Here is a 57,671-nt window from a genome sequence, read left to right on the forward strand (position 1 = left end):
GTAATTCAGCGGTGCAAGTCACCCGTACCGTGAATGTAGTCGATACGACTGCGCCAACGATTACTTTAAATGGTTCAGCTACCGTTACCGTGGAAGCCTGTGGTACCTATAATGAATTAGGGGCTACCGCTGATGATGGCTGTTTGGCCATTGGTGCCGTAGTAATTGACAACTCCTCTGTGGATGAAACTACCGTTGGTTCCTATACTGTAACCTATAACGTCAGTGATGCCGCTGGTAATTCAGCCGTGCAAGTCACCCGTACCGTCAATGTGGTGGATACGACTGCGCCGACGATTACTTTAAATGGTTCGTCTACGGTTACCGTGGAAGCCTGTGGTACGTATAATGAATTAGGGGCTACCGCTGATGATGGCTGTTTGGCTATTGGTGCTGTAACTGTTGATAACTCCTCTGTGGATGAAACTACCGTTGGTTCCTATACCGTAACCTATAACGTCAGTGATGCCGCTGGTAATTCAGCGGTGCAAGTCACCCGTACCGTGAATGTGGTCGATACGACTGCGCCGACGATTACTTTAAATGGTTCAGCTACCGTTACCGTGGAAGCCTGTGGTGCGTATAATGAATTAGGGGCTACCGCTGATGATGGCTGTTTATCTATTGGTGCCGTGGTGATTGATAACTCCTCTGTGGATGAAACTACTGTAGGTTCCTATACCGTAACCTATAACGTCAATGATGCTGCTGGTAATTCAGCTGTGCAAGTCACCCGTACCGTGAATGTGGTCGATACAACAGACCCTAATGCCATTTGTCAAAATATAACCGTTCAATTGAATGCATCTGGAAATGCTTCCATTACAGCATCGGATATCAATAATGGCTCAAATGATAGTTGTAGTACCATAACATTAAATGCTTCACAAACTAATTTTGATTGTTCGGATTTAGGAAACAACAATGTAACATTAACAGTAACCGATGCTGAAGGGAATAGCGATACTTGTATTGCCGTGGTGACTGTTCAGGATGTTACGGACCCGATAACGCCAACGTTATCAACTATAACCGCTCAATGTAGTACAACTGTTCCAACGCCAACAACTACAGATGGTTGTAATGGAACACTTACAGGAACAACATCAGACCCTACAACCTACAATACTCAAGGTGCTTATGTTATTACTTGGACATTTGATGATGGTAATGGCAACAGTATCAATGTCAATCAAAACGTCGTTATTAATGATACCGTTGATCCAGTAGCCAATTGTCAAAATATTACAGTCCCATTAAGCGATGCAACAGGTACAGCTACTATTACACCTTCACAAATCAACAATGGTTCAACCGATAATTGTAATTTAAGTAACTTGACCTATAGTTTGTCTCAATCAACCTTTGATTGTACCAACATAGGACCCAATATTATTACATTCACTGTTACTGATGCTGGAGGCAATACGGATACTTGCACGGCAACTGTCACTGTAACCAGTCCGAATATTAATGGTGGTAATGCTATTGGTTATTTAACCAATACAGAAACCCCAGCTGATTCCGATGACATCATTGAGGTTACAGCTTGTCCTGATGAGCCACAGAATGCCATAATCACTTTAAGTGGTCATATTGGTAATGTGGTACGTTGGGAATACTCTACCAATGGTGGTCTTAACTGGACCAGTGTTGCCAACACGACAACGACCTATAACTTTATAGATATTCTTCAAACCACTTTAGTCCGTGCGGTGATACAAATTGGCTCTTGCCAAGCGTATTCGAATTTGGTTTATGTAGCCGTGGTACCACCAGATGTACCTCCTACCATAGTTGGACCAAGTTCATTTGATAATTGTATTGGTGATGTGATTACCGTTACCGCTCAAAGTGAATATGGTATCAATCCAGCTTTTAATGAGGGCGGATTGTTTAATCAAGCAAACTTAAATAACCTAGGGTGGATTGTTGATGGTGCTGCTGAAATGTCTGCTGGTGGTAATAACACCAATGACACTTACTGGAAAGAAACCAATGGCCCTAAAAAATTTAATGGTAGATGCTACGACTCAACTGACAACACAAAATTTGCTATAGTTAGTGGTGTTTCCATTTACGATGCGCCAGACCATACTATAGCGCCATTATCAACTTTAGAAACGCCAATTTTTAATACATTAGGGTTAACCAATGCCACATTAGAATTTGATCAAGCCTACTATTTAGAAGCTGGAGCCTGGTGTAAAATTGAACTATCCGTTGATGGTGGTGCAACCTATAACATAGAATTAGATCCCGGTCCTACTTATAACTATACTGGACCTAGTGACTCTGGCTTTTTGGCAAGTGTACCTGGATTTACTGGACAATGTAGAAACACTCTAGGGACTTTAGTTAACAAGCACGTATCCATTGACTTACAAAGTTATATTGGCATGACAGGCTTACGAATTAAATTTACCTATTCAGGAACCAACAATAGTGCTTGGGCTTTAGACAATATAACTATCCCTCAAGCACCAATTGATGAAACCATTGAATGGACAGATCAAGCTGGTGTGGTTGTAACTACTGGGGCTACAACAACCATTACCCCTATTACTCCTGGTGTACAGGTTTATGGTGTGACATCTTTGATTAATGGTTGTCGTTCTCAAGGTGACGAAGGAACCGAATTTATTGATGTGAGTGCGAGTTTAGCCTACGCTGGTAAAGATGTTGATCTAACGACTGGAAATGAATGTGGCGAAGCTGAAATTCAATTAGCTGCCTATGACAATACCATTTCGGCTTTAGATAATTATAACAACGGTGTTTGGGAGCCTGGAGCTTATATTTACCCTGGTCAGTCCTATGATCATGATAATAATGCTGCAACTCCTAATATTATTGCTCCAAACCACCCAGTTGGAACAGGAAAAACAGGTTTCTGGTCAGCAACAGTTGTAGATGATTTTGGTGGTTGTAATCCAACTTACTCTTTTACGGATATTAATAGTCCTAACTCTAAATTTACAGGTGAACCGGGTGAATATACACTGACATGGACCGTAATCGTTGAATCTGGAGCTAACCCTGTTACCTGCAGTAGTGATATTAATGTAAAAATTGCCCAATGTCAAGATGTGGATTTTGATGGCAACGATGACCATGTGGTATTTGATGATAACTTTGATTTATCTGGAAACTTTAGTGTGTCTGCCTGGGTAAAACCAGAATCTATTGGAGGAGACCAAACTATTATTTCTAAAAGAAACCCTAGTAGCCCAAATACAGGTTATGATTTAAGACTTAATAACTCTGGCCGATTGATATTTGCCTACAACAATAGTAATATCAATTCTGGTTCCCGTAATTTGACTACGAATAGATGGTACCATGTAGCTGTTGTACATAGTGGTAGCACTTATAGATTATATATTGATGGTATTCAGATAAACTCAACAACCGGCGGAGCTCCAACAGCTAATAACAGTGACTGCTTGCTGGGCGCTGTAGAACGTGCTTCAGGAAAGTCTAATTTCTATAACGGCTGGATGGATGAGCTTCGTATTTGGAATGTAGCCTTAAATGTGAATCAGATACGAGAAACCATGAACCAAGAAATTCGTGATAATGCTGGATCAGTAGCTGGGGAGGTTGTACCGCTTGATATACCAGGATTAAATTGGACTGATTTAGATGGTTATTACCGAATGGGAGAAAATTGTGGTAAATTGACTCCTTATGCAGGTTCCGTTTCAGGTAAACTAAAAAACATCAATTCGCAACAAACTGAAAATGCACCAATTCCTTATACTTCAAGAGTAGATGGACAACAATGGGCTACTGACAATACTTGGACACACTTCCAAGTGTGGGATGCCCCTAACAGTATTGGAATTGATAATTCAACACGCATAGATTGGAATATTGTACAAGTTTCACATAATATCGATTCAGGAAACAAAGACATTACGGTTCTAGGATTGATTTCCGACAATACCAATAAAGAATTAACCATAGCTAATCCTGGTTCGCCTCAAGATGAAACCAATACAGGTCAAATGCTATGGGTAACCCACTATTTAGATTTAGATGGTAAAATTGATTTGGTTGGAGAATCACAATTGATTCAAAAGCGTTATGATTCTAACCAAGTTGATGAAAGTATATTCAATAATACCAGTTTAGGATATATTGAACGTGATCAGCAAGGTACTAGTAACCCTTTCAATTACAATTATTGGAGTTCACCAGTTGCACCAAACAATGCTGCTGCAGATAATAGCAATAACTACAGTTTGAGTGGTGTATTGAGAGATGGTACCACAACCGTAAACAACCCAATGGGCAGACCAATCAACTGGATTGGTGGCTATACGGCTGCTGCCAGTAATCCAGCGCAAGTCAGTACACGCTGGTTGTACGCTTATATCAATAACCCTGCGGAGGATTATTATGAATGGGAATTTATTGGAAATTCAACATCTATTCCTATTGGATTGGGTTATACTATGAAAGGTAGTGGTAATGCTGGTTCTACACAAAACTATGTGTATGTTGGGAAACCAAATAATGGAACTATAAGCACACCTATTGGTGCCACTAGACAATCATTGGTTGGAAACCCTTATCCTTCTGCCATAGATTCCAGAGCGTTTATAATGGATAATGGACCAAGTGGTACGAATAGCATAACCGGAACGCTTTATTTCTGGGAACATTATACATCTAATGCTACGCACGTTACCGAATTATATGAAGGTGGTTACGCCGCGTTAAATTTTACCGGTGGTGTTGGTGCCGTACAGCATCCAGATCTGATAATTAGTAATAACGGAACCAAAATTCCTGAACGCTATATCCCTGTAGGACAAGGTTTCTTTGTTGAAGCTGGCTCAAACACGAGTAATGTTGTTTTCAATAATAGTCAACGAATTTATAAAACTGAAGCCTATACAGCTGATTCTTATGAAGGCTCTGTTTTTGTGAGAAGCAGTAATAGCGAAAATAGAAACGAAGATTTAATTCAGCGCATTAGGTTACGATTTACTTCTCCTGAAGGTGGTAAGAGACCTCTATTACTTGGATTTGTTTCTAATGGTGCAGCAACAGATGGGGTTGATTGGGCTTATGATGGTAAGAATAATGACGAATCTACTGATAGTGATTTGTCTTGGATGATTGAAGATAACCGATATGTTATTCAAGGTGTTGGCGAATTTGATGCTACTAAGCAATACCCATTAGGTTTATTCTTATCTACTGATGGTAATATTAAAATTGAATTGACCGAATTGGAAAATTTTGAAACCGATATTGATGTTTATATCTATGATTCCTTATTAGGAACCTATACTCAAATTAACGATACTGAATTTGAAATAGCTATGGATGCTGGTGAGTATTTAGATCGTTTCTTTGTAACCTTTCAATCTGAAAGCCTATCCGTAGACGAATTTGAAACCCAAGAGGAAAGTGAATTGCTTGTAAACTATCTAAACAATTCTGGAGAAATTTATATAAATGTTCCCTACAATGTGCAAGTCAAACAAGTATTCTTGATCCAAATTCTTGGACAAACTGTTAACTCTTGGGAAATAACCAATGCTAGTGCTTATTTACTATCTCCTGAAATTAGGATTCCAGTGAAGGGAATAACTGATGGTACTTATATTGTTAAGGTGATAACTAAAGACAATCAAACCATTAATAAGAAAGTAGTCATTAAAAAGTAAAAAGAATATTTAATTATTTTTAAAAAGCGACTGACAATTCAGTCGTTTTTTTTTATACTAATGTTAAATAAATAAGCATTTCATCGTTTTTAATGGCGTTTCATGGGTTATTAGTACATAAATGTGTATTTTAGAGAAGCCTAACAATCCCTCCTAAAATACCCAAATCGATGAAATTAATAACCAACTATTACCTAGCACTATTTGTATGCTTTTTTAATTTAATTGCTTTTAGCAACAACGCATCCGGTATCAATTTTAACTCCAACATGACCATGCAACGTGTTAGAATTGATTTTGAAAGTCCAAACGGTTATGTAAGGCCTCTACTGTTAGGTTTTACTACTGACAATTCTGCAACTGATGGTGTTGATTATGGCTATGATGGCGCAAACTTTGATCAGTTTCCAGATGATATGTTTTGGTTGATAGAAAACCAAAACTACGTCATTCAAGGTGTTGGCGCATTTGACAACAGCAAACAATATCCGTTAGCCTTGTTTTTGGAGAATTCAGGAACCATTAACATTACTTTGAATAGTCTAGAAAACTTTGATACCACTATTGATGTGTTTCTATTTGACAGCATCTTGGGCACCTATACCGCTATATCAGATTCAGAATTTTCCATAGATATGGAGGCTGGTGAATACTTAAATAGGTTTTACATTGCTTTTTCTAACCCAAATAACATATCAACGGATACTGACGACAATGCGGTTCTTTCTATTGACGATCATGAGCTTAAAGCCATGAGTATTGACTATTATTCAGCTAGCAAAGAGATCAACATCAGCCTTTCAAATACATCGTCAAGGATTAGTGAAGTCAACTTGTTTCATGTTAATGGACAAAAGATTTATGGTCACATACCAAATCCTAATGTTCGTAAAATCCAAATCCCCATGCATCAAGCATCTTCTCGCTATATTATAGTTGAAGTTTTAGCAACTTATGGCACCCAACGAAAACTAATTGCCGTTTATTAATTGGCTGTAATATTCACACATTAAAAAACCGACAAAAATACACTTTGTCGGTTTTTTTTGCATTTTATAGATGGTTTATTGGTTTTTTGTAATATATTAGCCGCAAAATAATTCATTAAACCCCAAATCTGATGAAACTAAACTACCCTCAACAACATGCTTTTGCATGCGTTATTTTTTTATTACTATCTTTTCAAGTTGGTTTTTCACAAAATAGAAATTCCCAATTGGCCGAAAACTATTTAACTGAAAAAGGCGAAGTAACCTTTAGTTTTCAAATTGAGTCCCCAGAGGATATAGAGCAATGGGAAACGAGTCTTTCCATTCTGAATTTTGATCCAAGAACGAACACGGTTTATGCATGGGCCAATACGAATCAATTTAGGCAATTTCAATCGCAAGGTATTTCTTTTACTGTTGACGAAAATGACAATACTGCTAGTGGGATAATAATGTCCAACGAATTACCTGTCAGTAATCGAAGAGGGCCTTACCCTTTGACATTTCCATTAACGGCCTACCCTACTTATGCTGATTATGCCCAGCAAATGCAGGAATTTGCAAATAACCATCCTAATATTTGCGAATTAGTTGATATTGGCGGAACGACAGAAGGAGTAGCCGGTGGTGACAAACGCTTGTTATTTATCAAGCTATCTGATAATATTGGAACCGAAGAAGCAGAACCGAAATTAATGTACACCTCTTCCATACATGGTGACGAAATTACAGGATACCCGCTTATGCTGAACCTTATAAATTATTTTATTACCGCCTATGAAGACACTGGCCATTCAGATCATTTACGAATTAAAAACTTAATAGATAATTCGGAAGTTTGGATTAACCCAATGGCTAACCCAGATGGCACCTATTATAATAATGCTTCAAACACATCTGTAGCCAATGCTAGACGTGCCAATGCCAATGGCTTGGATTTAAACAGAAACTATCCAGACAATGTAGCAGGACCACATGCCAATGGTCACACATCCTATGAATTGGAAACTCAACATTTTATGACTCTTGCAGATAATAACCATTTCGTTATTTCAGCTAATTTTCATGGAGGTGTTGAAGTTGTGAATTATCCCTGGGATAATACATACGATAGACATGCTGATGATGATTGGTACATTCACATTTCAAGAGAATATGCTGATAATTGTCAAGCTGATGGCCCTACTGGCTATATGGATTATTTGAATAATGGTATAACCCATGGTGCCGACTGGTATCGTGTTTATGGAGGTCGCCAGGATTTTATGAACTATTATCACCAGTGTAAAGAGACAACTATTGAGTTATCGAATGTTAAATTAATTCCAGCCAATCAATTAGAAAATCACTGGAACTATAACCAAGAGGCTTTAATAGAATACTTAATTCAAGGAACATATGGATTTCAAGGAATTGTAAAAGATGCTATTACAGGAGATCCCATTGAAGCTACTGTTACACTTGTTGGTCATGATAATGTGAATTCTCATACAGTAAGTTCCTTACCACATGGTGATTATTACAGGCCTGTTTATGCAGGGACTTATGATTTATTGTTTGAAGCTGATTGTTATGAATCATTTACACTAAGCAGTCAAACCATAGCCAATTATGAAACAAAGGTTTTGGCTGATGTATTGTTAAACCCAGTAGCTGGATCTGCTCCAAACAATTTAGCAGCAAGCAATGTAGCAGCTACAACGGTGGATATAAGTTGGGATGCCATAAGTGGAGCCGATTATGATTATCGCTATCGCGAAGTTGGTTCATCTACATGGACAATGGTAGCTACTTCAAGTGCTTCAATTACTTTAGCTGGTTTAAATCAAAGTACACAATATGAAATTCAAGTAAGAAGTTCCTGTAATAGTAATACATCACCTTATAGTACCTCTATCTTATTTACAACAACAACACCTCCTCCATGCTCAGGAACAATAGTGAATACCTTCCCTTACTTCGAAAGTTTTGAAAATACATTAGGGGATTGGACACAAGACAATTCAGATGATTTTAATTGGTCTTTTGAAACAAACTCTACAGCGTCAGGCAGTACTGGACCAGACGGTCCTTCAAATGGCAATTATTATTTATATACCGAGGCCAATGATGGAAATGACTTTCAAGAAGCAATCTTAAACAGCCCATGTTTTGATTTAACTACCAAAGAAAATGCAAGTTTTTCCTTTGATTATCACATGTATGGTTCTCAGATAGGAAGCTTATCATTAGAGGTTTCTACAGATGATGGAAATAATTGGACTAATATCCAAACTTTTAATGGGCAACAACAAGGAAGCAGTTCAGCAGCCTGGTTGACACATACTGAAGATTTATCTGCTTACGAAGGTAATTATGTTAGATTAAGAATTATTGGACAACTAGGTAATGTAACAGGTCAACGAAGAAGTGATATTGCAATTGACAATGTTGGTTTAACAGCAGATGATGTTTCAATTACTCCTATTGCAGATTGCCAAAATATTACCATTACTTTAGATGGTTCTGGAAATGCTTCTATAACTGCTAATGATATTGATAATGGTGGCAGTATTGGAGATTTAACAATTGATATATCTAGTTTCGATTGTACTGATATCGGAACCAATAATGTTACCTTAACTGCTACAGACCCAAGTAATCCAGGCAATACAGACACCTGTACAGCCGTGGTTACAGTGAATCAACAAGCTACTCCTACTCCAACTAATTGTTGGGACAACTATATCTATAATAATAGCACATGTCTATGGGAAAATACTGGATCACAGCCTGCCGAACCTTCCACGGAATGTTGGGAAATGGCGACCTTTAACAATACGACCTGTTCGTGGGATGTTACCAATGATGGCGATATCACAAACCCTGTGTGTATTGTTCAAGATATCACTGTTGAATTAGATGGAACAGGTAATGTCACAATTACTGCTGATCAAATTGATAATGGTTCTAGTGATGATTGTGCCATAAATACAATGTCCGTTAACCCAAATGCATTCGACACAGATGATATTGGTGATAATATAGTTGTATTTACAGTTATCGATAATAGTGGCAACATATCAACTAGTAATGCAACAGTAACCGTAACTGAAAACACGTTGGGAACCAATGATTTTAGTTTTGGTAATTTAACAATTCAACCAAACCCATTCAATACTTTTGTAAAAATCAAATTGCCTCTTGCCAGTACTGATAAGTATGGTATTCAATTGTTTGATCTTAATGGGAGAATTGTATATGACCATGTTTTGAATGGCATTCATAGTGAAATGATTGTTCAGAATATTGATAAGCTAAAACAAGGATCCTATTTCATAAAAATAACCAATAAAAACAGTGGAGAATCTTTAGTTAAAAAACTTATTAAGCTCTAAAAACCAATTTCAATATAAAAAAAGGCTGAATTTAACAATTTCAGCCTTTTTTTATATTATTGATTATCAACGTTTTAAAAATATTATATTGCATTTCATCGATTATTTTTGCATTTCATGGAGTTATATTTGTATATTTGACACTGAATTTAATTAGTCCCAATACTAAATTAATCTACTTATGAAAAACTATACTCAATTAATAGTATTTAACTTGCTATTTCTTTTAGGAAATTTTGGTTTCTCTCAAAATCAAAATATTCATGTCACTGGAAATGGCAATACCATTCCAGATAGCACACCTGGTCCACAATCACCGCTTATTACTAACGACACAGATTTTGGATCTGTTACTGTCGGTAATAATAATGTTCATATAATAACAATTCATAATACCCATTCTGGAGGAAGTCCTAATGCAAACAAATTAGATATTTATTCAATTACGCTTTCCGGTACTGATGCTAGTCAATTTTCAATTGTCAACACAATAACATGGATTAAAAGAAGTGATTCCCAAACTTTTACTATCACCTTCTCGCCTACCTCTACAGGTTTGAAATCTGCTTTGGTGACTATTGCCAACAATAGTGTTGGAGCGAATGAACAACCATATACATTTAATATACAAGGTAACGGAACTGCTCCGCAGCCCGAAATAAATATTCAGGGTAATGGAACCAACATATCTCATTTAGATGCCACACCAATATCCGCAGATGGAACTGATTTTGGATCAACAGATGTTTCCTCCAGTGTTGCTCAAACTTTTTCTATTCAAAATTTGAATACAGCAACCGGATCTTTATCTGTTGGAGTAATAAGCTTCACTGGTACCAATCCAGGAGATTTTTCAGTTACTTCAGCCCCAGCCGGTTCGGTAGCTATAAATTCCAGTACCACATTTGAAGTCACTTTTACACCTAGTGCAGCAGGTATAAGAACGGCTACAATCAATATTGCTAATGATGATAGTGATGAAAACCCCTACCAATTTACATTACAAGGTAATGGTACACCTCCATTAACAGAGGGTCCAGGTGGTGTAACCAGCAATCTAAAGTTATGGTTAAAAGGTACCGATGGACTGGGTTATTCAGATGGAGACCTTGTGACTACTTGGTATGACCAAGGAAGAGGTGCCGATGCTACAGTCAATACCCCAGGTATTGGTCAGGAACCAACTTATAAGGACAATGTGAATGACAATATTAACTTTAACCCTGTGGTTGATTTTGACGGTGACTATGTTAACATTCCTGTAGACAGTGACTTTTCATATGATGCCCCAAATAGAAATTTTTTAGAAGGACCCAGTGGTTATTATTCGCAAGAAGTTTTTACCGTTTTAATCCCAGATGTTGCAGTTAACAAATCATTTGGTAGTATGGACATTTTCTGTGGTGATGAAGATATTGCTACCGATAATACTGATGCCACCGGAATAGGTCTTGGAAATTATACATCTAGATTTAGTAATGAAGTTCTAACTTATTGCCATGGTCCAACATCTTCAGGTGATGGCTATGGTGTTGCTGAAATTGATTCAGGGTCAGGTAATAATATCATTTACAATAATGCGGGAATTATAAACGCCAGAAATAATCTTGCGGCCACCCAACAAGAGTTATACTATAATGCCATAAACAAAGAAACCAATCAAAATGATGTTACAGACTTTGCTAACGTTAATGATGCGCGTTATTGGATAGGAAGAAGTGAAGGCTGGGAAGCCAGTACCGACGCCAGAATAGCAGAAATCATTACATATTCCGTTAGACAAGACGATACCGATTTAACTACTGAACGTAACCGAATTCAATCATATTTGGCTATAAAGTACGGTATTACATTGGGTGTTAATGGTACATCTCAAGACTATGTAGATAGTGATGGTACAGTAATATGGGATCAGAATACTGGTGTCGCATCAGATGATGTATTTAATTACGACATTGCCGGAATTGGACGAGATGATGCTTCCAACCTTTATCAAAAACAGTCTCGAAGTGTTAATAATGCCACTGATGGCGGAGGTCGTACCCAAGGTGTTTTAACCATTGGAATTAATGAAATTTATGACACCAATAATCTTAACCCAAACACATTAAACGACAAGGAGTTTCTTGTTTGGGGTAACGATGGTGTGGATTTAGATGATCCATCAGTTGACGTTTTAGTCAATATGAGTACCGATATTACTCCGGCTTTAACAACAGAAGTAGAATTCCATGGCATAGCAAGAACTTGGAAAGTAGTGGAAAACGGAGGTGATATACCTTCTGTGGAAGTACAAATGCTTAAGAGTGCCATTAGAACAGCTACACCACCAGATGGTCGCTATTTAATGTTTATTTCAGACACTCCAAACTTTGACCCAACAGCTGATTACAGAGTGATGTCAGAAGACACCAATGAACTGGGAGAGAACATAGTAACAACTAACTATGATTTTGATGGCACAAAATACATCACATTTGGATGGGCTCCAGAAGTTGTTTTTGAACGTTCTATTTACTTCAATGGAACCACCAACTATGTAGACATGGAAGACGCTTTAAACTTAAACCCTACAGAATTTACAATGTCTGCATGGGTAAATGCCAATACCAACTCCAATAACAAATCTATCATGTCAAAGCGTGATGTTTCATACACGGAGGGCTATGATTTTAAATTAAATAGTAGCGGAAAATTTGAAGTTTCTTGGAAACAACCAAGTGGTTCTATTCAAGTTATAACCAGTAACACAACTATTCCTAAAAATGAATGGCATCATTTAGCAGTTATTTATCAAGGAGGAACAGCCTCTCTATATATTGATGGGGTTTTAGACAAGCAAGTTAATAAATCGGCCCCAAGCAATACGACTCAATCCTTTTATTTAGGTGCCGCTGCCAAAAATGCACCTCAAGCATTTTTCCATGGAAACATTGATGAAGTCAGAGTATGGGACACAGCGCTGACTTTAAATCAATTGCGTTTTATCATGAATCAAGAGATTGAAAATAATTCAAATTTCGTTAGAGGTAAATACTTTGGTTCACTAGGAGTGACACCTACTAAAGATGAAGTTTGTACTATTCCATGGTCTGATTTAGCAGGGTATTACCCAATGTCTACGTATACTTATACCAATACAAAAGACGAATCTGGAAATGGTAACCAAGGTGCTTTACGCAGCTTAAGAACAGTTGATAGACAAACGGCTCCGCTTCCATATAAGTCAGCTAATGATGGCAATTGGGATACTAGCTCGACTTGGTTAAATGGTTCGGTACAAACAATGCCTGGAACCACATCTATTGTTGATGCAAACCAAACAGTCGATTGGAATATTGTTGAAACTAATCATGACATAACAATGGATAATAGCTTCACAACTTATATTCCAAATGATAATAAAGAAAACAGAAATTTACTTGCTCTATTTGTAGATAGTAACAAGTTAACTGTCAAAGGTAATAACAGCACTTTAGACGGAGGTGGTTTAACAATCACACACTACTTGAATTTAGATGGTAAAATAGATCTAAATGGAGAATCACAATTAATTCAAACAAATAATAGTGATTTAGTTGTAGGTGGAACTGGAAGTCTTGAAAAAGACCAACAAGGAACTCTAGATTTGTATACTTATAACTACTGGTCTTCACCTGTAGGAACTGGAGTTTCAGCAACAAATAATTACGACTATATACTAAATAATACGGGTATTTTAAGAGATGGAACAGACCCTGACAATCCAGTAAACATCAATTTCATAACAGGTTATGATGGTAACAACAGTGGTTCTCAAATTGATATTGCCCACTACTGGATTTGGAAGTTCAATAATCGACCTAGTGATGATTATGCATCTTGGCAACATGTGCGAAATACAGGAACTATTTCTGCTGGTGAAGGATTTACCATGAAAGGTGTTGCTGATACAGGAGGAACCGTATCTTTAGAACAAAACTATGTATTTGATGGGAAACCAAATAATGGCGATGTTGATTTAGAAATAGACTCTGGAAGCGACTATTTAGTTGGTAACCCGTACGCATCTGCCATTGATGCTGAAGCCTTTATTCTTTATAATGGTGGTGAATTAAGCTATACTGATCCATCAGATGATAACTCGTACCCTGAAGGAGACCCAACGATGAGTGGCACCATATATTTTTGGGAACATTGGGGAGGTGGTTCCCACATTCTGGCAGAATACCAAGGTGGTTATGGAACATATAACCTAGCTGGAGGAACACCAGCAGCCTCATTTGGAAATCCTGATCCAGATGTTGCCCAATCAGGAACAGGTACCAAAACGCCTGGTCGTTACATTCCAGTTGGACAAGGATTCTTTGTTACTGGTACAACTGACGACTCATTTATTAAATTCAGAAATAGCATGCGTGTTTTCCAAAAAGAAGGAACTTCTAACTCTGTATTTATGCGAGATTCCAATACAGCCAATAGAACTGAAGAAGACTCCGATAACCGAATGAAATTACGTATAGGTTTTAATTCTGTGAATACGATTCACAGACAATTATTAATAACCGCAGACGAAAGAGCCAGTATAGGATTTGATTGGGGATTTGACGGACTAATGAACGAATCTCAAATAGACGATATGTATTGGATGATTGATAATGACAAATACCTAGTACAAGGTATCGATAGAATTGACGAAAGAACTGTTTTACCTATAGGTATTCACACAGACGATGAAGGCTTGAATAACATCACCATTGACTTTTTAGAAAATGTTCCTGATGATTTGAATATCTATGCACATGATAAAGAATTAAATATTTACCATGATTTAAGAGATAGTAATTATAGTGTGTATTTACCTGCAGGTGAATATCTGGATCGCTTTGAAATCACATTTACAAATAATTCTTTAAGTGTTGATGAAAACGAAATAGCCAACACCTTAACCGTGTACTATTCAAATACCAATAATGGTATTGTGATACACAATCCAACATTAAAAACTATCAAAACAGTTGAATTGATTAGCATGCTTGGACAAACCGTTAATACATTCAACGATGTTGAAACAACTGAAATAGTTAGATTAAAGACTAATCAAGTAAGTACCGGAACGTATATTTTAAACCTCAAATTAGAAGATGGTACTATACTAACGAAAAAAGTACTGGTTAAATAGTCCAAAGTGGTGGTCCCAAATCTACCATAGCCATAACCGTACTTTAATTGAGTCCCGATTTTTCGGGACTCTTTATTATGTAAGTTTGGTAATTAATTCGTTTAGAGAAACTGCCTCCTGATCACCAGAAATCATATTCTTTAGGGTGTATTGCTGGTCTTGCATTTCCTTTTCGCCAACAAGCACTACAAAAGGGATCTGACGTTTATTAGCATGCTGCATTTGCTTCTTCATTTTAGCACTGTCTGGATACAATTCAGCATTGATATTGTTCTTACGCAAGGATTTGATGGCTTTTAAGCTGTAGAGCGCCTCTTTATCACCAAAATTGATAAATAACACATTTAAACTTTTGGCAACAGTTTTAGGGAAAAGATTCAGTTCTTCTAGTACCAAATAAATTCGATCCAATCCAAAACTAATACCTACACCAGACATATTAGGCATTCCAAAAATACCAGTTAGATCATCATAACGACCACCACCACCAATAGAGCCCATATTAACGCCATCTGGAGCAGAAACTTCAAAAATTGCGCCTGTATAGTAATTAAGTCCTCTAGCTAAAGTAACATCTAATTTTAATTGAGCCGTTTCCAGACCTATTTCAGTAATTGCCTTATCAATAAACTCTAACTCCTCAATGCCTTTTTTACCGTCTTCAGAAGTGCTTAAAATGGCTTTTAATTGTGTGATTTGAGAACCAAAATCACCAGATAAGGTAAATAATGGTTGTAATTTGTCAATACCTGATTGTGAAATACCTTTTTCAAGCATTTCCTGTTTGACCTTCTCCTCACCTATTTTATCCAGTTTATCTAAGGCAACTGTAAAATCTATGAGTTTATCACTAGCACCAATTACTTCAGCAATTCCAGATAAAATTTTGCGATTATTGATTTTTATGGTTGTGCCTTTTAAACCTAAAGCCGAAAAAACAGCATCGTACAGTTGTACCAATTCCACTTCTTGCCATAAGGATGTGGAACCAACCACATCGGCATCACATTGGTAAAACTCTCTAAAACGGCCTTTTTGAGGTCTGTCGGCCCGCCAAACGGGTTGCATTTGGTAGCGCTTAAACGGAAACTCAATATCATTTTGGTTTTGTACCACGTAACGCGCAAATGGCACCGTTAAATCATAACGAAGGGCTTTTTCACTTATGTAACTCCCTAAATAACTTGTTCCGAAATTAAAATAAAAACTACCAAAAATTCTTATCGTAAAATCGCTCAAACGCCCTTCCCCTCCTTCTAAAAATTTATTTAATTTTTCTTCAGTCTCTAGAAGCTCCAACTCAATCAAATTCCATAAATCTTCCGCTAACTTAACATAATCAACTTTCTCTTCTGCAAGTTGGATTATCTTTTTTGTTCTAATATGATCTGGTATAAATTCAAGAAATTTACTTTTATAAATTTTCCAATCTAAACCCTCAACATTTAAATATCCAAGTAAATTATAAAGAGAATCTTTAATAACTTGAATTATGGATTGATTAAACTTGGATAAAAAATCTCCAGAATTCAATATCTTAAAAATCAACCGGTCCCCTTCATCACCATATTTACCCATCAGGGTTTCCGAGTTTTCAAAACTCGGTGTTTCAATAGGTTGAAAACCAAACTTTTCAAACTGGCTTTGAATGGTATTGAATATGTAGTTACGTTTGGTAACCTGTTCCGGGTTGAAATCGCGTGTGCCTTTAGGAATACTTGGTTTTTGTGCCATAATTAGTACCTGTGGATACAGGTATCACGTTTTAGTTACATAATTGAAAACAAAAATAACAGTTTTAATAATTTATCGATACATATCGACATTAAATGTCGATACACTCGAAATGACGTCTAGTGGTTAATCAGCTTATCAAAATACTGAAACAATTCACCTTTGGTGATGACGCCTCCTTGCTGAATGAGTTGAAATTTATCCAAATGTCGGTCTTCAGAATAGTCCTTTTTAGCTTGCATAAATTCCACATCATCATTCATTAAATTCTCACGAAGCCAATTAAAACCATCTTTTGAGGTTAAATCAATGGCATTTTTCAACTTAACACCTATCACATGCATATTGGTGTCATTTAAGTTAAACAAGTGCATTTGTTGTGGTGAAATATGCTCAATAAATTCTACTTTACTCAATACACCTTCCCAAACTAAGTCACTAAAAACATCCAATTCCTGTTCAGCCACTTCAGGTTTGTTTTCCTTAATTTCTGACCACTCATCCGCTGTGATAGACTGCGTAGCCAAAAAATTAATGAATTCTGGATGTAATTCGTCAAACTGTTCTTTTGTTAATCTGGCATATTTCATAGTCAAATATATTTTTCAATTTATTTTAAAAAAAAAGCCCCAACTAGGTTGAGGCTTTTATTATGTTATATCATGCTTAAGCTTGAGCAATAACCTCAAATGGGAATTCTACCGTTACTTCTCTATGAAGGCGAATAACAGCATTATACTGACCTAAACGCTTAATATTACCACCAGTAATACTAATAAATTTCTTATCAATAGTGTGTCCTTCTTTTTCAAAAGCTTCAACTAAATCCAATTTGGTTACAGAACCAAATAATTTATCTCCAGCAGAAGCACCTTCAGTTGCTTTAGCAGTTAATTTCAATTCTAAAGATTTTAAAGCTTCAGCTACTTTTTGAGCGTCTTCAATAATCTTTTTCTCTTTAAAAGCACGTTGCTTTAAGTTCTCTGCCAATACTTTTTTAGCAGAAGTTGTAGCCAATACAGCTTGACCTTGAGGAATTAAATAATTTCTACCATAACCGTTCTTAACTGTTACAATATCGTCTTTAAATCCTAAATTCTCAACGTCTTGTTTTAATATAAGTTCCATTGTTATGATAATTTTATTTTAATAAATCGGCCACGTATGGCATTAATGCTAAATGACGTGCTCTTTTGATAGCTACAGATACTTTTCTTTGGTATTTTAAAGAAGTTCCTGTTAAACGTCTTGGTAAAATTTTACCTTGCTCGTTTACGAAATTTAATAACCAATCTGCATCTTTATAGTCAACATATTTAATACCTGACTTCTTAAAACGACAGTATTTCTTAGTTTTGTTCGTATCGATGTTTAAAGGCGTAAGATATCTGATTTCTCCGTCCTTTTTTCCTTTTGCTTGTTGTTCGATAGATGACATAATTACGCTTTTTGTTTAAGTTTTTCTCTTCTTCTTTCTGCCCAAGATATCGCATGCTTATCAAGGGTTACAGTTAAATAGCGCATAAAACGCTCATCACGTCTAAACTCGACTTCTAACTGATTGATGACTTCTCCTGGTACAGTGTACTCAAATAAGTGATAAAAACCACTTTTTTTGTTTTGGATTGGATAGGCTAACTTTTTTAAGCCCCAATCTTCTTTGGCTACCATCTTCGCTCCGTTAGAAACAAGAAAATCTTCGTATTTCTTTACTGTTTCCTTTATCTGATCTTCAGATAAAACGGGATTTAAGATGAAAACAGTTTCATAATGATTCATAAAAATCTAATTTATAATTAAAAATGGGTGCAAAAATAACTATTTTTCTATATATTACAAAACTAAACCCATAATAATATGCTACATAATCAATATGTTAAAAAAATGTTAAAATTAACCTTTTAACGATGTTTTTTGGTTTTTAACCGAATTTTTTGTACTATTGTCGATATCTTAACCGAAATAAAACAAATGTTATGACATTAAACTGTGTAGTAGTTGACGACTCAGCGATACAACGTCTCTCAATTGTAAAGTTAATTGAAAATCACCCTTCTCTTAATTTAATAGCTGAGTACAATAGCGCGTTGGAAACCAAAAACGGTCTGAATACCCATAAGGTAGATTTAATCTTCCTGGATATTGAGATGCCAGTTTTAAATGGTTTTGAATTGCTTGACGTCCTTAACAACAAACCCCAAATTATTTTTGTGACCGGTAAGACAGAATATGCCTTTAAAGCATTTAATTATGATGCTACGGACTATTTACACAAGCCAATCACAAAAGAACGTTTTAACACAGCTGTTGAGAAAGCTGTAGAACAACACAAGCTTAAACTAGACTTTAACGAAACTGAAGGCGAACACATTTTTGTGAAGAGTAACCTGAAGAAGCGTAAGGTTTACATTAAAGACATTAAGTGGATTGAAGCCCTTGGTGATTATGTGAAACTTGTAACTGAAGAAACTAGTTTAGTGGTACTTTCAACCATGAAAGCTTTTGAACACGAACTTCCAGAAGGCAAGTTCTTAAGAATTCACAAATCTTACATTGTGAATCTAGACAAAGTAGATAGATTTAATAGCAAGAACGTAGAAGTTGGTACTTACGAAATTCCTTTAAGTAGGAATAAGAAGACCCAACTTGTTGATGCCCTAAACAACATTTAGAAGCTATCGACATTTAATATTACTCTTACAGCCCTAAAATCTTTCACACTAGAGAAGCTATTGTTAATTTTAATGATAGCTTCTTTTGTTTTTGTCAGCGATTGATTCTTTGGAATTTTCACCAAGATATTTTTATGGTACTGATTTCGAATTCGTGAAACTGGGGGAAATTCCGGACCTAATACGTGTTCTTTAAACAGCATTCGTAAAGATTTGGCAAACCAGTCAGCACCAGTATTGACTTTATTGTAATCTCGATGCTTTAAGGTTATTTTTATGAGCCTGTAAATGGGCGGATATTTAAAGTTGTGACGATCATCCATCTGCTCATGGTACATCCCTAAATAATTATTCGTTGAAACCTGTTGCAGAATGTTATGATAGGGATTATACGTTTGAATAAGGACTTTTCCACGTTCTTTAGTTCGGCCAGCACGACCTGAAACCTGAATCAGCAATTGAAAACTGCGTTCATGAGCTCTAAAATCCGGGAAATTTAACATGTTATCAGCATTCATGACCCCTACAAGCTTCACGTTTCTAAAATCGAGACCTTTTGTCAGCATTTGGGTACCTACCAACACGTCGATGTCACCTTGTTGAAAAGCATCGATTAATTTTTCATAGCTATATTTTCCTCTCGTTGAATCGAGATCCATTCTTGCCACTTTGGCTTCTGGAAATAATGTACTCACCTCCTTCTCTACTTGTTCCGTTCCAAACCCTTTTGAATCTAGGGTATTTAAACCACAGGCTTCGCAAGTTTTAATCATAACCGTGTTATACCCACAATAATGGCAACGCAATTGGTCTCGATATTGATGATAGGTTAAACTGACATCACAATTAGGGCATTGTGGCGAATGTCCACAGGTCTGACACTCAACGATAGGCGAATAGCCTCGTCTGTTTTGAAACAAAATGATTTGATTACCTGCTTCCAAAGTTTCAGTCATTTCAGTTATCAACCGATCACTGAAATGCCCCTTCATGCGTTTGCGTTTATGCTTATCCTTTAAATCAATCAATTCAATATCAGGCATTAACACATCATTATAGCGCACATTGAGTTCCACCAATCCATATTTAGCTTGTTGGGCGTTGTAAAAACTTTCCAAACTAGGAGTCGCGGAGCCTAAAAGTGTTTTTACTTTAAAAATATTGGCCAGCATAATGGCCGTATCCCTGGCATGGTAACGAGGTGCAGGATCAAACTGTTTATAGGATTGTTCATGTTCCTCATCAACAATGACCAAACCAAGGTTTTGAAATGGCAATAATACAGCTGAACGCGCACCAATTACAATTTGTGCTTTTGAGGAATTATTCAAAACATGGTTCCATACCTCAACCCGTTCATTGGATGAGTAGCGAGAATGATAAACGGCTACTTTTTCTCCAAAATAATCTTGAAGCCTTTGAACTAATTGGGTAGTCAAAGCTATTTCCGGTAGTAAATACAAAGCTTGCTTATTTGTTACCAAAATGGATTCAATAAGCTTCATATAAATCTCGGTTTTCCCGGAAGATGTTACGCCTTTTAATAATGTAATATTTTGATTTTTAAAGTTTTGTGAAATATTATCTAAAGCTTCAGTTTGATAATTGGTTAATGCGAATTGACTGTTTTTTTTAGATTCATTGGACTCTATTCGATCTGTTTGAAGATAGTATTCTTCCAATATTTCTTTATCAACTAACGATTTTATAATTGCTGAAGAAGCGTTGCTCTCCTGAATCAATTCAGATACTTTAATTGGCTTATGGTCCTTTGCCGATAATGTAAAAAGTCGCATCAGGACTTCTCGCTGCTTTGGGGCGCGAGATAATGTTTCTATAAGTTCTTGCAAACGCCCGTCAGTGGCATACTGTTTATGCAACTTTACATATCTAACCAGTTTTGGTTTATACTTTTCATACACTTCTTCTTTAACCAAAATAATCTCTTTATCCATCAGGCGTTTTATAACTGGCAACGCATTTTTCTTATCGATTATACTGGTAATATCCTGGATTGTTAAAGACGTTTGATGATGTAGTGCTTCAAAGACCAGAAACTCATCATCTTTTAAATCACTGTCATTAACGGTAGTTGCTGAATTTCTAAATATGATGGTCTCACTTTCTAAAATAAAGGCATTGGGTAATGCGGCACGCATGACTTCACCTAAAGTACACATGTAATAATCCGCTATCCATTGCCATAGCTCAAATTGATACCTGGAAACTATGGGTGTTTCATCTAAAATTTGATGAATTTCCTTGGCTTCATAAATTAATGGTTCTTGGTTATGAATAGAAAAAACGATCGCCGTGTAAATTTTTGACTTGCCAAAAGGCACGGATACGCGCATACCTGGCTTAATAAACTCTGCTTCTGCCCTAGTTATGGAATAGGTAAACAGGTTTGGTAGCGGAATGGGCAGTATGACATCAATAAAATTCAACATGAATAAACCACCTTATAAGCCCACATTTAATTTACGCAATCGATTTAAGGAAGCATTCAATTCATAACCCAATAAAAGTATATTGGAATTTAACCACAAGTAAAACAACAGGATCAACAATGCTCCTATAGAGCCATACAACTCGTTATACTTGGAAAAGTTTTCGATGTATATACCGAATAGATACGAGTTCAAAATAATCAACAACGTGGTAAACCAAGCACCTATGGAAAAGAATTTTGAATGTTTCCCTTCTTTAGTGCCAAAATAATAAAGTGTCGCTGTTGCGATGTACACCATAACCACAAAAAAGACATATTTAGCAGCAATGATCCAACCAAGCGTGTTTTCTTTATCAATGATACCATAGCTTTCCAAATTGGTCATGATATAAATTTGAAAGTATCCAAAAACAGCTACTGTTAACAGTAATAGTATGGCTAAAATCAAGGCAACACCAAATGCGTATAAATATTGTTTGAAAAAATTCCGAGTTAATTGCTCATGATATGAGCTTTCAAAGCCTGAAAACACGGAACTAATTCCATTGGCCATTAAAATCAGAGAAATAAAAAACACCGATGAAATCAATCCGCCACGCTCGGTACTGTCGATGTTTTCAAAAATATTGGTAGCAAAGAAATCGGATGTACTTGGCGGTAAAAAAGAATCCAGAAACTTTAAAAACTCAATTTTAAAGTCGTCAATGGGAATAAACGGAATCACTATAACGATAAATAGCAAAAACGGGAATAATGCGGTAAAAAAACTAAAAGCAATGGCACTAGCACGTGTAGTCAATGCGCCTTTTATAATCCCTATGGCATATAACTCCAATAAATCATATAGGGATAATCCTTCCAGTGCTGGTAATTTGATTTTTTTAAGTAATCGAACCATCACATTGACTACTGGAATGGATTCTAATTTGTCCTCTATGGGTTTTGTCATTGTTAAACCGCTTTTAAACTCAAATCCATATTATAAACTGAATGGGTCAAGGCTCCCGACGAAATATAATCAACACCGCATTCAGCATATTTTCTGATGGTTTTCTCGGTAATACCGCCAGAACTCTCTGTCAGACATTTATTTCCAATCATTTCAACAGCCTTTCTAGTATCTTCATAATTGAAATTATCTATCAGGATTCTGTAAATACCATCGGATTGAAGGATTTCCTTAATTTCATCCAAATCTCTGGCTTCAACAATAATTTTTAAATCACGATTCGTGTCCTTCAGGTATTGTTTGGTTTTATTAATGGCTTTAGTAATACCTCCAGCAAAATCAATATGATTATCCTTGAGCATAATCATATCGTACAATGCAAATCGATGATTTTCGCCTCCTCCTATTTTAACAGCCCATTTCTCCAAGGCACGGATTCCTGGTGTCGTTTTTCGAGTATCTAATATCTTCGTTTTAGTCCCTTCTAACAAATCAACAAATTGTTTGGTCTTGGTAGCAATGGCACTCATACGTTGCATGGCATTTAACACCAACCGTTCCGCTTTTAGAATAGACTGTGATGATCCTGAAACAAAAAAAACAATATCCCCATATTCCACCGTGGTACCATCTTCTATGATGGTTTCAACTTTTAAATCAGGGTCCACATAGTTAAAAACCATTTTAGCAAATGCTACACCAGCAATAACACCCTTATCCTTAACCAACAGTTTTGCTTTTCCCGTTGCTGTTTCAGGGATACAAGCTAAAGAGCTATGATCACCATCTCCAACATCTTCTCGTATGGCATTAACAATAATACCTTCAATTTCCTTATCAAACTGTTCCTTACTTATCATAAACATTTGTTTACTGCTAAAATAGTAATTGCTTTTTGATTTTTTAGGTCAATGGTAACAAGATTGTATGTTATTCGTCATAAAATAAACCCACATTCGTATGCATGTCATTTCCAATCGTGTAGAATTTATTAGACAAAAAACCATTTTTAAACTATTTACTTGGTGTACCCGAATTTTATTATCCTTGGCTTTTATACCATCAGGATTAAAAAAAGTCTTGGGACAACGTTTTACACTGCTTGGTATAGATAACCCAGTTGGATTTTTCTTTGAAGCCTTATATCAAACAGGGTTTTATTGGCAGTTTATAGGCTTGATGCAATTGATGGTCGCACTATTGATATTAATTCCCAGAACCGCATTTTTAGGTGCTTTAATTTACCTGCCTATTATTATCAACATCTTCATCATTGTCACATCAGTCGGTTTTAAAGGCACACCTTATATTGCTGGTCTAATGCTTTTAGCTAATATCTATCTTTTAATGTGGGATTATAAGAAACTGCATGCCATTATGAAGATTATTCTTTCAAATACATCAAATAGGTTTGTTTAACTTTAAGTTTTGAGTATTTTAGGAACAAATCTATTTTAATGAAATTCTTAACAGTTCTATTTTTCTTGTTTGCACTGCAAATTAATGCTCAAGATATCCCAAAATACAATGTTTATTTTGATGAAAATGACCAAGCAATTGAAATTACGGATTATTATAAAAAATGTTCTGCCTTTTTGTTGCACTGTATGAGTAAAACAAAAGATTCGATAACTATCAACTATATGTATGAGTTGAACAAGTTTGGTCAATTAGATAGTATAGAAAATAATCAAATAAGAAAACTACTGAAAAGAGATACAAAAAATCCAAATATTGATAAATCTCCTGTAATAATTGTATTTAGGGATACCCTATATGGATTTGAAGGACTTAAACAAAGGTATGATACCTATGTTAAAAGGGTAACAATAAATGATACTATTAGAGAAATACTACCTTTTAATTTGACAAAAAACAAGTATTTCGATGCAAGAAAAAAATACGATAATAACCAAAAAAAAATGTGCTAAAAGCTTTAAAAAGCAAGATTATACGGTATTGCACTTTTATCGACATAATATGGGATATTCTTATAATCCAAAGCATTTTAAATGGAGACAAATTTCGACATCATTAAACCACCTATTTTTTAAAAAGAGATATTCTACTTCTATCATACTGAAACCTAATGGTCAGTATTTCATTTACAAACAAATGACTGATAAATACTTAAAAATAATGCTGACTGAAGATTGGTCTCCGTTTATCAAGCGATATGAATCTGCAGTGAGTAATTTATCAAATAAAAGAAGTGGTTTTTTTAATGACATATTACCTCAAAGACCAAGCAACATGGTATTTTATTCTACCAGATCCTTGCCAAGTGGTACTGGTTATAGAAATAATATAAGTTCGGTACCTTCAAATAGAATTCCTAGTAATGCAATCCGTGTAAACAATAGAAGTGACATTAGTAGGTATTTGGATTTCGAAATACCTTGTTATTCTGCAATTAGTTATTAAAATTGATAGAATTATTATGACCATCAAACTAATAGCCATAGGTAAAACCGACGATAAGGAACTAGTTAAATTGATAGAAAATTATCAAAAACGGTTAAGTCATTATATCCAATTTGAATTTGAAATAATCCCCGATTTAAAAAAGGCTAAAAACTTATCAGAGTCTCAACAAAAACAAAAAGAGGGTGATTTGATACTAGGAAAACTCAATCCATCTGATGTCTTGATTTTATTGGATGAAAATGGTAAACAGTTCGATTCAGTCGCTTTTTCACAATACCTGCAAAAGCACATGAATTCTGGAATCAAGCAATTGGTATTTGTAATTGGTGGTCCTTATGGATTTTCAGAAGATGTTTACAGCAGAGCAAACGGAAAATTATCATTGTCTAAAATGACATTTTCTCATCAAATGATTCGATTATTTGCCATAGAACAACTGTATAGGGCTTTTACGATTTTACGCAATGAACCCTATCATCATAGATAAATCTAATAATATTTAGGCTAAACTGCTAGCCATAGATGTTGCATCAATACCAACATTGCTAAAAAACCCTATCACAAAAATAATTAGTTTGATTAGAGTAAAAGCAGCAAATGCCAATAGTATTAATACTGATGCATTTTCAACACGACTTCTCATATTTTTGATGGTTATATTAAACTTTAAAAGTTGTGGCTGAGAACCGTAATTGACTGATGATGTGATTAATATATAAAAAAATCATCAGTATTTAACGTTTTGTTAACAAATACTGATGATTCTTAATAAATCTGTAGGCTATTTCTGAATTATGTGAAAATTGTACTACTTATGTGCCGTAAATTGATGTTTACGCTTCTTTAGCTGTGTCTCTAAATCCTTTATAGTCTCTTTTACAGCACTTTCATAGTTCTTCTCATTTGAAGTTGCAAAAATGCGCGGACCAGGTAAACTTAATTCTATATTACATATTTTTCCATTTCCTTTTGGGTCGTGAATCACTTCAAAGTGAACCTGTGCGCTAATGACCCATTCATACTTTTTTCCTAATTTTTCCAATCGTTGTGTTACATAGGCATTCATTGCCTCACTGGTCGCCATATTGACGTATTGAATGTTTATTGTCATGATTTCTATTTTTATATCCTAAAATTAATGTAAAGCATTTTTAATATGAATGATATTTGTCATATTCAAAGAGAATTATTTTTCTTGTCATTCAAAAATGACTGTTTTCGTATTCTCAAACCACGTTTTGTAAAATTCTTGATGAATTTTTTCAATAGCATTGCGCTTAACTTTCAAACTTGGTGTGGTCAGACCGTTAGCAACATTCCAATCCTCTTTCATGACGACAACCTTTTCAATTTTTTCGTGCTTTTCGAGAGTTGGATTCATGGATTCGATTGTTTCTGCCAAACTAGCCGTTAATTGCTCTTTAGATTTCAATTTTCCCAATTCCGATAAGGTGACTAGCGCAATTGGTTGTGGAATTCCAGTGCCCACTATACATATTTGTTCGATATCAGTATTGGCCGACATGATAAGTTCCATATGTGAAGGCGAAATATACTTTCCCTTATCAGTTTTAAACTGATCTTTAACACGTCCCGTAATCAATAAATAGCCGTCATGATCAAACTCGCCTTTATCACCTGTTTTCAAATAGCCTTCTTCATCAAATACATCAGCCGTAGCTTCAGGTGATTTGTAATATCCCAACATCAGACAATCATTTTTTATACAAATTTCACCTTCCGGAGATAACTTGGCTTTAACGCCAATAAGTGTTTTACCTACCGTGCCAGTTTTACTGGCATTGGGTAAATTAAAATGAGACACACAACAATCCTCGGTCATACCATAACCTTGCTGAATGGTTATACCCAACTTTTTATACCAATTAACCAAACTAGACGCAATTGGTGCTGCAGCTGATACAATAAAAACAGCTTCCTTTAGCCCCAATTTCTGTTTGAGTTTGCTTTTGACAATCGTATTGATAACTGGAATATTCAACAAGATATTCAATTTTTTTTGCGGCATGGAATCCAAAATTTTCTCTCTGAATTTTGTCCAGATTCGTGGTACGGCAAAGAATATATGTGGCTGGGTATTCTCCAAGTCTTTGGCAAAACTCTCCATCGTATCAAAAAAGGAAATAGGAGCACCTAAAAATACGCCAGCATTAATCATCAATCGTTCGGCAACATGAGCTAGGGGTAAATACGAAAACAAACGCAGGTTGTTGGGCAATTCAAAAACCTTGACCAAGGTTCTGGAACTCACCATAAAATTACTCACAGTATGCATGACACCCTTGGGATTACCAGTGGTTCCTGAAGTGTAAATAATCGTATGTAAATCATCATGCTTTGGGATATAAACCTCCTCTAGCTTATTATTTTTTGCAACAATTTCTTCCCAATTATCGCCATCCTGAATTCCAAACAATCTGATCCCAATAATTGGAATATCTGGAATCCCGAGTTTTTGAGCTTCAAAATTATCCAGTTTTCCAACAATAATAGCTTTGGAGTCACTGTGTTCCAAAATTTGCTTTATGGAAGTATCATTAAGAGTTGGATAAATGGGAATGGAAACACAACCAGCCATCATAATTGCTAAATCGGCCATGATCCAATGCGCACAATTTTTTGACAGCAAAGCTACATGACTACGATTCGGCAAATTATAACTTTGTAAGTGACTCGCTATTTTTCTAGCTTCAGCACCAGCTTCTGCAAAGGTGTACGTTAGCTCCTTTTCCCCAACAGGCTGCTTTAAAAAAACATTATTAGGGGTTTTGGCTTCCCAATACAAAAAAGCCTCCAATGGTGAGTGAAAATCTGGCATAACAAGTTAGTTGAATTTCTTAAAGATACTAAAGTTTTGCCTTTTTTTATAATGGCATCCAAAGTATCAAACACAACTGCACCACAAACAAAATCATAAACGGCATGACCAAATACCCCATGATATCACGAGATTGCAAATTGGTTCCCATACCCATCACAGGAACAATCAGTAGTAAGAAAAAAGGCTGTAATAAATTAGTTAACGATTCACCGTAAGCTACCGCCAATGATGCCCTTGAAATCATGGCTGAGATTTCAGCTTCAGGTAAACCTGTTCCTATTTCTTGAATAGCTGCAATTAAACTCGGACCAACAACGGCAAATTCGCCTCCAGCTGAAGGAATAGCAAAATTCACTAAACCACCCGTTATAAAGGCATAAAAAGCATAGGTGTCAACGGTAGCCACTGAAGCTAGTGCTTTTGCCAAGTATTCCCCTAATCCCGTGTAAAGCATAATACCCATAATGCCCGCATAGAAAGGATATTGAAAGAGTATCCCTGAAATATTCCGACTGGAGCGTTGCATGGCAATACCATAACGTAAAGGTGTTTTATGAAGCAACATACCCAAAACAATAAAGGTAAATATCATGATGTTGAAATTCAGTTCAACACCTTTCGTGTAAAAGTAATATCCGATATATATGATACCCATTAAAACAATAATGCCTTGTATAACAAAGCTGTTATTAAACTTATCGGAATATGCTTTAAAAGGTAATTTCATACCGTTCGCTTCTTCTTCAATGCTTTTTTCCGACTGTAGTTTATTGATATCACACAAGTCTTTTAGCTCCACGTTCTGCTTTAATCTAGTTCCTACAAACATCATAAAAGCTGGCATAAGCAAGAAAAAGGATCCGATGATACTAAAATTCAAATACGAATTTAAAGTCAGCGATGTTGGAATGGTATTCGACACGACTCCTGCTTCAATTAGATAGTTGTTTTCAGAATTCAACAACAATGGTATGGTACTGGACAAACCCGTAACCCAGCCACACATGGACACATAAACACAAGCTATTAAAAATGGGTAATTAACACCTTTCACTCGTAATGCTAATTCCCTTGCTAGAACTCCGGTGATAACAATCCAACCAAAACTCACCAAACTTAACAGCAAACCAATAAAAACCACAAAAAAATAGACTTGGCCTGGTGAATTAATGTATTTGGTCAATCTATCTATAAGTCTGCCAATTACAGGAGACAAGGCAATACTGAAACCGGTAACTAAAATTAAAATTATCTGCATGGCAAAAGCCAGTAAATCGAAAAAGCCTTCATACCATGAGGATATAATGGTAATAAACGAGGCATCAACCACAAAATAAGCTGCCAAAACCGAAACCAAAGTCAATACAATGGCAAATACAAAAGCATCTGGCATAAACTTTAAAAACAGGTAACTGAATTTTTCGCCTAGTTTGGTTATCATTCTCTTAATTTTAAATCTAAATCCTCTGGTTTAAGCTTAATCTTAATAAATTTTTGATGTTTCTGAAAATTAGCAAGCCTTGAAAGGCCTTCATTGTAATTTCCGTTCTCGTCAATATAATAATAAAATAGAGCTATACCATTTGGCACATTATCAATTCGATTATTTACCTTAAAAAATTCTTTATTTACCATATGAGAATATGAAAATTCCTTAATAGGTAAAATTGAAAAATAGGTTCCAGAATTTTCTTTTTTCTTTCTAAAATACCTGTATACATCATGCTTATTACTAAGAAGAATGGTATCCTTCACAACTGCTAAATTAAAATCTTTATAGCTCCAAGTTCGATGACTTACTAATTGGTAATCCATACCAACATCTATGGTTTCTGCTTTAAAAAAATCATCTTTTCGGATTTCAGTTACTGAAACCAATTTTCCTTTTATACCAAACCACATTCTAAAGTTCTCTCCGTTGAATTCCTTAACGGTCAAAGAATAACCCTGGTTTTTTGAATTAAGAAATAAATAGTAGTTATCTAATTTTTTAAGATCATTGTCCCAATAGTTATATTCTAAAACATAATCAAATTCAAACAGTATCTCATTATTAAGGTTTTGACTTAATAAATTACAATTAACAAAAATGAGTATGAATAAAAACCTCAAAGTCATATTTATTTCTTCACTTTCAATTTATAACCAATGGCAAACTTGGCCATGGAATGATTAAACAAATACTCATTTCCAAAATCTAAATTGGTAGCATAAATACCGGTTCCATAAATAAGATTGATATAATACCTGTTTATACTGTATCCCAAAGCAAAGGAAAAGTCTAATTTATAAAGCATCGGGTTTGAAGGTCGGTAACTACCATCATCCAATCTGACTTTCTTATTCATCAAAGCCACACCTGGCATCAAATTACAGGTAGCAATAAAATTATCCGATATAACATATTGGGATAAAAAACCTCCCAAAATACCCACTGCCCGACCACTATACTTTTCAATTTCTGCTTCCTCATTGAAGTACAGCACGCCATTTTCGGTTAAAATATCACCATCGGCACTAAATGTATCAAAAACAGCAAATGTTCCAATACCTCCCGTAATTTGTACTTTTCGGTCTCGCTTGGGCATACCCGCTTTTAGTAAGGCTAACGAAAATTCAATTTCGGAAAAGGTATACAGATAGTTAAATCCAACAGTCGATGATTTTATATCATGCCTGAAAATATTGGGTTCATCAAAATTATTTCGGATATTAAAACCTTTATAAGTCTGCAAATAAAAACTGATGTAGTTGTGCTTTCCTAATATCAAACTACCCTGTGCATCAAATCTGTCTGTGGTTTCCTTTTTACCAGATTTTATATTAAAGGCAATATCAATAAGTAATTTACTATTGGCGACTCCAAAGCCAACACCAAATCTATTGTTGGGAATATAACGAGAGCGATTACCATCGTTTAAAATTCGAAATTGCTTGACTTTATAATTGGAAAACAATCGAGCCGAATAATTGCTTAAATCATGATCAATAAATAAGGAATCAATGATCTTAAAAAGGTTTAAAGAATCCCGCTTTTGTTCTGTTTGGGACTGTGCCGATACTGATAAAACTAAAAAGGCAACAAGAACTAGAAATCTCTGAATCATATCATATTAAACAACTAAATTTACCGTGATTTATTTCACAAATAATCGTTTGAAGCTAAAATTACATTAATTCAACAAATATGCAACTTGTTTTCGCTACCAATAATCTCAACAAACTCCAAGAGGTCCAAAAATTAATACCAAGCCATATCACACTTTTAAGTCTCAAGGATATTGGTTGTTTTGAAGATATCCCTGAAACGCAGCCTACCATAGAAGGCAATGCTGTTCAAAAAGCGCAATATGTCAAGGACCATTATGGCTATGATTGTTTTGCAGACGATACTGGTTTGGAAGTTGAAGCTCTTAATGGTGAACCAGGTGTATTTTCAGCACGCTATGCAGGTGAGCAACGCGATGCCAATGATAATATGGATTTATTATTGACAAATCTAACCGATAAACCCAATAGAAGTGCCCAGTTTAAAACGGTTATTGCTTTGCACCTCCATGGTCAACTACATACATTTACAGGTATTTGTAAAGGTGACATTACTTCTAATAAAAAGGGAACTGATGGTTTTGGCTACGACCCTATTTTCAAACCTAATGGCTTTAACCAAACATTTGCTGAAATGACCCTGGAGCAAAAAAACGAAATTGGCCATCGTGGTAAAGCAGTACTAAAATTGGTGGATTTCTTAAATGGTCTATAATTTATACCGAAGAACCCAAACTTTACACCAATTGTAAAAATTAATACTATATTTAGGCAACCTAAAATATTCTATCATGAAATACTCTAAAATACTAACGGTACTTATCTGTATAACGACCTTATCACTTTATAATTGTAAAGACAAAGCCGAAACAACCGAAGAAACAGCCAAAGAATCCGAGTTACAGCCCTTACGCGTATTTGATGCGCAAAACCAACAAAACACCAATACAGCCCAAAACACATCAGGTGTTTATCACTACACCTGCAGTAATGGATGTGCTGGTGGTGCCGCAGCAGCTGGAAATTGTGCGACTTGTGGTAATACCTTAAGTCACAATCAGGCTTATCATGCCAATACCAATACTACAACGCCAACGACACCAACGACACCAACGACAACACCAACCACTCAAACTGGTGGGCAAAACGCTGCTGGCGTGTGGCATTATACCTGTAGCAACGGTTGTGCAGGCGGTGGTGCATCTGCTGGAAATTGCAGTTCTTGTGGCAATGCGTTAGCCCATAATACGGCGTATCATAATTAATTTTTGAATAATGGAAATTAACAAAACCTATTTTAAATTAGTTAAAAATTTACTTTTTACATTTTCCGTTATTCTTATCAATAATTATTCATTTGGACAAAATATCTATCCAAAAAAATTGAAGGCTGTAATACTGAAAAGTTTGGATTAGAAAGTGATTCAACATCAGCTAAATTAAATAACAATGTATTAGTTAATTTGATATCTGACAATTTTGATAAAAAGGAACTTACTAAAATCAGAGGAATTCTTAAAATTCAAGTTATTGCTTACGAAGACAAATCTTCATGCTTATTAAGTTATGAAAATGCTACCAATTTTGATGACAATCAACTTAATATCCAAAAATTAAAAGATGTTATTGATAAAAATCTTATTTGGGAAAAAGTTGACGAAACGGTTTCACCTATGATTGAAATTTATTTTCTCATTGGTGAAATACAAATTAAAAGGATGGGATTTGATGGAAAAAAAGGACTCCATGAATTGGTTAACCAATAATCTAGTATTTCATCTCAAATAAAAGTGTATCTTTGCCGACTGAAATACAGCGTTTTGTATTTCGTATTCCTCAGGGTGAGGATGTGTTACCAAGAAGTTTCAGGTTAAGTATGTCGATTCGCTTCTGTTGTAACACCTTATAACATAATCGAATACTTACATTTCAGAATGAACACATTCCAAGATTTAGGTCTTAATCATGACCTAATACAAGCTATTAATGACATGGGTTTTGTAACCCCAAGTGATGTCCAGGCGCAAGCCATTCCAATTTTATTAAACCAAGACACCGATTTGGTGGCATTGGCACAAACAGGAACCGGTAAAACAGCAGCCTTTGGTTTCCCGATGTTGCAAAAAATCCAGATGGATAGCCGCACCACGCAAGGCTTAATCCTATCACCTACGCGTGAGCTTTGCTTACAAATTACCAATGAACTCAAGCAATACGGCAAACATTGTAAAGGCTTACATGTAGTAGCCATTTATGGTGGTGCCAGTATTACGGAACAAGCCAAAGAGGTTAAAAAAGGTGCCCAAATTATTGTAGCCACACCTGGTCGTATGAAAGATATGATTAGCCGTCGTTTGGTGGATATCTCTAAAATTGAATATGCGGTTTTAGATGAAGCTGATGAAATGCTGAATATGGGATTCTATGAAGATATCACGGATATCCTATCGCATACACCACAAGAAAAAAACACCTGGTTGTTTTCGGCTACCATGCCAAAAGAAGTGGCTACCATTGCTAAAAAATTCATGTATCAACCCGTTGAAATAACGGTAGGCACTAAAAACGTGGGTAGTGATCAGGTTTCTCACGAATACTATTTGGTGAATGCCAGAGATCGCTATTTAGCGTTGAAACGTTTAGCGGATGCCAACCCAGATATTTTTTCAGTTATTTTCTGTCGTACCAAACGCGACACACAAAAAGTAGCCGAAAAACTCATTGAAGATGGCTACAGTGCTGGTGCTTTGCACGGTGATTTGAGTCAGAACCAACGTGATTTGGTGATGAAAGCATTCCGTAATAAACAAATCCAAATGCTTGTGGCTACGGATGTAGCTGCTCGTGGTATTGATGTTGATGATATTACGCATGTTATCAACTACCAATTACCAGACGAAATTGAAACGTATACACACCGTAGCGGTCGTACAGGTCGTGCTGGAAAAACAGGTGTTTCTATGGTTATTGTGTCTAAAAGTGAAGTGCGAAAAATTAAAAGTATTGAACGCATCATTAAAAAGGACTTTGTAAAAAAGGATATTCCGGATGGTATGGAAATTTGTGAAGTGCAATTGATGTCCTTGGCAAATAAAATCCACAACACCGAAGTAAACCATGAAATTGATAAATATTTAGATAGTATCAATCAACTATTTGAAGACACGAGTAAAGACGAATTGATTAAAAAGTTCTTTTCGGTTGAGTTTACCCGTTTCTTCAATTACTACCAAAAATCACATGACTTAAACATTTCAGGTGATGTATCAGGTGACCGACCAGGAGATTCTGGTGACAACACAAGATACTTTATAAATGTTGGTAAAAAAGATGGGTATGATTGGATGAAACTAAAAGACTTCTTGAAAGAAATTTTAGAGTTGGGTCGCGATGATGTCTTTAAGGTCGATGTTAAGGACAGTTTCTCGTTCTTTACAACCGAAAGTAAATTACAGGACAAAGTTTTAGCCTTTTTTACCGATTTTAAACATAACGGCCGCTTCGTCAATGTTGAAGTCAGTGAAGACAAAGGCAAAAGCACCAGTCGCGGTAAAAGACGTCGTGATGGTGGTAAACGCAGACGCGATGACAAACCCAGAGGTGAAAGACGATCAAGTTCTAAAAATGATTCAGGGATCAGACGCAGTCGCAGAAGCTCTGAAGGCGGATCAAAATCCAGACGCTCTGAAACCAGAACGTCCTCGGGTTCTTCCAGACCAAGACGTTCCAGAAGATAGATTTCAAAAAAAAGCCAAGTTTAAAACTTGGCTTTTTTGTTTATCGTTTTAATGTAAAGTGCGCCCGATACTGTTTTCCCTTACTCGGTCTGTTTACTACAAACCAATAATCAGATGTTGGCATATGTTCTCCGTTAAAGGTTCCATCCCAACCATCACTCAAGGCATTGAGTTGCTTGAGTAATTTACCATATCGATCAAAAATCAAAACGGTAATATCAGGTTCTGTTTGAGAAAAATATACCTGCCAATTATCATTATCGCCATCACCATTTGGTGTGAAAAATTTAGGATAGTACAACACATAGACCTCTTCATTAACAACACCACAGCCATTTTGATCTCTAACGTAAATCGTGTATTCTCCTACAGGGAGATTATTAAACACATTACTACTTTGATAATTAATACCATCTATTGAGAACTCATAGTCTCCAATACCAGAAACCTCAACCGTAATGGTGTTATCATAAGCCGTCCAATCTTCTATCTCAATATCGTTGATAATGGCTTCATCTGATTCAATGACTTGAACCGTTTCGGTAAAACTACAAGACAACGGCGGCATAGTTGGATAGTCGTAAGCAACTGTAACATCATAATTCCCTGCGCTACCAACAACAATAGACTGGGTTGTTTCTCCGGTAGACCACAGGTAAGAGTCATAACCAAACCCAGCATCCAGAACCACTGTTTCATCTGTACAGAAATAGTACGTGGTTTCCATGTCTGGATCCGGTGTTTCTAAAGCCTCAATGTAAAATGATGTTGTGTTATAACAATCAAAATTTTCCATGTTTTCTATTCTGGCAAAAATCTGCTGCGGATTCGTAATGTTGGTATACGGTATGCTTAACGGGTTTTCATTCAAATCGGCATCAGCTTGTGACAAGTGATAAGTAATTGCAAAATTTCCTGTTTGTCCATTTGATATTTGGTCATTTTGCAAGTTTAAATCAAAAGATTCTTCACCGTCATTAAGCGCATCACATAGATACATATCATCAGGTTGATAGGCTTCCAAATAATCATCGATTATAATCTGGAATGAACCTGTTTCATAGCAACTGGCATTATTGACATTCTCAATGCGAATAAAAACCTGCTGTGGATTATCTACCGTTTGAAAATCATCTGGTAACGGATTAGCGCTATTCTCGGCATTTATTTGAGAAATATGGTAAGTGATGTTAAAATCGGAAGCTGCTTGCCCGTTCAGTACAGCATTATCAAACTGTGTTAAATCAACCAATTCTGTTCCATCGTTGGAAGCATCATCACAAGTAGTCACATCGGCAACCACATTGACTACTGGCATTGCATCCACTTGAATAGTAAAGCTGGTAGTGTCAAAACAATTACTGTTATTCGTGTTTTCTATTCTCACGAATATTTGCTGTGGATTGGTTTCATTAGTATAAGGCGATGTCAATGGGTTTTGATTATCGTCTGCATCGTCCTGACTTAAGTGATAGGTGATATTAAAGCCCGTTTGTCCATTGGATACTTGGTTGTTTTGAGAACTTAAATTAAAGGCTTCTTCACCATCGTTCAGATCATCGCAAAGGAACATATCGTCAGGTTGGTATGCTGTAGGTTGTTCATCAATGATAATCTCGAAACTCCCTGTATCATAACAGCTCTCGTTGACAACATTTTCAATGCGAATAAAAACTTGTTGCGGATTATCTACCGTCTGAAAATCATCTGGTAATGGATTAGCATCATTCTCGGCATCCGCTTGAGATATATGATACGATATGTTAAAATCGGCAGCTGTTTGACCGTTCAATATGTCATCATTAAACTGCGTTAAATCAACCAATTCAGTGCCATCATTGGAAACATCATCGCATACCATCAAATCTATAACTGTATTGGCAACTGGCATGGTATCTACTATCAAATCAAAACTGGTGATATCGTAGCAATCTGTATTATCAACATTATATATCTTAACATAAATAGTTTGACTATTGGAAATATTGGCATAACTAATAGTTAGTTCGTTTTCGTGATTTTGGGCGTCCTCCATACTTGCATAATACCTAATATCAAAAAACACATCCGATTGTGTTCCTAACACCTCTGAATCTTTAGTGCTTAAATCAAAAATTTCAACGTCGTCATTAGTACTATCATCACATAAATGATAATTAGAGACCTCATTCGCAATTGGAACATCATGAATTACAATATCGGTTGTAAAAAATCGATTGGTTCCACTAACCGAATTCACCGAAACGGTAACGGGATACGTTCCAGCTGAAGTATAAACGTGTGTGGGAGTCACTTCACTGGTCGTGTTCCCATCTCCAAAATCCCATTGAATATTGGCAATTTCTTGACTTGAATTGACTGAAAATTGAGTCTCATCGCCCACGCAAGTAAACTCTACATTAATTCCAACCTGGAAAAATGATTGAATGAAAGGTGGTAATCCATAAATAGCTTGTCTACCTTCTAAAAACAAAGCTCGGTTAACATATCCAGAACTTAACCCTGGTTCATTGGGATTTTCAATAACATCCAAATATCCAGAGTAAGCGTTAGCTATATAAATTTTTTCATCAATTGCTAATTGTAACGCTGAAACACTATCAGTTCCATCATATAAAATGACATCAGAATTTGCAATATCCATTTGGTTTCCATGCATTAAATTAAATTGATGAATTTTAAACCGTGTTGATATAAAATCAGTATCAGAAACATAGAGCATCTCACTATTAGGTGAGAATTCAAGTCCATATGGACCACTTTGAAGCCCATTATAAAACATGTCAGATAAATTAATAGCATTACTAAACTGACCATTTTGAGAATTAAAATCAAATATTTCAACAAATGCTGTATTGTGCCATTTGGCCAAAGCTAATTTTTGTCCATCCGGAGATACTTTCATATATCCTATGGTTTCTGCAGGATCACCATTATGAACACTACCAATTGGGGTGATTGTGGGCGTGATTTCAACTCCAGATTCTGTAATTTTATAAGATAAAAATTCGTTGCTATTCCATTTATGGGCAATAACCCAATAATCGACACCATTGGCATGCTGAATAGCCGTAATTTTTTCTGTTGACGGTGTAAAAAGTGGAATATTTTTATTAGAAGTGATATCGCCATTTCCTCCATTCAAAGTCAAATCTACTTCAGAATAGCGTAACCCTGAACTCAAACCTAATTGAGCAACTGTAAAAATAAAATAAATATTGGGGTCATTAGGCTTTGGAACTATTATACCAGATTGTGTACTTGATGGGTCTCCCATCAACCCAAATCCATTAGGCATGGTATTATGATTTTTGTCCCAAACTCGGATTCCATCAGTATAAAATAATAAATCTCCATTCGAATCTGAAATTGTCGAACAACCTTCATTGGTATTCAATGCTCCGTCAGTGATAGCTACGGCCGTTCCAGAATTAAAATCTAATCCTGCATTACTACCAAAGTACCAATAGTTGGCCTCTCCTTGAGCAAATAAAAAACTTGAGAACAGAATTAGGGTTATGCAAAAAAATAACCTCATGTTAAGGGAAAAAAGATTAATAGCGTTACGTAAAATAAAATAAATATCTGATTATCAAAAATAGACGCTTGAAAATAACTGTTAAAACCGATTAAACTGTTAATTTTTAGTCAAATTACAATAGAATAACAGAATCTATTTTTTTTGTTTAGTACTTTTATGCCTAATTTAGCCATGATGTTGAAACACTTATTCCTACTTTTTTCAGTTTTTACTGTAGCTGTTTGTTTCTCGCAAGAGGTGGAGACTAGCGTTTTAGGGACTGTAATTAACAGTTCAGATGGCACCCCAATGGAAAGTGTTAACATTGTCAACTTAAACCAGGTACTTGGAACCACTACCAATAGCAAAGGAGAGTTTGAATTAAAAGCACAACCCAACGACACCCTTCATTTTTCGTATTTAGGTTTTAAATCCATTAAAGTTCGTGTAACCAATGACTGGATAAAATATGGCGCTTCAACTATTGAACTTACAGAACTAGCACTTGCATTGGAAGAGGTGGTTATTAATGAATTTAGACTTACGGGAGTTTTAGAGGTTGATATACTTCAAGTACCCATAAACACCAATTATCGTTATAGTATTTCAGGTTTACCGACTACTGGTTACGAAGCTGGTAACCGTTCTAATTCTGTAACCAAAGTACTGGGCGCCATTTTTAATCCAGCCGATTTTCTCTATAAGATGTTTGGTAAAAAACCAAACGAGATGAAAAAACTCAAGCAAATGAAGCAGGATGATGAGATACGAAACCTCCTAGCTTCGCGTTTTGACCGCGAAATGCTGACTGTTTTGCTTCAAGTTGATCGTGTTGATTTAGATGAAATTGTAAGACAATGCAACTACTCGGCGAGTTTTATTCAAACTGCCAATGATCTTCAAATTTTGGATGCCATAAGTGAATGCTACGAAGAATACAAAGTATTAAGCCGTAGTCGTAAGAAAGGACGGTTGTAAAACTCGTTATTCTCTGGAATGCAAAGCCACTCTATTACCTTCGGAATCTAAAAATACACCCATAAAGCCATGTTCGGGTGATATTTGCGTTTTAGGCTGATATATTTTGCCTCCAGCCGCTTCTACTCTCTCCAATTCATTTTGGACGTTGTCAGAAATAAAGTAAACCAAAGTACCTTCCTGACTGGGTATGTAGGATTCTTGCTTTATTAAAGTCCCTTGCGCACCTGGAACCTGACCTCTATCTGGAAACCAACCCATTAAGATACCACCAAAATCTACGACATGAATATCTACTTTAAAAACAGCTTCGTAAAAGGCTTTAGCGCGATCCATATCGGATACTGGTATTTCAAACCAGCCAACCATATTGTATTTCATATCTCATTGTTCTAAACGTTGTTTTAATCTAGATAGTCCTTCATCAAAATCCTTGCCTACCGCTTTTTCAAAATTAAAAAACAGCATGAATATATTGAAAGGCACTGGGTTTTTTCCTGCAAATCCCCAAATAACTTTGGTCTGATTATCGTCTACTTTTTCGACATTCAAATAACCTTTAGAAACCGATTTCCAAGGTTTTAAAAAGCGAAGTTCCGTAATGACCTGCTTCTCCTCTATAACATCTATAATTTCCTGTTCGCCCATTCCAACATCCTTATTACCTTCCCATTTGGAGATAAACCCGATTTCACCATCAGTTCCCGTAAATGTTTGCTTCATATTAGGGTCTTTTAATTTCCAAGGAGACCATTGATCCTGATTTTTAATAGATTTAAGATATTTGAAGACTTCGGGCAAAGCTCTATTAATTACAATACTACGACTCACATCATAGGATTTCGGTGCAACTATAGCCAGTATCAAAATCAAAGCTATGATACCCAATACTATATAAAGAAAAATCATGGTTTGTGTTTTAGTTAGTTAAGCTAAATCTACAAAATAGTTACTGATTATAAAATCTTTTAACGATGTCGTGATAACTTTTGATGGTTTTTTGAATCCAATCCAGACGTTTACTAGCTTTCTCTTCATCAGTTAGTTGCCAATTAACATCCAATGACTTGAGTTTAGAAGTAACCTGTTGTAAGATGATAGCTGCCGAAACCGAAATATTCAAACTTTCAGTAAAACCAACCATAGGGATTTTAAGAAAACAATCGGCTTGATCTAAAACTTCTTGCGACAGTCCTTCTGTTTCCCGGCCAAAAAAGAAACAGGATTTTTTGGTGACATCAAAATCTTGCAATAAGCAATCATTGGTGTGTGGTGTCGTGGCAACAATTTGATAACCTTGTTGCTTTAATTCTTGTAAACAATCCTTAACAGAATTAAAGCGGTTTAAATCAACCCATTTTTGTGCTCCCATGGCAATTTCTCGGTCAATGCGCTTTCTATTAATCTCCTCAATAATATTGACTTCCTGCACGCCAAAAACATCGCAACTTCTTATAACAGCACTGGTATTGTGTAATTGGTAAACATCTTCAATGGCTACCGTAAAATGCTTGGTACGTTGGTTTAGTACTTTTGTAAATCGGTTTTTTCTATTCTCGGTGAGATACCCTTCTAAATATTCTAGTAATTCTAAATCGACCATTTAATCATTAACACCAATATTTCCTTGTGCAACTAAAGTATTCAAATCAGAAGCACTTAAATGAATGTTGATGTACCCATTAACTTCCAATACGTCATCATATCCAAAAGGTGTACCATCATCCAATTGTATCACATTGGTTTGGCTAATACCTGTACTACCATCAACGTCATTGAATGTGAACATTATTGGACCTGTAGTAGCGGCGTCATTTTCGTGAATATGACCTGGATGCATACCATCCACAGGCGTATTCATTAATTCAATAATAGCAAGTGCCTCACCATTTTGACGTCGAAAAAAAGAAGCAGTCCCACTGATGTCCGGAACATCCACTTCATTTAAGTCATATACTACCGATTCACCAGTTAACTCATTTCTGCCAATATCACCTTGCGAAACTATGCTGTTATCTGTCTCGCTCAAATGAACATTAATATAGCCATCAAAATCTGCTATATTTTCATACATGAAAGGTGTTGCGTCATCTAATTGATTAATGTTGGTATAACTGATTCCTGTATTGCCATCGATTGGGTTAAATGTTAATGCAATCTCACCCGTTTCTAATGCCGTATTCCGATGAATATGCGACGGATGCATTTCGCCATCTATAGCGTTCGTAAGTTGAATAGTTGCCAATGCCTCACCATTCTTTCGTTGAGAGAATTTAGCTGATCCACTAATTTCCGAGTTATCAAACTGCAATAACGCATAAGTTTTTGTAACACCTATTAACTCATTTTGACCAATATCAGCTTGAGCTACTAAAATATCCAAATTGGTGCTACTTAAATGCACATTGATATAACCGTCAAAATCCAACAACTCCTCATAAGTGATGGGTGTACCATCATCGAGTTCAGTAATGGTTACTTCACTTCTACCAGTATTACTATTAACTGTTCCCAAAGTCAAGGCTATAGCTCCAGTCTCGGCCGCAGTATTATAATGAATGTGAGCAGGATGCATTTGGTCTGCTAATAATCCCGAAAGGTTTAACTCAATGGTAACCGATAGGTCTTCATTTTTTACAAATCGTGCATAACCTGTAACACTGGGATCACTTATCGTATTTAATTCATAAACTTTATAGACAAGGCTAGATTCTATTCGGGTAATATTATCATCATTAGCGCAATTGGTTAGTGACAGAATTGTCATAAAGCAAATGCATACCACTAAAAGATTTTTCATGTTTTGATTTTTAGACTGTCTAAATTTACAATTTAAAGTATAAAACTAAATAAGTTCTTAATTATTATCTGGTAATTTTTATAATTTTAAACCATGAAACATGTTGTAGTACTTACTGGAGCTGGCATGAGTGCCGAAAGCGGTTTGAAAACCTTTCGTGATGCGAACGGTCTATGGGAGGGTCATGATGTCATGCAAGTAGCTTCTCCGGAAGGCTTTGCTAAAAATCCCGAATTGGTTTTGGAATTTTATAATCAGCGGCGAAGACAATTACACGAAGTTGAACCTAATGCAGCGCACAAGGATTTAGCTAGTCTTGAAAATCATTTTAAAACTACTATTATCACTCAAAACGTAGATGATTTACATGAACGTGCAGGCAGTTCTAACGTATTGCACTTACATGGTGAATTGCTAAAAGCCCGAAGTACTTATAACGAACATGATTTTGTTGATTGGACAACCGATTTGGTTTTGGGAGATGTTTGCAATCAAGGGTATCAAATGCGGCCTCATATTGTATGGTTTGGCGAAGCTGTACCGATGATTGAAAAGGCTATTGATATCTGTGCCACTGCTGATATTTTAATGATTATAGGCACCAGTATGCAAGTTTATCCAGCAGCAAGTTTGATGCATTACGTTCCCAATGGCACACAAACATATTTCATAGACCCAAATCCAGCAATAAACAGTTCTAATAATCTTACTGTTATTGCAGAGCCAGCAACTGTTGGCGTGAGTCAAGCCATTGAACGTATAAAACTACTGTAAATAGTGCTCGATTTCCCGAATTAAATCATTGGTAACCTGCAATAAGGTTTCACTTAAATTTTTGACACTGTCAGAACCAGCACTTCGATAAGTAAGTTGTGATAATATGGTGGCCTTATCCTTATTAGTGAATTTTGTAGTGGCTACAATATTGTTGTTTTCATCAACTTCTAAACCCAAACCATTATTAGCCACAAAAGCGCCAAAGTTAGAATCTACCATATACAAGTTGTTATTGTTCACAACAGATTCCGTATAATCTAGACGTTGAAAATACCTCACAATTTTATTCTGCAAATCTGCATTTGCAATCAGATTAATACTACCGCTGGAAATCATGTTACTGAATGTAGCACGGTTGGCTTTAAACGTGCGTCTTGCACCAAGATCTCTAAATAATCTTTCTAGTACGGTTTTGTCTGCGGTATCCGAAACAAAGGTTTTTGCAGAATCTACTTGAATTAAAATACTGGTCTCAAAATCTATTTGCTCTTGAATCAATTCCTTTTGGATTTCTAAGTCCTCTTTTAAATTTTCAAGAATGGTCGTTTCAAGTACTCTGTTTTGTTTTTCCTTGTTCCATGTGTTAATCTGTAAGGCAATAAGAATACCTATAACCACGAGAACAATTTCCCCAATAGCATAAAAGAAATAGCGTTGTGCCCTTTTCTCTTCTAACAATTTCTTTCTGATTTTTCGTAATGCCGATACCATTAGTCTACGCGTTTTAGATTGAGATCCTCGAAATCAAAACTAAAATCTATGTTGGGTGAAATACCCTTCATGGTAAGGCCATTAGCTTTGCCGTTTTCGTCTAAAGTGAACATCGCAAAAGCATCAGCGTTCATGTCTTGATATTCCCACTTAATTGCAAATGTTTCATCTTTATAAAGTTTTAATGGGCCATTGAGCAATGGCGAACGGTGGCTTTTAATCCAGAGTTGTTTTCCTTTCATAAAGACTTCTATTTTACCAAACCAAACATCTTCATAAATACCAATATACTTATCCTTATCAACAGCGTCTTGGTTCATATTGGCAACCGCTTCCCAAACCTTTTTTGTAGCCGCATCATCGCCACTTTTGTTGGATGCCATATATGCCGCATATTTATCAATCCATTTAAAATCTTCCAATCCATAGTACATATCCAGTATAGTCTGTGAAACTGAAGAAAATAAACCACCGCCATCATTACTGGTATTAGTCAAAATAACGATACCCAAATTCAAATCTGGAAATAAAATCGTTTGAGATAGCATACCTGGCAATCCACCGGTATGTTCCACTTTCATGTTTCCTTTCTCGTCTGACAGAAACCAACCCAAGCCATAACCCGAAAAATGCGAGTTGTAACGCGGATTTGGATTCACATCCATAACCGTGTGTATCTTCCACATCTCATTATGGTTGGAAGTGGAAAATAATTGTTTATTCAGATTTTGTCCATATTTCCCCTTATTTAATTGCAACAATAGCCATTGAGACAAATCATTGACATTAGAAAATATACCTCCAGCAGCACCATTAATCATTTCTTCAAAGGTTGGAATGATTCTGATGTCTCCCTTTTCTGTGGAATGAGAAGCAGATAAATTATTTGTATTTTTAATATTTACCAAGGATCCATAGGTATTGTCCATACCTAGTGGTTCAAAAATTCTGCTTTCCACAAAAGCTTCCCAAGTCATGCCGCTCTTTCTCGCTATCAATTCACCAGCCACCAAATACAACAGGTTGTCATAATCCCATTTGGTTCTAAAAGCCGATTCGGGTTTAAAATGCTGAAAATTTGCCAACAAGTCATCAATGGTGAAATCGGATCCTTGGGGAAAAAACATCAGGTCACCCATACCTAAACCTAAACCACTGCGATGGGTTACCAAATCGACAATATTAAAATTGTCCTCCACATAATCATTATACATGGTGAATTCTGGAATATGGTCTTTAACCTTGTCTGTCCAGTTTATTTTGCCTTCCTCCACCAAAATAGCCAACGCCGCTGTGGTAAAGGCCTTACTGTTAGATGCTATGGCGAAATTGGTATGTTCGTTAACCCACTCATTGGTTGCAATAGATTTGACACCATAACCCTTTTCATGCAATATGCCTCCATCCTTTACAACCGCAACTGCACAACCAGCCACATTAAACTTGCTCATGGCATAATTGACAATGGAGTCTATTTGACGTGAAGTAACTTGCGCATGAATTTGGCAAAAACAGCAAACCAGCAATAAAAAGAATACTGCTGGGGATTTTTTAATGGATTTCATAGAGAATAGTTGGTTGGTTATCATATTGAATTTAAAGGTAAGCAATAAAATACATTACTTCAATTATCATAAATCCATTCCTTTTGGTTTGATTTCCAAATATTAAAATAATCTTCTGGATAATAGTCTTTTGCGGGATAAAAACTCTTCCCTCTATTCAAAAAATATGGCGGTTTTAAATATTTTCTTAAAGAATCTAAATCCTTTCTATTAGTCTTAATAATCCCTTTTCTCCTATTATATCGAATATTTCCTAATACCAAAGAATCTATTTGTTTTGTATGAGGATACAAATTTGGATACTCTATAACCCATTTATTATCAATACTCCTGTATAGGGCGTGATGATGAATTAAATAATATTTATCGTCACAATATTTTTCAACAATGAGAAGTGCATATTTAGGCTTAGTGGAAATTATGCTATGCTGAGATCCATGTTCAGAAATATCAAAAAGAATGTTACTTTTTTCATGTAAAAAATCACCGTGAACTTCCTTAATAATTAGATATTGCCCAACGCCATAAGTGTTCATTACCTCAATGCACAAACTAGGATCAAATATATTTTCAACATCTTCATGAATATCTTTGACAAATTTCAATTTACCAATGAAAACAAGTAATTCTCTCGGTTTAGTCTTACAAAACTTATAACGTATCGTCTCTAAAAACCACAATTTGACATCAATATTAGAATCATTGAAAACGATTCTTTCAGATGTTGTATAACAATTCTCTATATCCTTTGGTGGTTTGAATAATAAAGTATCTCCAAGTTTAGCCTTAATGCTATAATTTCCATCAAAATCAGCAATAACTTTTTCTTTACTATTGATGTTAATTACTTGAGATCCTGCAAATGGTGAATTCCAGCTATCAATTATATTACCTTTTACTATAACATTTTGCGCAAAAGATAATTGGCTAGATAAAACAATAAATAAAATCAAAACCTTTTTCATATCATTTATTATTCTTCTCCTCAATCCATTTACTCATATACTTGGTGCTTTGTAGAGTATAGTGTTGGAGTATTTGCCCAATTGTATTGTTGAGCCTGTGATTTCCCAAGTTACCTTGAAGTTTTTGTAAAAGGTTTATAAATTCTCTTTGGTGTATTTCTTTATTATATCGCTCATTTATGATGGTAAAACCGTTTTGTTGCTTGTTTTTCCAAAGCAGTTCATCGGTATAAAGTTTTACAGCTTGTTCAGTAAATTCGGTTGGGTCATCTGTAATAAATCCATGAGGCTCGAAATTACCAAACATCCCTTCAGCAGCAATAGTGCTCATGGCACATGGTGTACCATTTTTCATGGCATCAATGAGCTTCCCTTTTAATCCCGCACCAAACTGCAGTGGTGCCAAACACACTTTAGCTTGTTGCATGACTTGATTAACATCATCAGCAAATCCCTTGATGATAAAACCTTCTTTTTCATTGTACAATTGGGTTACTTTTTGTGAAGGATAAGCACCATAAACATGTAACTCGGCTTTTGGTAATTGTTTTCTAATCAACGGCCAAATGGTCTGTTTAAGATACAAAACCGCTTGGTAATTGGGCTCGTGTAAAAAGTTACCAATGGTTATAAAGTGTTGACGTGATTCAAAACTTGGCAGTTCCGCGGTACGATCTTCTTCTAGCCTATCTTCCATAAATGGCAAATAAGCCAAAAGGGATTTATCAACCTGTAAATCATGAACTAACAAATCCATTTCAAACTCCGAAATAATCATACTTAAATCACACCTGTAAATACTGGCCAATTCCCGTTTAAAAGTATCATTCATTAAATAGGTTCTATCAAAGGTTTTTTGATCTTTAAAGGCTAACTGTCTCCCTTTACGAAGTCCGTGCAAGTCTTCAGTATCTAGAATTCGTAATGCTTTCGGACAATTTTCAGCAACGCGCCAACCAAACTGTTCTTCCATCATAAAACGGTCAAACATTACGACATGGGGTTGGAATGCCGCTACAAAATGGTCAAAAGAACTGGAATTAACTTCTATCGAAACGGAATCAATTCCTAATTCTTTCAAATCAAAGGCATTTTCCATTTTTTCACATGGACTGGCAAATGTAATTTGATATTTTAGATACTGAAATGTTTCAATGAGCTGCATCATACGCCAGCCTGCCGCAGAACTCTTGATTTCTGGCCAAACATAGCCTATAATCAGCAATTTAGGCATGGATTATTCTGGCTTGGCTTCTAATCCGTATTTAACCCTGACGGCTTGAGCCCAATTAATAACCGATTGAATTTGCGCATCTGTTAATTTAGCTTCTGTATGAGTCCAGGTATAGGATTCCAAAGGCATTTCTTTTTCTTCAACCATTTCAACTAACTCCTCCAATTTATGGTCTTTCTTCTTTGTAGAATATTCGTCCCAAACTGATACGTTAAAATGCTTGGTGCCATGTTCCACATGGTCTGCCAACCAATAATTGACTGGTGTAATGTTATTATACCAAGGATATCTTGTGGCATTACTATGGCAATCATAACAACTTTCCTTTAAAATGACTGCAACATCCTGTGGCGGATTGGTATCGGCTAAAAAAGCATCGATGGCCAAATCACCATCATTCTTTTCAGGGCCAAAAAATTGCGCAATAACAAATAGGACTAACAGTATGATTAAGAGTTTCTTGGTTATTTTCATTTTATGTAATTTTAGATTTTTAAAAATAGAAAATATTCGTGACTACCGAACAACTTTACGAAGAATTAAATTATGTCAACCATTCACGCGAAAAACGCTTGCATTATGCCAATTTGGTCATTGAAAATCCCGACCTGATTTCCAAGTTGTTAGATATACTTTTTATGGTAGATGATAAAGTATCTTGCAGAGCGGCTTGGGTCTTCGAATTTATGTGTGGCGAAAATTTAGAAGCTTCCATACCATTTTTAGATAAGTTTACGGAACATATGCACAAGGTTCATTTAGATCCTGCTGTTCGCCCAGTAGCGAAAGTTTGTGAATATTTGGTAAAAGCCTATTATTCAAAGACCGATAACAAAATTAAGACTGCTTTAAAACCAGTTCACAAGGAACGCATCATAGAAGCGTGTTTTGATTATATGATTAACGATGAAAAAATAGCTCCCAAGGCCTATGCTATGAATACACTCTATTTACTCGGACACGACTACGATTGGATTCACCCCGAATTAGCTTTGATTTTAGAACGCGATTATCAAATGCAAAGCTCTGGATTTAAAGCTCGAGCGCGCCATGTCCTCAAAAAAATCAAGAATTGATTTACCAACTTAATATTTGTTGTAATTCTTCATTAGAGACAGCTAGTAGCTTACTCACTATTAATCGGGATGTCAAGGTTTTCCAATCCTTATTTTGTTTAAAAATCGATTTTAAAATAGGTTCAGCCTTTTCAAACTGCTTATTGTTTAACAAGTTTATGGCATACCAATATTGCATTTCCAAATTTTCAGGAAATAGTTTTTGAGCATTTAAATAAAGTTTTTCAGCTTCAACAGAATCCCCTTTTTCCATAGCCAAATCACCTTTATTCATAAAATCATAGGCCTTATGAATTTGTATCAAACGTTCCAGCTCTTGAGTAGGGTTTTCATGATCTTCCACTCGTAAATCCATGACCGTATCTTCCCATGAATTTCCTGTTGATTTCCCTTTAACAATTAAAATGGCTGCAGACTGTTTTCCTCTGATATCACCACGTTCATTTTCTGCCGCTTTCATAGCTGCTAACATACGCTCACTTAAACTACCTGTCGCTTCTTCAAAAGCTTCTGCCATGGCATTCCAAACGGTATTATTCAACATCATATTGGCCTGAACAGAAAAGTTTTTACCTTTTCGATGTCCCGCTTCAGCTATACACAAACTTCCCGTATGTGCAGCAACCTGCCCTTTTGAATTTAAAAAAGCGACTTGCCTGTACATTTGACCTGAATCATTAGCCAACAATGCATCCAAAGCCTGTTGTGGATCTAATCCTTGGGACATCAATGCTAATCCTTTAGGCCCATAGCTGGGATTAACCAAAGATTGCGTGGCCACAACACCAACACCTGCTTCTCCATAAATAACTATTCCGCCAACATTAAACCAATGCGATTGGACAGCCACACCCATATCTCCCGTAACAGAATCGCGAGCCACTATGGAATAAGTATGTGTAAAGGGTTCCGACTTTTTAAATGATTGAGAAAAACTTATGGCAGGTAGAAATACCAAAAACAGTAAAAAATATTTTTTCATGGCTTTATGTTTAAGTACCTAAATATAGTCAAATAATTAGGCGTTTGCTCAAAAACTTCATGCTTTTAACTTCACTCTTACACCGAAAAAAACTATCTTTGCAACTTCAAAAAAACACAAATAAATCATGTCTATATCATCTTTGAATGCCATTTCTCCTATTGATGGTCGCTATAGAAATAAAGTTGAAAAACTAGCACCTTATTTTTCAGAAGAAGCCCTTATTAAATATCGCGTTCAAGTTGAAATAGAATATTTTATTGCGCTGTGTGAAATTCCGTTGCCTCAATTGGCAGATTTCAATTCGAATCTATTTGAAGATTTACGGTCCATTTATAAAAATTTTACAGCCGTTGATGCTTCGGCTATTAAGGACATTGAAAAGGTGACAAACCATGATGTCAAAGCCGTTGAATATTTTATTAAGGAAAAGTTTGATGCTTTAAACATCTCCAAATACAAAGAATTTATCCATTTTGGACTAACCTCTCAAGACATCAATAATACAGCTATACCGTTAAGTATTAAAGATGCCATGAATGATGTTTATGTTCCTGAATATACTTTGGTATTGGAAAAACTCCAATCGCTTTCTGAAGAATGGTCCAAAATATCGATGCTTGCAAGAACGCATGGCCAACCAGCTTCGCCAACACGATTAGGAAAGGAAATTGCCGTTTTTAGTACGCGTCTAAAAGAACAGTTCAATTTATTGAATGATATTCCTAGTGCTGCTAAATTTGGTGGCGCTACTGGAAACTACAATGCCCATAAAGTTGCTTATCCTAATGTGGATTGGAAAACTTTTGGAGCTGATTTTGTACAAGGTAAATTAGGACTATATCACTCCTTCCCTACAACCCAAATTGAGCATTACGACCATATGGCTGCTTTGTTTGATTGTTTGAAACGTATAAACACCATCATCATCGATTTGAATCGTGACATTTGGACTTATGTGTCTATGGATTACTTTAAACAAAAAATTAAGGCTGGTGAAGTAGGCAGCTCGGCTATGCCGCATAAAGTAAATCCTATAGATTTTGAAAATAGTGAAGGTAATTTGGGCATTGCCAATGCGCTGTTTGAGCATTTATCAGCAAAACTCCCTATTTCTCGCTTACAACGTGACCTCACTGACAGTACAGTGCTTCGAAATGTTGGTGTGCCTTTTGGACATACATTAATAGGTTTTAAATCAACATTAAAGGGGTTAAACAAATTATTGCTGAACGAAGACAAGTTTGCTGAAGATCTTGAAAATAATTGGGCGGTGGTTGCCGAAGCCATTCAAACCATTTTAAGACGTGAAGGCTATCCCAATCCTTATGAGGCCTTAAAGGGATTGACCAGAACCAACGACAAAATCAATAAAACCTCAATTTCGAATTTTATTGATACATTAGAGGTCTCAAATCAAATAAAAACAGAACTAAAAGCTATTTCACCAAGTAATTACACGGGTATTTAGTGTATCACTTCTACATATTATAGTTTAAATATGAAAATAGTTATATTCTTACTACTATCAATATTTTTATTTAAGTGCAAAAATGATGAAGTCTTTAAATTAAAAGACGAAATATCAAGTTTGAAAGCTGAAAATGATAGCTTAAATAATATAATTAGAAATAAATTTATTTTTGATAATGCTGACTTAAGAATTATACCTTCAATTAAGAATTCTAAAACGCTTGATTCAAAATTTGAAGGAGAATTGGTGATTGTAGGTTTTAATGATGATGATATAACTATCCTGAATGGTGAATGGAATTACAAAAATTCTCAATATGAGAATGGAGATACAATTAAAAATCATTACGGTGCCTACAAATTAAACCTAGATAAAGTTAAAAATGACACCTTAAACTTTTATGTTAAGATAGATAATAAATATGGTAGCAGAAGTTATGATTCAATAATGAGCTATCCATATGAAGGCTTTTGGAAATTAAAATAGGATCCTGAAATTATGACCAAAACTTTATGCTAACCGACAAACAATCCATAATACTCTGCCTAGTAGTCACGATCCTTTTTGTAGTATCTGGTATTTTCGGCATACTGGAAAATTTCGCCATTATTGGTTTATTACTCTTGGGCCTGATAATGATACTACTCAATATTATTTGGGTTCATTTGAAAGACGACCAAGACAAACAATCATAAAAAAAAGTGACCCATCATAGGTCACTTTTTCAATTAACATATTAAACTAATTGTTTATTTAAAAAAATCAGTAATGCCGTTTAATTGCGATTCATCAAAATCAGCTTTTTGAAGGGCATCAACCAATGTTGCCATATTCTCAGGACGCATATCATCACCCAAAACACGTACTATCCCAAAGCCCATATCGGGTGAATTTACAAATACCACAACCTCATCGGCCGAATCGTCATCTCCAATATACTTGATATCAAACTTCATGGCTTTATCACTAAATTCCATTAAGTCAATGTATTTCTTATCCTTTAAAATGGATTTCACCTTGGAAAGTTCTGAATTGTAAATGTCTACATTATTTTCATTCTTTTTGTATCCCAAAAAGTTTAATCGTTTCAACGATTTAAAGGCCTTTTTTTGGCTTTCTGTAAGCGAATCTTCTTGTAAAGTCACCAAAGATGTTGGAATATCTGCAGTAATAAAATCTGCAGACTCTTGATTGTCCACAAAATACGTTTGTAATGATGGCCCATTGTTACAGCTTACCAGCATAGATAATGCTAGTAAACCGAACAATATTGTTTTGATTGATGTTTTCATCTATCTTAATTTTAAATGAAATTACTTTTTCTGCTTTTCTAAATGCTCACCACCCTGGATGTTCATTTTTTGAGTCAATTTTGAAATTTGGTTCAAATCAATATCACCAGTAAGTGACACGACAACAGTTTCAAACTCACGTTTCTTGCCGTTCATTTCAATATTGGCATCTTTAGTAATGGCACTCAAACCATCAACAAACATTAGGAATTCACTAACGTGGTCTGAATCACGACCTTCTTTTACATAAAAAGTCATATTGACACCATCATCCTTCACAACCATTAGTTCTTCTAAAGAATTCTTACGTGAATTCACCCAGCCAGTTACATCAGTTGAAATGGATTTGTTATCAGTAGTAATTACTTTAAAACTGGTAATACTGTTTACCATTTTTATGTATTCCTGTGCTTCTGGATCATCCGTATTGATATCCATTTTAGCTAACATTTGAAACATTTTTGGTTTAATAGACACGTAGGTTACATCTGGATTTTCAGCGTATTTGGCAAAAATATCCTGTGCCATAGATGTTAATGGTAATAACATAATCGCCATTAATAGGGTTACTGTATACTTTTTCATTGTTTTTGTTTTAGAGTTTATTTGAGTTTTCATTGTTTTACTATTTGGTAATTGAATTTATATCTTTTTTAATGTTTAATTTATTGTTTTACAAAACGTTTTACAACACGTGAATCATCATATTGGATTTGAATGAGATAGACTCCAGCTTGTAAATCGGAAACATTTAAAGTGTTATTTTCTGAATTTATGATATGATTCTGTATTTCTTTTCCTTGAGCATTTAAAACCGTTATATCGACATCATTTTCTATTTCAGATGGCAAGTTAATTGTTACCATGTCCTGTGATGGATTCGGATAGATTTTCAGCTCTTTAAAAAGCATACTGTCTTCCGTTAAAATATTTGCTGAAGATTCTTTCATTTGGACTTGATCGCCTATTAAATCGAAATTTAATTGATTCAGATCAATGTTACCTGTTAATGACACAACAACTGTTTCAATGTTGCGCTTTTTGGTATCGTTATTCGTTTGAGAACCATTCATGTGTTTACTGATACCATTAACAAAAATTAAAAGTTCTTCAACATGATCAGCTTCCTTACCATCTTTGACAAAAAACTTAACAACAGTACCTTCATCTCTAACCTCCATTAATTCTTCTAAACTTTTAGATTTGGAGTCTACCCAATTAGCAATATCCGATGAAACTGTTTGTTTTCCAGTAACAATAGCTTTTAAGCTCGTTATACTATTGACCATTTCTGTAAAATTTTGAGCTTCTGGACTATTTGTCTCAACATCTACTTTGGCTAAAATTTGAAACATTTTAGGTTTGATGTCAATGTAAGTAACATCTGGATTTCCGTCGTACTTGGAAAATATATCTTGTGCCATGGAAGTCAATGGTATCATAACCATGACCATGAGTGTGAATATTAATTTATTTTTCATTTTATTTTGTTCTAGTGTTATTTAAAAATTTTCTTTGTGGTATTGTGCATTTCATCCAGATAGCCAACTTTAGACATTCCGGTTTCCATGCTATTCAAGTAGTTTACTTTACCAGCACCTTTGTTGAAATTTGCAGAAATTAACTCCAATGCCTTGGTTACTTCATTATAAGCCATTTCTGGATCATCGTAAGTACCTAAATCATCTGGAGTTCCAAATGGATTTGCAAAATAAACACTGATTAAAAGAACGGCCACTGCAGCTACAGATATCCACTTATAGTCGAATACTCTTTTAGTTTTTAATGGAATGTTTTTGGTGAACTGTTCTTTTTCATTTACCAAAAAATACGTAAACATGGGTTTATACATTTCTAAATGTGGCGCTACAGTTTCTTGAGAAAAATAGCTTTTTAACTGTTGCTCTTCTTTTAGGCTTGTTTCGCCATTTTCGTACTTTTCAAGTAACTTTTCAATATTATTTAATACCATATCTATGCGTATTAGTTAATTTTTCTCTTATTGTTTTTCTGGCTCGTGACAATGCCACGCGTACAGCCGTATTATTCATATCCAACATTTTAGCTATCTCATCATAATCATACTGCTCAATATCCCGCAACTGGATAACCATTTTTTGTTGTTCTGGCAGGTCTTCAATAATCTTCCCTACCCAATCCAAACTATCATTTAACTCAACTTGTTTTTGTACAGAGACGCTGTGGTCTTGATAATTGCTATGTACAATTTTTAAGTTTTGAGCTTGTTTGGACTTTAACTTATCCAAGCAAAAATTCTTCGTCATGGTCATCGAAAATGCTTCGACATTTTTATACTCCTCAATTTTTGCTTTATTGTTCCACAACTTCAACAATATTTCTTGAGTGGCATCTTCAGCCTCCTCTCTAGACACCAGCAATCGTTTAGCTAAACGAAACACCTTGTCCTTAAAAGGCATGACAATATTTAAAAATTCACTCTGTGTCATAAGTTGTGGTTGGTTAAAATTACCCTTTTTGGGGGTATTTATCATTACGACGAATAACAATTAATTTTGTTACAAATAATTTTTATTATGCCATAAAGTAATTACTTTTAAGGTGAAAAAGAATCCTATTTAGCTATGAAAAAATCAATTTTTAAATTATTCCTAATTGTCATTCCCTTATTATTTGTAGGGTGTTTCGAAGATATAGATGATAATCCTGCTTCAGTCAAAGACATAAATGATTTTGTTTGGCGCGGATTAAATTATTATTATCTGTACAAAGACGAAGTTAATGATTTGCAAAATGACCGCTTCATTAATGAAGTTGAGTACAATGCTTTTTTAAATAGTTTTAATTCTCCTGAAGCTCTATTCAATCATTTAAGATATGAGCCTGAAACTATAGATAAATTCAGCTGGATTACTAATGATTATATAGCTTTAGAAGCCTTTTTGAATGGCACTACGCAAAATAACGGGATGGATTTTGGCCTCGTGGAGCGACAAACTGGCGCTTCGGATATTTTTGGGTATGTAGGTTATGTATTACCAAATTCCAGTGCTGCCAATCAAGGCGTACAACGAGGTGATATTTTTTACGCCATTAATGGCACTCCTCTTAATCGAGGTAATTATCAAAGTTTATTGAGCGGCAATACTTATACCATAAATTTAGGAACTTATGATGATAATGGGACTCCAGAGCCCAGTGATGATAGTATAACACCAAACGGACAAAGTATTACATTAACCAAGTCACCTTACACTGAAAATCCCATTTTTAAAAGAGATGTTTTTAATGTTGCTGGTAGAAATGTTGGTTATTTGGTTTATAATGGATTTACTCGGGATTTTGATTCTCAATTAAATGATACTTTTGGATATTTTTTAGGCAACAATGTTCAGGATTTGGTTTTGGATTTGCGCTATAATCCAGGTGGTTCAGTCAATACAGCTATTTTATTGTCTAGCATGATTGCTGGTAGAAACGGTGAAGTTTTTAATACCGAAGAATGGAACAGTGATATTCAGGCACAATTGTCACCTGAATCAACAACTAATAGATTCACCAATAATGATGATGGGACTCCTTTAAATATTCTCAACCTCAATCGTGTTTATATTTTAACAACCAAGCGTTCAGCATCAGCGAGTGAATTGGTTATTAACTGTTTAAGGCCTTACCTGGATGTTGTACAGATAGGAACTTCAACAACTGGAAAATACCAAGCTTCCATCACGCTCTATGATTCTCCTGATTTTAGGAGAAGTGGTGCCAACCCTTCACATTTATATGCTATGCAGCCTTTGGTACTTAAGTCTGTGAATGTTGCTGGAGTAACCGATTATTTCAATGGATTGGATCCTGATATTTTGGTCTCTGAAAATTACGCCAATATGGGCGCATTGGGAGACGAAAATGAATTGCTCCTATCTGTTGCCTTGCAACATATTGAGGATAACAGCCGCATTGCTAGTCAAACTTTTGAACCCTTAAAAATTATTGGCAGTAAAAGTGATTTCACACCATTACAAGACAATATGTATGTAGAAAAATAAAAAATCTGGTCATTACGATTCGCTCAATGACCAGATTTTCCATTATAAACTTAAATTAAATCCGATATTTACGTTACGTCCCCTGGCTGAATATCCGTACAATTCTTGATATTCTTCGTTAAGTATGTTGTTCACATTGGCAAATAGTTTCAGCCTACCATCCAAAATTGTATGACTCACATAAAAATCCAGAATATTATAACTTTTTAAAATAACATCCTCTGTTTCAAAAGTTGCATTATTAAAATAAGCATCGTGCCTATCAGCTGTATACTGGTATGCCAAACTTAAGAATGTGTTTTGAAATAGATTGTAATCCAATTGTGCATTTCCCTTAAATTCAGGAATTCTTAAATTCAAATGGTCTTCAACTTGAGTATAGGTAACATTGGCATTTATTCGTAATGTTTTGGTAATGTTATAATTAGCAACGAATTCCAAACCACTCGCGGTAAAATCATCATCCACATTGTTGTATTGGTAAACAAAATTGCCCATATCCACAAAGTCTATAAAATTAGTTTCGTTTCTTGTGAAGTACACTAAACTTAAAGTCGCTTTATCCTTAATTCCAGCTTCAATACTAACTTCAATCGTTTCGTTTTCTTCAGGTTTTAAATCGGCATTTCCGTAAGCGGGTTCATATAATTGATACAATGAAGGTGTAATATAAGCCGTGCTATAACTAGCCATTCCTTTTAAGTAACCAAAATTGAATTTTTTTATAAAAGACGGGTTTAAACTGTAAACTAAATGACTTCCATATTCACTGTGATTATTTAAACGAACCCCAGCATTTACATTCAAACCAAATTTAGAAACATAAACCACATTAACATAAGGGTCAAGGATGCTAAATGTTGCCGTTTCTGGATCAATACTTTGCTCTAAATTGGTAGATCCAAATGGAATTAGATAGCTTTCCATGTCGCTTTCTTGAAAATTCACACCCAAAATTGTGTAGAATTTGTTGTTAAAATGATATCTATTAAGCATATCTGCAACCAAACTGGTTGCAGTATATTCCGCTGGATAACCAGAAGCCACAACGCGTTGAACATCATTATAAGCAGCATTTAAAGTAATGCTCCCTTTTTTGTAGCTGAACTCTGGGGCAATCCCGACACGATACTGCTTGCTTATTGAATAATTATTTGCATCTGTAAAAGTTGAAGCGTCATCAAATTCCGCTTTAAA

Annotated in this window: 50 protein-coding genes (1 of these 50 running past the window's edge); 19 read left to right on the forward strand and 31 right to left on the reverse strand. The window is 35.5% G+C overall.

The genetic code is table 11. From position 1 onward, the window contains the following. Positions 1-29: 29 nt before the first annotated feature. The 4 genes from C1T31_RS11345 (at position 30) to C1T31_RS11360 (ending at position 15,211) form a co-directional block, all read left to right on the forward strand. Positions 30-5,684 carry an immunoglobulin-like domain-containing protein gene (locus tag C1T31_RS11345; RefSeq protein WP_207764281.1) on the forward strand — a complete coding sequence of 1,885 codons (5,655 nt, stop codon included), beginning with the start codon at positions 30-32 and terminating at the stop codon, positions 5,682-5,684. A gap of 170 nt (positions 5,685-5,854) precedes the next feature. Further along, complete coding sequence (locus tag C1T31_RS11350) at positions 5,855-6,673, forward strand: hypothetical protein (RefSeq protein WP_123912671.1); 819 nt, start codon at positions 5,855-5,857, stop codon at positions 6,671-6,673. 131 nt (positions 6,674-6,804) lie between these two features. After that, a complete protein-coding gene (locus C1T31_RS11355) occupies positions 6,805-10,050 on the forward strand; it encodes a M14 family zinc carboxypeptidase (protein WP_103052628.1) in 3,246 nt (1,081 codons plus the stop codon). Between the two features lie 181 nt (positions 10,051-10,231). Continuing rightward, positions 10,232-15,211, forward strand: coding sequence for a choice-of-anchor D domain-containing protein (locus C1T31_RS11360; RefSeq protein WP_103052629.1), 4,980 nt, complete (start codon positions 10,232-10,234; stop codon positions 15,209-15,211). A 75-nt stretch (positions 15,212-15,286) separates the two neighbouring features. Here the strand turns inward: C1T31_RS11360 and hisS are convergent, their stop codons facing one another. The 5 genes from hisS to rpsF all read right to left on the reverse strand — a co-directional run bounded on the left by hisS (position 15,287) and on the right by rpsF (position 18,724). Then, on the reverse strand, positions 15,287-16,945 hold the full coding sequence (gene hisS / locus C1T31_RS11365; protein WP_103052630.1) for a histidine--tRNA ligase: 1,659 nt from the start codon (positions 16,943-16,945) through the stop codon (positions 15,287-15,289). 119 nt (positions 16,946-17,064) lie between these two features. Next, positions 17,065-17,535, reverse strand: coding sequence for a DUF6495 family protein (locus C1T31_RS11370; RefSeq protein WP_103052631.1), 471 nt, complete (start codon positions 17,533-17,535; stop codon positions 17,065-17,067). A 76-nt stretch (positions 17,536-17,611) separates the two neighbouring features. Next, complete coding sequence (rplI, locus tag C1T31_RS11375; RefSeq protein WP_103052632.1) at positions 17,612-18,073, reverse strand: 50S ribosomal protein L9; 462 nt, start codon at positions 18,071-18,073, stop codon at positions 17,612-17,614. 13 nt (positions 18,074-18,086) lie between these two features. Continuing rightward, the gene (gene rpsR, locus C1T31_RS11380; protein WP_103052633.1) at positions 18,087-18,383 is read right to left on the reverse strand and encodes a 30S ribosomal protein S18; all 297 of its coding nucleotides are present in this window, start codon (positions 18,381-18,383) and stop codon (positions 18,087-18,089) included. A 2-nt stretch (positions 18,384-18,385) separates the two neighbouring features. Continuing rightward, positions 18,386-18,724 carry a 30S ribosomal protein S6 gene (gene rpsF / locus C1T31_RS11385; RefSeq protein WP_103052634.1) on the reverse strand — a complete coding sequence of 113 codons (339 nt, stop codon included), beginning with the start codon at positions 18,722-18,724 and terminating at the stop codon, positions 18,386-18,388. 197 nt (positions 18,725-18,921) lie between these two features. Here rpsF and C1T31_RS11390 point away from each other — a divergent pair, with 197 nt between their 5' ends. Then, on the forward strand, positions 18,922-19,617 hold the full coding sequence (locus C1T31_RS11390) for a LytR/AlgR family response regulator transcription factor (protein ID WP_103052635.1): 696 nt from the start codon (positions 18,922-18,924) through the stop codon (positions 19,615-19,617). Here the strand turns inward: C1T31_RS11390 and priA are convergent. Genes priA through nadC form a run of 3 tightly spaced genes read right to left on the reverse strand, consistent with a single transcriptional unit; the run spans position 19,614 to position 23,878 of the window. Then, a complete protein-coding gene (gene priA, locus C1T31_RS11395) occupies positions 19,614-22,067 on the reverse strand; it encodes a replication restart helicase PriA (RefSeq protein ID WP_103052636.1) in 2,454 nt (817 codons plus the stop codon). The two genes, C1T31_RS11390 and priA, sit on opposite strands and share 4 nt — an antisense overlap. Positions 22,068-22,079: 12 nt before the next feature. Next, a complete protein-coding gene (locus tag C1T31_RS11400) occupies positions 22,080-23,018 on the reverse strand; it encodes a YihY/virulence factor BrkB family protein (protein WP_103052637.1) in 939 nt (312 codons plus the stop codon). 2 nt (positions 23,019-23,020) lie between these two features. After that, positions 23,021-23,878 carry a carboxylating nicotinate-nucleotide diphosphorylase gene (gene nadC, locus C1T31_RS11405; protein WP_103052638.1) on the reverse strand — a complete coding sequence of 286 codons (858 nt, stop codon included), beginning with the start codon at positions 23,876-23,878 and terminating at the stop codon, positions 23,021-23,023. Between the two features lie 100 nt (positions 23,879-23,978). Between nadC and C1T31_RS11410 the strand changes: the two genes are divergently transcribed. Genes C1T31_RS11410 through rlmH form a run of 4 tightly spaced genes read left to right on the forward strand, consistent with a single transcriptional unit; the run spans position 23,979 to position 25,932 of the window. Next, positions 23,979-24,437 carry a DoxX family membrane protein gene (locus C1T31_RS11410; protein WP_103052639.1) on the forward strand — a complete coding sequence of 153 codons (459 nt, stop codon included), beginning with the start codon at positions 23,979-23,981 and terminating at the stop codon, positions 24,435-24,437. Positions 24,438-24,475: 38 nt separating this feature from the next. Then, positions 24,476-24,949: a hypothetical protein gene (locus C1T31_RS11415; protein WP_103052640.1), complete on the forward strand. Its 474-nt coding sequence runs from the start codon at positions 24,476-24,478 to the stop codon at positions 24,947-24,949. Between the two features lie 49 nt (positions 24,950-24,998). Beyond that, complete coding sequence (locus tag C1T31_RS11420; protein WP_123912672.1) at positions 24,999-25,442, forward strand: hypothetical protein; 444 nt, start codon at positions 24,999-25,001, stop codon at positions 25,440-25,442. Positions 25,443-25,458: 16 nt separating this feature from the next. Beyond that, positions 25,459-25,932 carry a 23S rRNA (pseudouridine(1915)-N(3))-methyltransferase RlmH gene (gene rlmH, locus C1T31_RS11425; protein ID WP_103052642.1) on the forward strand — a complete coding sequence of 158 codons (474 nt, stop codon included), beginning with the start codon at positions 25,459-25,461 and terminating at the stop codon, positions 25,930-25,932. Between the two features lie 12 nt (positions 25,933-25,944). Here the strand turns inward: rlmH and C1T31_RS14090 are convergent, their stop codons facing one another. The 6 genes from C1T31_RS14090 to C1T31_RS11450 all read right to left on the reverse strand — a co-directional run bounded on the left by C1T31_RS14090 (position 25,945) and on the right by C1T31_RS11450 (position 31,394). Then, positions 25,945-26,088 (reverse strand): hypothetical protein, encoded by a 144-nt coding sequence (locus C1T31_RS14090; RefSeq protein WP_165780104.1) that lies wholly within the window; start codon positions 26,086-26,088, stop codon positions 25,945-25,947. 165 nt (positions 26,089-26,253) lie between these two features. Then, complete coding sequence (gene hpf, locus C1T31_RS11430) at positions 26,254-26,556, reverse strand: ribosome hibernation-promoting factor, HPF/YfiA family (protein WP_103052643.1); 303 nt, start codon at positions 26,554-26,556, stop codon at positions 26,254-26,256. Between the two features lie 87 nt (positions 26,557-26,643). After that, entirely contained in the window at positions 26,644-28,284 is a 1,641-nt protein-coding gene (locus C1T31_RS11435; RefSeq protein ID WP_103052644.1) for an AMP-binding protein, read from the reverse strand. A gap of 46 nt (positions 28,285-28,330) precedes the next feature. Next, positions 28,331-29,728: a TIGR00366 family protein gene (locus tag C1T31_RS11440; RefSeq protein ID WP_103052645.1), complete on the reverse strand. Its 1,398-nt coding sequence runs from the start codon at positions 29,726-29,728 to the stop codon at positions 28,331-28,333. Then, complete coding sequence (locus C1T31_RS11445) at positions 29,725-30,405, reverse strand: hypothetical protein (protein ID WP_103052646.1); 681 nt, start codon at positions 30,403-30,405, stop codon at positions 29,725-29,727. The genes C1T31_RS11440 and C1T31_RS11445 overlap by 4 nt, the downstream gene beginning before the upstream one ends. A 2-nt stretch (positions 30,406-30,407) precedes the next feature. Further along, a complete protein-coding gene (locus C1T31_RS11450; protein WP_103052647.1) occupies positions 30,408-31,394 on the reverse strand; it encodes a DUF4421 family protein in 987 nt (328 codons plus the stop codon). 80 nt (positions 31,395-31,474) lie between these two features. On the opposite strand from C1T31_RS11450, the gene C1T31_RS11455 reads away from it, so the two are divergent. The 4 genes from C1T31_RS11455 (at position 31,475) to C1T31_RS11470 (ending at position 35,072) form a co-directional block, all read left to right on the forward strand. Next, complete coding sequence (locus tag C1T31_RS11455) at positions 31,475-32,050, forward strand: non-canonical purine NTP diphosphatase (protein ID WP_103052648.1); 576 nt, start codon at positions 31,475-31,477, stop codon at positions 32,048-32,050. Between the two features lie 76 nt (positions 32,051-32,126). After that, complete coding sequence (locus tag C1T31_RS11460; protein ID WP_103052649.1) at positions 32,127-32,600, forward strand: hypothetical protein; 474 nt, start codon at positions 32,127-32,129, stop codon at positions 32,598-32,600. A gap of 198 nt (positions 32,601-32,798) precedes the next feature. Continuing rightward, positions 32,799-33,101: a hypothetical protein gene (locus C1T31_RS11465; protein WP_103052650.1), complete on the forward strand. Its 303-nt coding sequence runs from the start codon at positions 32,799-32,801 to the stop codon at positions 33,099-33,101. Between the two features lie 168 nt (positions 33,102-33,269). Further along, on the forward strand, positions 33,270-35,072 hold the full coding sequence (locus C1T31_RS11470; RefSeq protein ID WP_103052651.1) for a DEAD/DEAH box helicase: 1,803 nt from the start codon (positions 33,270-33,272) through the stop codon (positions 35,070-35,072). Positions 35,073-35,112: 40 nt separating this feature from the next. On the opposite strand, the gene C1T31_RS11475 is transcribed toward C1T31_RS11470, so the two are convergent. Then, positions 35,113-38,610 carry a T9SS type B sorting domain-containing protein gene (locus tag C1T31_RS11475; protein ID WP_103052652.1) on the reverse strand — a complete coding sequence of 1,166 codons (3,498 nt, stop codon included), beginning with the start codon at positions 38,608-38,610 and terminating at the stop codon, positions 35,113-35,115. Between the two features lie 174 nt (positions 38,611-38,784). Here C1T31_RS11475 and C1T31_RS11480 point away from each other — a divergent pair, with 174 nt between their 5' ends. Continuing rightward, complete coding sequence (locus C1T31_RS11480; protein WP_394338509.1) at positions 38,785-39,570, forward strand: carboxypeptidase-like regulatory domain-containing protein; 786 nt, start codon at positions 38,785-38,787, stop codon at positions 39,568-39,570. A 6-nt stretch (positions 39,571-39,576) separates the two neighbouring features. On the opposite strand, the gene C1T31_RS11485 is transcribed toward C1T31_RS11480, so the two are convergent. From C1T31_RS11485 to C1T31_RS11500, 4 genes are read right to left on the reverse strand one after another with little or no spacing between them, the layout of a single operon-like run. Further along, positions 39,577-39,951 carry a VOC family protein gene (locus C1T31_RS11485; RefSeq protein ID WP_103052653.1) on the reverse strand — a complete coding sequence of 125 codons (375 nt, stop codon included), beginning with the start codon at positions 39,949-39,951 and terminating at the stop codon, positions 39,577-39,579. 3 nt (positions 39,952-39,954) lie between these two features. Beyond that, positions 39,955-40,479, reverse strand: a complete 525-nt coding sequence (locus tag C1T31_RS11490) for an SRPBCC family protein (protein ID WP_103052654.1) — start codon at positions 40,477-40,479, stop codon at positions 39,955-39,957. A 40-nt stretch (positions 40,480-40,519) separates the two neighbouring features. After that, positions 40,520-41,173 (reverse strand): TrmH family RNA methyltransferase, encoded by a 654-nt coding sequence (locus tag C1T31_RS11495; RefSeq protein ID WP_103052655.1) that lies wholly within the window; start codon positions 41,171-41,173, stop codon positions 40,520-40,522. Next, the gene (locus C1T31_RS11500) at positions 41,174-42,370 is read right to left on the reverse strand and encodes a CHRD domain-containing protein (RefSeq protein ID WP_103052656.1); all 1,197 of its coding nucleotides are present in this window, start codon (positions 42,368-42,370) and stop codon (positions 41,174-41,176) included. A gap of 93 nt (positions 42,371-42,463) precedes the next feature. Here C1T31_RS11500 and C1T31_RS11505 point away from each other — a divergent pair, with 93 nt between their 5' ends. Then, a complete protein-coding gene (locus tag C1T31_RS11505) occupies positions 42,464-43,144 on the forward strand; it encodes an SIR2 family NAD-dependent protein deacylase (protein WP_103052657.1) in 681 nt (226 codons plus the stop codon). Here the strand turns inward: C1T31_RS11505 and C1T31_RS11510 are convergent. The 5 genes from C1T31_RS11510 to C1T31_RS11530 are packed head-to-tail and all read right to left on the reverse strand — an operon-like array spanning position 43,136 to position 48,096. Further along, positions 43,136-43,858: a DUF6090 family protein gene (locus C1T31_RS11510; protein WP_103052658.1), complete on the reverse strand. Its 723-nt coding sequence runs from the start codon at positions 43,856-43,858 to the stop codon at positions 43,136-43,138. The two genes, C1T31_RS11505 and C1T31_RS11510, sit on opposite strands and share 9 nt — an antisense overlap. Then, a complete protein-coding gene (locus C1T31_RS11515) occupies positions 43,858-45,423 on the reverse strand; it encodes a serine hydrolase (RefSeq protein WP_103052758.1) in 1,566 nt (521 codons plus the stop codon). The genes C1T31_RS11510 and C1T31_RS11515 overlap by 1 nt, the downstream gene beginning before the upstream one ends. Positions 45,424-45,482: 59 nt before the next feature. Further along, positions 45,483-46,388: a hypothetical protein gene (locus C1T31_RS11520; RefSeq protein WP_103052659.1), complete on the reverse strand. Its 906-nt coding sequence runs from the start codon at positions 46,386-46,388 to the stop codon at positions 45,483-45,485. A 1-nt stretch (position 46,389) separates the two neighbouring features. Beyond that, a complete protein-coding gene (locus C1T31_RS11525) occupies positions 46,390-47,622 on the reverse strand; it encodes a glycosyltransferase (RefSeq protein ID WP_103052660.1) in 1,233 nt (410 codons plus the stop codon). A 3-nt stretch (positions 47,623-47,625) separates the two neighbouring features. Next, positions 47,626-48,096: a heme-binding domain-containing protein gene (locus C1T31_RS11530; protein ID WP_103052661.1), complete on the reverse strand. Its 471-nt coding sequence runs from the start codon at positions 48,094-48,096 to the stop codon at positions 47,626-47,628. 38 nt (positions 48,097-48,134) lie between these two features. On the opposite strand from C1T31_RS11530, the gene C1T31_RS11535 reads away from it, so the two are divergent. Next, positions 48,135-48,698 carry an adenylosuccinate lyase gene (locus C1T31_RS11535; RefSeq protein WP_103052662.1) on the forward strand — a complete coding sequence of 188 codons (564 nt, stop codon included), beginning with the start codon at positions 48,135-48,137 and terminating at the stop codon, positions 48,696-48,698. 1 nt (position 48,699) lies between these two features. Here C1T31_RS11535 and C1T31_RS11540 read toward each other — a convergent pair whose 3' ends face one another. Beyond that, positions 48,700-49,680: a DUF1028 domain-containing protein gene (locus C1T31_RS11540; protein ID WP_103052663.1), complete on the reverse strand. Its 981-nt coding sequence runs from the start codon at positions 49,678-49,680 to the stop codon at positions 48,700-48,702. 127 nt (positions 49,681-49,807) lie between these two features. Here C1T31_RS11540 and purB point away from each other — a divergent pair, with 127 nt between their 5' ends. Continuing rightward, entirely contained in the window at positions 49,808-51,151 is a 1,344-nt protein-coding gene (purB, locus tag C1T31_RS11545) for an adenylosuccinate lyase (protein ID WP_103052664.1), read from the forward strand. A 30-nt stretch (positions 51,152-51,181) separates the two neighbouring features. Then, a complete protein-coding gene (locus tag C1T31_RS11550) occupies positions 51,182-51,640 on the forward strand; it encodes a hypothetical protein (RefSeq protein ID WP_103052665.1) in 459 nt (152 codons plus the stop codon). Between the two features lie 263 nt (positions 51,641-51,903). Here C1T31_RS11550 and C1T31_RS11555 read toward each other — a convergent pair whose 3' ends face one another. The 5 genes from C1T31_RS11555 to C1T31_RS11575 all read right to left on the reverse strand — a co-directional run bounded on the left by C1T31_RS11555 (position 51,904) and on the right by C1T31_RS11575 (position 54,914). Next, on the reverse strand, positions 51,904-52,446 hold the full coding sequence (locus C1T31_RS11555) for a DUF4252 domain-containing protein (protein WP_103052666.1): 543 nt from the start codon (positions 52,444-52,446) through the stop codon (positions 51,904-51,906). Positions 52,447-52,467: 21 nt separating this feature from the next. After that, positions 52,468-53,031 (reverse strand): DUF4252 domain-containing protein, encoded by a 564-nt coding sequence (locus C1T31_RS11560; RefSeq protein WP_165780105.1) that lies wholly within the window; start codon positions 53,029-53,031, stop codon positions 52,468-52,470. Positions 53,032-53,111: 80 nt separating this feature from the next. Beyond that, on the reverse strand, positions 53,112-53,927 hold the full coding sequence (locus C1T31_RS11565; protein ID WP_103052668.1) for a DUF4252 domain-containing protein: 816 nt from the start codon (positions 53,925-53,927) through the stop codon (positions 53,112-53,114). 17 nt (positions 53,928-53,944) lie between these two features. Further along, complete coding sequence (locus C1T31_RS11570; RefSeq protein WP_103052669.1) at positions 53,945-54,418, reverse strand: hypothetical protein; 474 nt, start codon at positions 54,416-54,418, stop codon at positions 53,945-53,947. After that, a complete protein-coding gene (locus C1T31_RS11575) occupies positions 54,405-54,914 on the reverse strand; it encodes an RNA polymerase sigma factor (protein WP_103052759.1) in 510 nt (169 codons plus the stop codon). The genes C1T31_RS11570 and C1T31_RS11575 overlap by 14 nt, the downstream gene beginning before the upstream one ends. Before the next feature lie 135 nt (positions 54,915-55,049). Here C1T31_RS11575 and C1T31_RS11580 point away from each other — a divergent pair, with 135 nt between their 5' ends. Beyond that, on the forward strand, positions 55,050-56,474 hold the full coding sequence (locus tag C1T31_RS11580; RefSeq protein WP_103052670.1) for a S41 family peptidase: 1,425 nt from the start codon (positions 55,050-55,052) through the stop codon (positions 56,472-56,474). Between the two features lie 42 nt (positions 56,475-56,516). Here C1T31_RS11580 and C1T31_RS11585 read toward each other — a convergent pair whose 3' ends face one another. Continuing rightward, positions 56,517-57,671: the 3' portion of a TonB-dependent receptor plug domain-containing protein gene (locus C1T31_RS11585; RefSeq protein ID WP_103052671.1), read on the reverse strand. 774 nt of this gene lie beyond the right edge of the window; only the last 1,155 of its 1,929 coding nucleotides appear in the window; the start codon falls outside the window, past its right edge; its stop codon occupies positions 56,517-56,519.

Origin of the sequence: Hanstruepera neustonica (genome assembly GCF_002895005.1) — a bacterium.
GTDB classification, from domain to species: Bacteria; Bacteroidota; Bacteroidia; order Flavobacteriales; family Flavobacteriaceae; genus Hanstruepera; species Hanstruepera neustonica.

Bases quoted from the DNA above. Each gene is read 5' to 3' on its own strand.
- C1T31_RS11350 (WP_123912671.1), top strand. From the start codon at position 5,855: ATGAAATTAATAACCAACTATTACCTAGCACTATTTGTATGCTTTTTT.
- C1T31_RS11355 (WP_103052628.1), top strand. From the start codon at position 6,805: ATGAAACTAAACTACCCTCAACAACATGCTTTTGCATGCGTTATTTTT.
- C1T31_RS11360 (WP_103052629.1), top strand. From the start codon at position 10,232: ATGAAAAACTATACTCAATTAATAGTATTTAACTTGCTATTTCTTTTA.
- hisS (WP_103052630.1), bottom strand. From the start codon at position 16,945: ATGGCACAAAAACCAAGTATTCCTAAAGGCACACGCGATTTCAACCCG.
- C1T31_RS11370 (WP_103052631.1), bottom strand. From the start codon at position 17,535: ATGAAATATGCCAGATTAACAAAAGAACAGTTTGACGAATTACATCCA.
- rplI (WP_103052632.1), bottom strand. From the start codon at position 18,073: ATGGAACTTATATTAAAACAAGACGTTGAGAATTTAGGATTTAAAGAC.
- rpsR (WP_103052633.1), bottom strand. From the start codon at position 18,383: ATGTCATCTATCGAACAACAAGCAAAAGGAAAAAAGGACGGAGAAATC.
- rpsF (WP_103052634.1), bottom strand. From the start codon at position 18,724: ATGAATCATTATGAAACTGTTTTCATCTTAAATCCCGTTTTATCTGAA.
- C1T31_RS11390 (WP_103052635.1), top strand. From the start codon at position 18,922: ATGACATTAAACTGTGTAGTAGTTGACGACTCAGCGATACAACGTCTC.
- priA (WP_103052636.1), bottom strand. From the start codon at position 22,067: ATGTTGAATTTTATTGATGTCATACTGCCCATTCCGCTACCAAACCTG.
- C1T31_RS11400 (WP_103052637.1), bottom strand. From the start codon at position 23,018: ATGACAAAACCCATAGAGGACAAATTAGAATCCATTCCAGTAGTCAAT.
- nadC (WP_103052638.1), bottom strand. From the start codon at position 23,878: ATGATAAGTAAGGAACAGTTTGATAAGGAAATTGAAGGTATTATTGTT.
- C1T31_RS11410 (WP_103052639.1), top strand. From the start codon at position 23,979: ATGCATGTCATTTCCAATCGTGTAGAATTTATTAGACAAAAAACCATT.
- C1T31_RS11415 (WP_103052640.1), top strand. From the start codon at position 24,476: ATGAAATTCTTAACAGTTCTATTTTTCTTGTTTGCACTGCAAATTAAT.
- C1T31_RS11420 (WP_123912672.1), top strand. From the start codon at position 24,999: ATGGGATATTCTTATAATCCAAAGCATTTTAAATGGAGACAAATTTCG.
- rlmH (WP_103052642.1), top strand. From the start codon at position 25,459: ATGACCATCAAACTAATAGCCATAGGTAAAACCGACGATAAGGAACTA.
- C1T31_RS14090 (WP_165780104.1), bottom strand. From the start codon at position 26,088: ATGAGAAGTCGTGTTGAAAATGCATCAGTATTAATACTATTGGCATTT.
- hpf (WP_103052643.1), bottom strand. From the start codon at position 26,556: ATGACAATAAACATTCAATACGTCAATATGGCGACCAGTGAGGCAATG.
- C1T31_RS11435 (WP_103052644.1), bottom strand. From the start codon at position 28,284: ATGCCAGATTTTCACTCACCATTGGAGGCTTTTTTGTATTGGGAAGCC.
- C1T31_RS11440 (WP_103052645.1), bottom strand. From the start codon at position 29,728: ATGATAACCAAACTAGGCGAAAAATTCAGTTACCTGTTTTTAAAGTTT.
- C1T31_RS11445 (WP_103052646.1), bottom strand. From the start codon at position 30,405: ATGACTTTGAGGTTTTTATTCATACTCATTTTTGTTAATTGTAATTTA.
- C1T31_RS11450 (WP_103052647.1), bottom strand. From the start codon at position 31,394: ATGATTCAGAGATTTCTAGTTCTTGTTGCCTTTTTAGTTTTATCAGTA.
- C1T31_RS11455 (WP_103052648.1), top strand. From the start codon at position 31,475: ATGCAACTTGTTTTCGCTACCAATAATCTCAACAAACTCCAAGAGGTC.
- C1T31_RS11460 (WP_103052649.1), top strand. From the start codon at position 32,127: ATGAAATACTCTAAAATACTAACGGTACTTATCTGTATAACGACCTTA.
- C1T31_RS11470 (WP_103052651.1), top strand. From the start codon at position 33,270: ATGAACACATTCCAAGATTTAGGTCTTAATCATGACCTAATACAAGCT.
- C1T31_RS11475 (WP_103052652.1), bottom strand. From the start codon at position 38,610: ATGAGGTTATTTTTTTGCATAACCCTAATTCTGTTCTCAAGTTTTTTA.
- C1T31_RS11480 (WP_394338509.1), top strand. From the start codon at position 38,785: ATGATGTTGAAACACTTATTCCTACTTTTTTCAGTTTTTACTGTAGCT.
- C1T31_RS11485 (WP_103052653.1), bottom strand. From the start codon at position 39,951: ATGAAATACAATATGGTTGGCTGGTTTGAAATACCAGTATCCGATATG.
- C1T31_RS11490 (WP_103052654.1), bottom strand. From the start codon at position 40,479: ATGATTTTTCTTTATATAGTATTGGGTATCATAGCTTTGATTTTGATA.
- C1T31_RS11495 (WP_103052655.1), bottom strand. From the start codon at position 41,173: ATGGTCGATTTAGAATTACTAGAATATTTAGAAGGGTATCTCACCGAG.
- C1T31_RS11500 (WP_103052656.1), bottom strand. From the start codon at position 42,370: ATGAAAAATCTTTTAGTGGTATGCATTTGCTTTATGACAATTCTGTCA.
- C1T31_RS11505 (WP_103052657.1), top strand. From the start codon at position 42,464: ATGAAACATGTTGTAGTACTTACTGGAGCTGGCATGAGTGCCGAAAGC.
- C1T31_RS11510 (WP_103052658.1), bottom strand. From the start codon at position 43,858: ATGGTATCGGCATTACGAAAAATCAGAAAGAAATTGTTAGAAGAGAAA.
- C1T31_RS11515 (WP_103052758.1), bottom strand. From the start codon at position 45,423: ATGAAATCCATTAAAAAATCCCCAGCAGTATTCTTTTTATTGCTGGTT.
- C1T31_RS11520 (WP_103052659.1), bottom strand. From the start codon at position 46,388: ATGAAAAAGGTTTTGATTTTATTTATTGTTTTATCTAGCCAATTATCT.
- C1T31_RS11525 (WP_103052660.1), bottom strand. From the start codon at position 47,622: ATGCCTAAATTGCTGATTATAGGCTATGTTTGGCCAGAAATCAAGAGT.
- C1T31_RS11530 (WP_103052661.1), bottom strand. From the start codon at position 48,096: ATGAAAATAACCAAGAAACTCTTAATCATACTGTTAGTCCTATTTGTT.
- C1T31_RS11540 (WP_103052663.1), bottom strand. From the start codon at position 49,680: ATGAAAAAATATTTTTTACTGTTTTTGGTATTTCTACCTGCCATAAGT.
- purB (WP_103052664.1), top strand. From the start codon at position 49,808: ATGTCTATATCATCTTTGAATGCCATTTCTCCTATTGATGGTCGCTAT.
- C1T31_RS11550 (WP_103052665.1), top strand. From the start codon at position 51,182: ATGAAAATAGTTATATTCTTACTACTATCAATATTTTTATTTAAGTGC.
- C1T31_RS11555 (WP_103052666.1), bottom strand. From the start codon at position 52,446: ATGAAAACATCAATCAAAACAATATTGTTCGGTTTACTAGCATTATCT.
- C1T31_RS11560 (WP_165780105.1), bottom strand. From the start codon at position 53,031: ATGAAAAAGTATACAGTAACCCTATTAATGGCGATTATGTTATTACCA.
- C1T31_RS11565 (WP_103052668.1), bottom strand. From the start codon at position 53,927: ATGAAAAATAAATTAATATTCACACTCATGGTCATGGTTATGATACCA.
- C1T31_RS11570 (WP_103052669.1), bottom strand. From the start codon at position 54,418: ATGGTATTAAATAATATTGAAAAGTTACTTGAAAAGTACGAAAATGGC.
- C1T31_RS11575 (WP_103052759.1), bottom strand. From the start codon at position 54,914: ATGACACAGAGTGAATTTTTAAATATTGTCATGCCTTTTAAGGACAAG.
- C1T31_RS11580 (WP_103052670.1), top strand. From the start codon at position 55,050: ATGAAAAAATCAATTTTTAAATTATTCCTAATTGTCATTCCCTTATTA.